Annotated in this window: 50 protein-coding genes and 1 pseudogene; 34 read left to right on the top strand and 17 right to left on the bottom strand. The window is 71.2% G+C overall.

Annotation, left to right across the window (positions count from 1 at the left end):
* The first annotated feature begins 132 nt into the window (after positions 1–132).
* A complete protein-coding gene (locus ACZ5XS_RS22945; protein WP_468654064.1) occupies positions 133–465 on the top strand; it encodes a hypothetical protein in 333 nt (110 codons plus the stop codon).
* Between the two features lie 98 nt (positions 466–563).
* Positions 564–1,670, top strand: a complete 1,107-nt coding sequence (locus ACZ5XS_RS22940) for an amidohydrolase family protein (RefSeq protein ID WP_468654062.1) — start codon at positions 564–566, stop codon at positions 1,668–1,670.
* Positions 1,671–1,691: 21 nt separating this feature from the next.
* Here ACZ5XS_RS22940 and ACZ5XS_RS22935 read toward each other — a convergent pair whose 3' ends face one another.
* From ACZ5XS_RS22935 to ACZ5XS_RS22920, 4 genes are all read right to left on the bottom strand, one after another.
* Positions 1,692–2,699 (bottom strand): COX15/CtaA family protein, encoded by a 1,008-nt coding sequence (locus ACZ5XS_RS22935; protein ID WP_468654060.1) that lies wholly within the window; start codon positions 2,697–2,699, stop codon positions 1,692–1,694.
* A 54-nt stretch (positions 2,700–2,753) separates the two neighbouring features.
* Positions 2,754–3,521, bottom strand: a complete 768-nt coding sequence (locus ACZ5XS_RS22930; RefSeq protein ID WP_468654058.1) for an ABC transporter permease — start codon at positions 3,519–3,521, stop codon at positions 2,754–2,756.
* Positions 3,518–4,441: an ABC transporter ATP-binding protein gene (locus ACZ5XS_RS22925; RefSeq protein WP_468654056.1), complete on the bottom strand. Its 924-nt coding sequence runs from the start codon at positions 4,439–4,441 to the stop codon at positions 3,518–3,520. Before ACZ5XS_RS22925 ends, ACZ5XS_RS22930 begins: the two co-directional genes overlap by 4 nt.
* 81 nt (positions 4,442–4,522) lie before the next feature.
* The gene (locus ACZ5XS_RS22920) at positions 4,523–5,320 is read right to left on the bottom strand and encodes an AAC(3) family N-acetyltransferase (protein ID WP_468654054.1); all 798 of its coding nucleotides are present in this window, start codon (positions 5,318–5,320) and stop codon (positions 4,523–4,525) included.
* 160 nt (positions 5,321–5,480) lie between these two features.
* Here ACZ5XS_RS22920 and ACZ5XS_RS22915 point away from each other — a divergent pair, with 160 nt between their 5' ends.
* From ACZ5XS_RS22915 to ACZ5XS_RS22880, 8 genes are read left to right on the top strand one after another with little or no spacing between them, the layout of a single operon-like run.
* Entirely contained in the window at positions 5,481–6,224 is a 744-nt protein-coding gene (locus tag ACZ5XS_RS22915; protein ID WP_468654052.1) for a helix-turn-helix transcriptional regulator, read from the top strand.
* Complete coding sequence (sufB, locus tag ACZ5XS_RS22910; protein WP_217235701.1) at positions 6,221–7,642, top strand: Fe-S cluster assembly protein SufB; 1,422 nt, start codon at positions 6,221–6,223, stop codon at positions 7,640–7,642. The genes ACZ5XS_RS22915 and sufB overlap by 4 nt, the downstream gene beginning before the upstream one ends.
* A 59-nt stretch (positions 7,643–7,701) precedes the next feature.
* Entirely contained in the window at positions 7,702–8,883 is a 1,182-nt protein-coding gene (gene sufD, locus ACZ5XS_RS22905) for a Fe-S cluster assembly protein SufD (RefSeq protein ID WP_468654049.1), read from the top strand.
* Complete coding sequence (locus ACZ5XS_RS22900) at positions 8,883–9,212, top strand: non-heme iron oxygenase ferredoxin subunit (RefSeq protein ID WP_217235703.1); 330 nt, start codon at positions 8,883–8,885, stop codon at positions 9,210–9,212. Before sufD ends, ACZ5XS_RS22900 begins: the two co-directional genes overlap by 1 nt.
* 7 nt (positions 9,213–9,219) lie before the next feature.
* The gene (gene sufC, locus ACZ5XS_RS22895; RefSeq protein WP_468654048.1) at positions 9,220–10,005 is read left to right on the top strand and encodes a Fe-S cluster assembly ATPase SufC; all 786 of its coding nucleotides are present in this window, start codon (positions 9,220–9,222) and stop codon (positions 10,003–10,005) included.
* Positions 10,002–11,258, top strand: a complete 1,257-nt coding sequence (locus tag ACZ5XS_RS22890) for a cysteine desulfurase (RefSeq protein ID WP_468654046.1) — start codon at positions 10,002–10,004, stop codon at positions 11,256–11,258. The genes sufC and ACZ5XS_RS22890 overlap by 4 nt, the downstream gene beginning before the upstream one ends.
* A 15-nt stretch (positions 11,259–11,273) precedes the next feature.
* The gene (gene sufU, locus ACZ5XS_RS22885) at positions 11,274–11,738 is read left to right on the top strand and encodes a Fe-S cluster assembly sulfur transfer protein SufU (RefSeq protein WP_217235706.1); all 465 of its coding nucleotides are present in this window, start codon (positions 11,274–11,276) and stop codon (positions 11,736–11,738) included.
* The gene (locus ACZ5XS_RS22880) at positions 11,735–12,067 is read left to right on the top strand and encodes a metal-sulfur cluster assembly factor (RefSeq protein WP_020130530.1); all 333 of its coding nucleotides are present in this window, start codon (positions 11,735–11,737) and stop codon (positions 12,065–12,067) included. Before sufU ends, ACZ5XS_RS22880 begins: the two co-directional genes overlap by 4 nt.
* 64 nt (positions 12,068–12,131) lie before the next feature.
* Here the strand turns inward: ACZ5XS_RS22880 and ACZ5XS_RS22875 are convergent, their stop codons facing one another.
* Positions 12,132–12,959, bottom strand: a complete 828-nt coding sequence (locus tag ACZ5XS_RS22875) for an AbfB domain-containing protein (RefSeq protein WP_468654044.1) — start codon at positions 12,957–12,959, stop codon at positions 12,132–12,134.
* A 410-nt stretch (positions 12,960–13,369) separates the two neighbouring features.
* On the opposite strand from ACZ5XS_RS22875, the gene ACZ5XS_RS22870 reads away from it, so the two are divergent.
* The 6 genes from ACZ5XS_RS22870 to ACZ5XS_RS22845 all read left to right on the top strand — a co-directional run bounded on the left by ACZ5XS_RS22870 (position 13,370) and on the right by ACZ5XS_RS22845 (position 17,672).
* Positions 13,370–13,690 carry a DMT family transporter gene (locus ACZ5XS_RS22870; RefSeq protein WP_468654042.1) on the top strand — a complete coding sequence of 107 codons (321 nt, stop codon included), beginning with the start codon at positions 13,370–13,372 and terminating at the stop codon, positions 13,688–13,690.
* Positions 13,690–14,235: a TetR/AcrR family transcriptional regulator gene (locus ACZ5XS_RS22865; RefSeq protein WP_468654040.1), complete on the top strand. Its 546-nt coding sequence runs from the start codon at positions 13,690–13,692 to the stop codon at positions 14,233–14,235. Before ACZ5XS_RS22870 ends, ACZ5XS_RS22865 begins: the two co-directional genes overlap by 1 nt.
* Before the next feature lie 158 nt (positions 14,236–14,393).
* Entirely contained in the window at positions 14,394–15,383 is a 990-nt protein-coding gene (dapD, locus tag ACZ5XS_RS22860; RefSeq protein ID WP_468654038.1) for a 2,3,4,5-tetrahydropyridine-2,6-dicarboxylate N-succinyltransferase, read from the top strand.
* Between the two features lie 133 nt (positions 15,384–15,516).
* Positions 15,517–15,741 carry a hypothetical protein gene (locus ACZ5XS_RS22855; RefSeq protein ID WP_468654036.1) on the top strand — a complete coding sequence of 75 codons (225 nt, stop codon included), beginning with the start codon at positions 15,517–15,519 and terminating at the stop codon, positions 15,739–15,741.
* Between the two features lie 165 nt (positions 15,742–15,906).
* A complete protein-coding gene (locus ACZ5XS_RS22850; protein WP_468654035.1) occupies positions 15,907–16,467 on the top strand; it encodes a SigE family RNA polymerase sigma factor in 561 nt (186 codons plus the stop codon).
* Complete coding sequence (locus ACZ5XS_RS22845) at positions 16,464–17,672, top strand: WD40 repeat domain-containing protein (RefSeq protein WP_468654033.1); 1,209 nt, start codon at positions 16,464–16,466, stop codon at positions 17,670–17,672. Before ACZ5XS_RS22850 ends, ACZ5XS_RS22845 begins: the two co-directional genes overlap by 4 nt.
* On the opposite strand, the gene dapA is transcribed toward ACZ5XS_RS22845, so the two are convergent.
* Positions 17,673–18,569 carry a 4-hydroxy-tetrahydrodipicolinate synthase gene (gene dapA, locus ACZ5XS_RS22840; RefSeq protein WP_468654031.1) on the bottom strand — a complete coding sequence of 299 codons (897 nt, stop codon included), beginning with the start codon at positions 18,567–18,569 and terminating at the stop codon, positions 17,673–17,675.
* Positions 18,570–18,744: 175 nt separating this feature from the next.
* Here dapA and ACZ5XS_RS22835 point away from each other — a divergent pair, with 175 nt between their 5' ends.
* The 4 genes from ACZ5XS_RS22835 to ACZ5XS_RS22820 are packed head-to-tail and all read left to right on the top strand — an operon-like array spanning position 18,745 to position 20,506.
* Positions 18,745–18,873: a hypothetical protein gene (locus tag ACZ5XS_RS22835; protein WP_468654029.1), complete on the top strand. Its 129-nt coding sequence runs from the start codon at positions 18,745–18,747 to the stop codon at positions 18,871–18,873.
* On the top strand, positions 18,870–19,568 hold the full coding sequence (locus ACZ5XS_RS22830; RefSeq protein WP_468654027.1) for a hypothetical protein: 699 nt from the start codon (positions 18,870–18,872) through the stop codon (positions 19,566–19,568). The genes ACZ5XS_RS22835 and ACZ5XS_RS22830 overlap by 4 nt, the downstream gene beginning before the upstream one ends.
* A 51-nt stretch (positions 19,569–19,619) precedes the next feature.
* A complete protein-coding gene (locus ACZ5XS_RS22825) occupies positions 19,620–20,039 on the top strand; it encodes a phage holin family protein (protein ID WP_468654025.1) in 420 nt (139 codons plus the stop codon).
* Positions 20,036–20,506 (top strand): DUF3618 domain-containing protein, encoded by a 471-nt coding sequence (locus tag ACZ5XS_RS22820; protein WP_468654023.1) that lies wholly within the window; start codon positions 20,036–20,038, stop codon positions 20,504–20,506. The genes ACZ5XS_RS22825 and ACZ5XS_RS22820 overlap by 4 nt, the downstream gene beginning before the upstream one ends.
* Before the next feature lie 457 nt (positions 20,507–20,963).
* On the opposite strand, the gene ACZ5XS_RS22815 is transcribed toward ACZ5XS_RS22820, so the two are convergent.
* On the bottom strand, positions 20,964–21,995 hold the full coding sequence (locus ACZ5XS_RS22815; RefSeq protein ID WP_468654079.1) for a YihY/virulence factor BrkB family protein: 1,032 nt from the start codon (positions 21,993–21,995) through the stop codon (positions 20,964–20,966).
* 139 nt (positions 21,996–22,134) lie between these two features.
* Here ACZ5XS_RS22815 and ACZ5XS_RS22810 point away from each other — a divergent pair, with 139 nt between their 5' ends.
* The 3 genes from ACZ5XS_RS22810 (at position 22,135) to ACZ5XS_RS22800 (ending at position 24,264) form a co-directional block, all read left to right on the top strand.
* Positions 22,135–22,818 (top strand): antibiotic biosynthesis monooxygenase, encoded by a 684-nt coding sequence (locus ACZ5XS_RS22810; protein ID WP_468654021.1) that lies wholly within the window; start codon positions 22,135–22,137, stop codon positions 22,816–22,818.
* Between the two features lie 68 nt (positions 22,819–22,886).
* The gene (locus ACZ5XS_RS22805; protein WP_217235720.1) at positions 22,887–23,507 is read left to right on the top strand and encodes an ArsR/SmtB family transcription factor; all 621 of its coding nucleotides are present in this window, start codon (positions 22,887–22,889) and stop codon (positions 23,505–23,507) included.
* Between the two features lie 16 nt (positions 23,508–23,523).
* Complete coding sequence (locus tag ACZ5XS_RS22800) at positions 23,524–24,264, top strand: SRPBCC family protein (protein ID WP_468654019.1); 741 nt, start codon at positions 23,524–23,526, stop codon at positions 24,262–24,264.
* Between the two features lie 20 nt (positions 24,265–24,284).
* Here ACZ5XS_RS22800 and ACZ5XS_RS22795 read toward each other — a convergent pair whose 3' ends face one another.
* A complete protein-coding gene (locus ACZ5XS_RS22795; protein ID WP_468654017.1) occupies positions 24,285–26,111 on the bottom strand; it encodes an endonuclease/exonuclease/phosphatase family protein in 1,827 nt (608 codons plus the stop codon).
* 279 nt (positions 26,112–26,390) lie between these two features.
* Between ACZ5XS_RS22795 and ACZ5XS_RS22790 the strand changes: the two genes are divergently transcribed.
* The 5 genes from ACZ5XS_RS22790 to ACZ5XS_RS22770 all read left to right on the top strand — a co-directional run bounded on the left by ACZ5XS_RS22790 (position 26,391) and on the right by ACZ5XS_RS22770 (position 33,154).
* Positions 26,391–27,827 carry a hypothetical protein gene (locus tag ACZ5XS_RS22790; RefSeq protein ID WP_468654016.1) on the top strand — a complete coding sequence of 479 codons (1,437 nt, stop codon included), beginning with the start codon at positions 26,391–26,393 and terminating at the stop codon, positions 27,825–27,827.
* 185 nt (positions 27,828–28,012) lie between these two features.
* Positions 28,013–29,458 (top strand): alkaline phosphatase PhoX, encoded by a 1,446-nt coding sequence (locus tag ACZ5XS_RS22785; RefSeq protein WP_468654014.1) that lies wholly within the window; start codon positions 28,013–28,015, stop codon positions 29,456–29,458.
* A 337-nt stretch (positions 29,459–29,795) separates the two neighbouring features.
* Positions 29,796–31,376, top strand: coding sequence for a TROVE domain-containing protein (locus tag ACZ5XS_RS22780; protein WP_468654012.1), 1,581 nt, complete (start codon positions 29,796–29,798; stop codon positions 31,374–31,376).
* A gap of 93 nt (positions 31,377–31,469) precedes the next feature.
* Complete coding sequence (locus ACZ5XS_RS22775; RefSeq protein WP_468654010.1) at positions 31,470–32,117, top strand: GntR family transcriptional regulator; 648 nt, start codon at positions 31,470–31,472, stop codon at positions 32,115–32,117.
* A gap of 20 nt (positions 32,118–32,137) precedes the next feature.
* Positions 32,138–33,154: a 1-aminocyclopropane-1-carboxylate deaminase gene (locus ACZ5XS_RS22770; protein ID WP_468654008.1), complete on the top strand. Its 1,017-nt coding sequence runs from the start codon at positions 32,138–32,140 to the stop codon at positions 33,152–33,154.
* A 95-nt stretch (positions 33,155–33,249) separates the two neighbouring features.
* Here the strand turns inward: ACZ5XS_RS22770 and ACZ5XS_RS22765 are convergent, their stop codons facing one another.
* Entirely contained in the window at positions 33,250–33,423 is a 174-nt protein-coding gene (locus tag ACZ5XS_RS22765) for a hypothetical protein (protein ID WP_468654006.1), read from the bottom strand.
* A 130-nt stretch (positions 33,424–33,553) separates the two neighbouring features.
* Between ACZ5XS_RS22765 and ACZ5XS_RS22760 the strand changes: the two genes are divergently transcribed.
* Together ACZ5XS_RS22760 and ACZ5XS_RS22755 are read left to right on the top strand one after the other, a co-directional pair.
* Positions 33,554–33,856 carry a hypothetical protein gene (locus ACZ5XS_RS22760; RefSeq protein WP_468654004.1) on the top strand — a complete coding sequence of 101 codons (303 nt, stop codon included), beginning with the start codon at positions 33,554–33,556 and terminating at the stop codon, positions 33,854–33,856.
* A 105-nt stretch (positions 33,857–33,961) separates the two neighbouring features.
* Complete coding sequence (locus ACZ5XS_RS22755) at positions 33,962–34,534, top strand: TetR/AcrR family transcriptional regulator (RefSeq protein WP_468654002.1); 573 nt, start codon at positions 33,962–33,964, stop codon at positions 34,532–34,534.
* 48 nt (positions 34,535–34,582) lie between these two features.
* On the opposite strand, the gene ACZ5XS_RS22750 is transcribed toward ACZ5XS_RS22755, so the two are convergent.
* The 8 genes from ACZ5XS_RS22750 to ACZ5XS_RS22715 all read right to left on the bottom strand — a co-directional run bounded on the left by ACZ5XS_RS22750 (position 34,583) and on the right by ACZ5XS_RS22715 (position 44,445).
* A complete protein-coding gene (locus tag ACZ5XS_RS22750) occupies positions 34,583–35,827 on the bottom strand; it encodes a TerD family protein (RefSeq protein ID WP_468654077.1) in 1,245 nt (414 codons plus the stop codon).
* A 131-nt stretch (positions 35,828–35,958) separates the two neighbouring features.
* Positions 35,959–38,223 (bottom strand): N-acetylmuramoyl-L-alanine amidase, encoded by a 2,265-nt coding sequence (locus ACZ5XS_RS22745; protein ID WP_468654000.1) that lies wholly within the window; start codon positions 38,221–38,223, stop codon positions 35,959–35,961.
* 141 nt (positions 38,224–38,364) lie between these two features.
* Positions 38,365–39,354 carry a zinc-dependent alcohol dehydrogenase family protein gene (locus ACZ5XS_RS22740; RefSeq protein WP_468653998.1) on the bottom strand — a complete coding sequence of 330 codons (990 nt, stop codon included), beginning with the start codon at positions 39,352–39,354 and terminating at the stop codon, positions 38,365–38,367.
* The gene (locus ACZ5XS_RS22735; RefSeq protein ID WP_468653996.1) at positions 39,351–40,199 is read right to left on the bottom strand and encodes a carbohydrate ABC transporter permease; all 849 of its coding nucleotides are present in this window, start codon (positions 40,197–40,199) and stop codon (positions 39,351–39,353) included. Before ACZ5XS_RS22735 ends, ACZ5XS_RS22740 begins: the two co-directional genes overlap by 4 nt.
* Positions 40,196–41,134: a carbohydrate ABC transporter permease gene (locus ACZ5XS_RS22730; protein WP_468653994.1), complete on the bottom strand. Its 939-nt coding sequence runs from the start codon at positions 41,132–41,134 to the stop codon at positions 40,196–40,198. Before ACZ5XS_RS22730 ends, ACZ5XS_RS22735 begins: the two co-directional genes overlap by 4 nt.
* Positions 41,131–42,504 carry an ABC transporter substrate-binding protein gene (locus ACZ5XS_RS22725; protein ID WP_468653992.1) on the bottom strand — a complete coding sequence of 458 codons (1,374 nt, stop codon included), beginning with the start codon at positions 42,502–42,504 and terminating at the stop codon, positions 41,131–41,133. The genes ACZ5XS_RS22730 and ACZ5XS_RS22725 overlap by 4 nt, the downstream gene beginning before the upstream one ends.
* 79 nt (positions 42,505–42,583) lie before the next feature.
* A complete protein-coding gene (locus tag ACZ5XS_RS22720; RefSeq protein ID WP_217235738.1) occupies positions 42,584–43,354 on the bottom strand; it encodes a DeoR/GlpR family DNA-binding transcription regulator in 771 nt (256 codons plus the stop codon).
* Positions 43,355–43,620: 266 nt separating this feature from the next.
* Entirely contained in the window at positions 43,621–44,445 is an 825-nt protein-coding gene (locus tag ACZ5XS_RS22715) for an NAD-dependent epimerase/dehydratase family protein (protein ID WP_468653991.1), read from the bottom strand.
* A 241-nt stretch (positions 44,446–44,686) separates the two neighbouring features.
* Between ACZ5XS_RS22715 and ACZ5XS_RS22710 the strand changes: the two genes are divergently transcribed.
* From ACZ5XS_RS22710 to ACZ5XS_RS22695, 4 genes and pseudogenes are all read left to right on the top strand, one after another.
* A complete protein-coding gene (locus tag ACZ5XS_RS22710) occupies positions 44,687–45,628 on the top strand; it encodes a 5-dehydro-4-deoxyglucarate dehydratase (protein WP_468653989.1) in 942 nt (313 codons plus the stop codon).
* A complete protein-coding gene (locus ACZ5XS_RS22705; RefSeq protein WP_468653987.1) occupies positions 45,625–46,788 on the top strand; it encodes a hypothetical protein in 1,164 nt (387 codons plus the stop codon). The genes ACZ5XS_RS22710 and ACZ5XS_RS22705 overlap by 4 nt, the downstream gene beginning before the upstream one ends.
* Before the next feature lie 659 nt (positions 46,789–47,447).
* Positions 47,448–48,035 carry a TIGR03086 family metal-binding protein gene (locus tag ACZ5XS_RS22700; RefSeq protein ID WP_468653986.1) on the top strand — a complete coding sequence of 196 codons (588 nt, stop codon included), beginning with the start codon at positions 47,448–47,450 and terminating at the stop codon, positions 48,033–48,035.
* Positions 48,036–48,083: 48 nt separating this feature from the next.
* A pseudogene (locus ACZ5XS_RS22695) lies at positions 48,084–48,880 on the top strand (MBL fold metallo-hydrolase).
* The last annotated feature ends 98 nt before the right edge of the window (positions 48,881–48,978 follow it).

Genomic DNA, 48,978 nt, shown 5'->3' with positions numbered 1-48,978 from the left:
TCTCTTTTTTCTTTTCGTTTTTTGTTTTTCCCCTTCTCGTCTTTGTTGGGGGGGGGGGGGGGGGGCTCCCCCCCCCCCCCCCCCCCCCCCCGCCCGTCGCCGTTTGATCTACCCGTCGGTAGCATCCTGGCCATGGCAGACACGCAGCAGGTGGACCCGAAGGCCGAGCGCAAAGTGACCCGGCTCGCCAAGCAGATCAGCGGCTTCTCCAAGGAGCACGGCGGCGCCGAGGGCCAGATCGCGTACCTCGGGGAGCGCGGCGCCCGGATCGTGCTCGTCGGCGAGGACGGCGCCTGGGGCGACGTGGTCGCCCCCTCGTACGCGCTCGCCGAGCAGGCGGCCAAGAAGGCCGGGATCACCGTCCACGAGGACTTCGACGGTGAGTTCGCGGCCAAGGTGAAGACGGGCCCGTACGAATGGAGCCGCATGGCGGGAATCCAGGTGGGCGGCCCGTCCAACGACTGACCTTCCGGCGATTCGCACGGGGTGTGTACGCCCAACACCTGATGCCCGGTTCACCCGTTAGGACCTGAGAAAGCCAGAGTCCGAGATGGGGAGTCGGGATGATCGAAACGCCGTCCCTCGTGGACCAGTACTGTCACGGCGTCCTGAGAACGGAGCTGGGCCTCGGCACCTTCGAGGCCCAGCTGGCCCGGACCGAGGGTCCGCCCGCGCCGGGCACGACCCTCTTCGACACGCAGACCGGGTTCGCCTTACGCCGTTGGTGCCCCCCGCTGCTCGGTCTGGAGCCGCACTGCCCGCCCGCCCGCTATCTCGCCCGGCGCCGTGAACTCGGCGTACTGGAATCGGGCCGCAGGCTGCTGCGCGGCAGCGGGATCACGACGTATCTGGTCGACACCGGGCTGCCCGGTGACCTGACCGGGCCCGTGGAGATGGCCTCCACCGCGGAGGCCCAGGCCCGCGAGATCGTGCGGCTCGAACTCCTCGCCGAGCAGGTCGCCGACACCTCGGGCACCGTCGAGTCCTTCCTCGCCAACCTCGCCGAGTCGGTGCACGGCGCCGCCTCGGGCGCGGTGGCCTTCACCTCCGTGGCGGGCGTACGGCACGGACTCGCGCTCGCGCCCGAGCCGCCGGGACCGGGCGAGGTGCGCGGCGCCGCCGGCCGCTGGCTCGCCGGACGCCGGGTCGGCGGGGAGCTGAGCGACCCCGTGCTGCTGCGGCACCTGCTGTGGATCGCGGTCGCCTCCGGCCTGCCGCTGCAACTGCACGCAGGTCTCGGCGAACCGGGACTGCGCATCGACCGTACGGATCCGGTGCTGCTCACGGACTTCGTCCGGGCCACGGCCGGCCTCGGAACGGATCTCGTGCTGCTGCACGGCTACCCGTACCACCGGCACGCGGCCCACCTCGCCGGGGTCTTCCCGCACGTGTACGCCGACTCGGGCGCCGCGCTGGTGCGGACCGGGGCCCGCGCCGCGACCGTCCTCGCGGAGATCCTGGAGCTGGCCCCCTTCGGCAAGATCCTCTTCTCCAGCGGGGCCCAGGGCCTGCCCGAGCTGCACGTCGTGGGGGCGCGGCTGTTCCGGGAGGCGCTGAGCCGGGTGCTGGGCACCTGGGTCGCCGAGGGGGCGTGGTCGCTGGCGGACGCGCAGCGGGTGGCGGGGCTGATCGCGGCGGGCAACGCCAGGCGGGTGTACGGGCTGGAGTGAGCTACGGCCGCGAGCTCACGGCTACGCCCGCGTCAGCGTCGCCTCGCTGGACTGTCCCGGCACCCCGGCCACCGTCTCCGGCCGCTCCCGCAGGGCCAGCAGCACGCGCAGCACCGCGATCCACACCAGCGCGGAGCCGAGCATGTGCAGGCCGACCAGGATCTCGGGAAGGTCGGTGAAGTACTGGACGTAGCCGATGACGCCCTGCGCGAGCAGGATCAGGAAGAGGTCGCGGGTGCGGGCCAGCGGGTCCTTGGGGGCGTCGACCGCCTTGAGGACGAACCACAGGGCGAACGTCAGCGACACCACGACCCAGGCCAGCACGGCGTGCACCTTGCTGACGGTCTCCCAGTCCAGCGGCATCCGCTCGACCTCGCTGGAGTCGCCCGCGTGCGGTCCCGCGCCGGTGACGACCGTGCCGACCAGGATCAGCAGGACGGTGGCCGCGACCAGGAACCACACCAGTTGCCGCACGGCCTTGCCGACCAGCGGGCGGGGCGTCCCGTCGCCTTCCCCGGTGCGCCGCCACATCACCGTGGCGACCGCGATCAGGGCGGAGGTGGCCACGAAGTGCGCCGCGACCGTGTACGGGTTGAGGCCGACCAGGACCACGATGCCGCCGAGGATCGCGTTGCTCATCACGATCCAGAACTGCGCCCAGCCCAGCCGGGTCAGTCCGCGCCGGTACGGCTTCTCGGAGCGCGCGGCGATGATCGCCCAGCCGACCGCCGCGCACAGCACGTACGTCAGCATGCGGTTGCCGAACTCGATGGCGCCGTGGAAGCCCATCGCGCTGGTGGCGGTCAGCGAGTCGTCGGTGCACTTGGGCCAGGTCGGACAGCCGAGCCCGGACCCGGTGAGCCGCACCGCACCGCCGGTGACCACGATGAGCACCGACATGACGAGTGCGGCGAGGGCCGCCCGCCGGACCGTCCGGGGGGTCGGGGTCCAGCGTGCGGCGATGAAGGCGAGCGGATTGCGGACGGCCGCTACGGCGTCGGCGCGGGTCACTTTTGGCACGCGTCCCATCGTAGGGGGCCGCTTGTGCACGCTTTCACGAGGGTCCCCGGAGGTGCCTTCGGCCTACTCCCAGCGGAAGAACCGCCCCGCCGCCGCCAGCCCCACGACCGCCCACACGGCGAGGATCCCGAGGTTGCCCCACGGCATCCCGGCACCGTGCTGGAGCACGTCCCGCAGCCCGTCGGACAGCGCCGAGATCGGCAGCAGTCCGAGCACGTCCTGGGCGCCGGAGGGGAACTTGTCCAGCGGCACGATCACCCCGCCGCCCACCAGCAGCAGCAGGAAGACCAGGTTGGCGGCGCCCAGGGTGGCCTCCGCCTTCAGGGTGCCCGCCATCAGCAGTCCGAGCCCCGAGAAGGCGGCCGTTCCGAGGACCAGCAGAAGCAGGACGGCGAAGGGATTGCCGTGCGGCTCCCAGCCCAGTGCGAAGGCGATCACCGTCAGCAGGACGATCTGGAGGACCTCCGTGACCAGCACGGCCAGCGTCTTCGCGGTCATCAGGCCCCAGCGGGGGAGGGGCGAGGAGGCGAGGCGCTTGAGGACCCCGTACCGGCGTTCGAAGCCCGTGGCGATGGCCTGTCCGGTGAACGCCGTCGACATCACGGCGAGCGCGAGGACGCCGGGGGTCAGGAAGTCGACGGCCTCGCCCGCGCCCGTGTCCACGATGTCGACGGAGCTGAACAGCACCAGCAGCAACGTGGGGATCACGACGGTCAGCAGCAGTTGCTCGCCGTTGCGCAGGAGCATCTTCGTCTCCAGCGCGGCCTGCGCCCCGATCATGCGGGGGAGCGGAGCGGCACCCGGCCGCGGCGCGTAGGTGCCGGTGGTCATGAGCGCAGCTCCTTGCCGGTGAGCTCCAGGAACACGTCTTCGAGCGTGTGCCGTTCGACCGAGATCTTCTCCGGCATCACCCCGTGCTGCGCGCACCAGGAGGTGACCGTCGCGAGCAGCTGGGGGTCGACCTTGCCGCCGATCCGGTACGAGCCCGGCGTCAGCTCCGCGGCCGTGCAGTCCGCCGGGAGTGCCTTGAGCAGGGACCCGACGTCCAGGCCCGGCCGGCCGCTGAAGCGCAGGGTGTTCTCCGCGCCGCCGCGGCACAGCTCCTCCGGGGAGCCCTGGGCGATGACCCGGCCCGCGTCGATGATCGCGACGTCGTCGGCGAGCTGCTCGGCCTCGTCCATGTGGTGGGTCGTGAGGATCACGGAGACGCCGTCGGCGCGCAGGTCCCGCACGAGATCCCAGGTGGCGTGGCGGGCCTGTGGGTCGAGGCCGGCGGTGGGCTCGTCCAGGAACGCCAGTTCGGGGCGGCCGACGACCGCCATGGCGAGCGCGAGCCGCTGCTGCTGGCCTCCCGACAGGCGCCGGTAGGTCGTCCGGCCGCAGCTGCCGAGGCCCAGGCGCTCGATGAGCGCGTCCACGTCCAGCGGGTGGGCGTGCAGCCTGGCGACGTGCCGGAGCATCTCGTCGGCCCGCGCGCCCGAGTAGACGCCCCCGGACTGCAGCATCACGCCGATCCGGGGGTTCAGCTGTCGCGACTGTCTCACCGGGTCGAGGCCCAGGACGCGCACCGTGCCGGAGTCCGGCTTCCGGTAGCCCTCGCAGGTCTCGACCGTCGTCGTCTTGCCCGCGCCGTTGGGGCCGAGTACGGCGGTCACGCCCGCCTCGGCCACCAGGTCGAGGCCGTCCACCGCGGTCTTCCTGCCGTACCGCTTCACCAGGGCCTGGACCTGGACCACGGGCTCACTTCGCATGGGTCCAGAGTCTAGGTTCGCGAACGGGGGCCCCGACCGGCGGGTACGAGATCTCCGTCCGGGGCCCGGACGGGCCGGGCCTCAGATCTCCTCCTCGCGCGGCCGGTGCACCGCCAGCCACCGCTGTGCGTAGGCCACCGCGTCCGCCACCGGGAACAGCCGTACGTCGGCGGCGCCCACTCTTCCGCGGACGACGGGGCGGTCCCGTTCGAAGTCGTGGCCCAGCTCGTCGAACCGGTCCGAGTCGATCGACACCTCGGTCACCACCTCCCAGCCCGCCGCTCCCGGGCGGCCCACCTTCACGCGCGGCGCCGGTATGCGGTACTCGGCCAGATGGAAGCTGGTGCAGGTGTCGTATCCGGTGCCCAGCAGCAGCACCCGGGCGTCGAGCGCCTCCAGCCGGGCCAGCGGGCTGTTCTCGCCGAGACTGCAGTCGGTGGCGTGTCCGTCGGTCACCTCCGCCGCGTGCGGGCCGAGCGCCGCGAAGGAGGTCTGGGGATGTGCGCTGCGCAGGGAGCCCGGCCACGTCCTCACGGTCTCCGGGATCACCCCGAGGCCGCGGGTGGGGGTGATGAGCGGGTCGTAGGCGGGCATGGTGGCCCGGATCGTCTCCCACCAGGCCTCGGGCACCGGCGGGCGGCTCCAGTGGGCCGGGTCGGAGAGGTCGCTGGACTGGCTGGGGACCACCAGGGTGCCGTCCGGACCGAGCGCGTCGAGTAGTCCCTGGACGGCCGCGACGGCTCCTCCGCAGACCCAGCCGAGTGAGCTGAGGGAGGAGTGGACGAGGAGGGTCTCGCCGGGTTCGACACCCAGTGCGCGCAGCTGGGCCGCGAGGGTGTCCCGCGTGACAAGAGGGCCGGTGGGAGGGGGTGTGGGCATGAGCGGGAGTGTCCCGGAACGGGCCCATGAACGCCACCGATTTGATCGATCAAAGATCGTTTCCGCAGGTCAGATTAGGTAAGCCTAAGTGACGCAGGGCACCGTCGGGCGGCGGGGGCGCCGCTTGCCTGCCTCAGAGGAATTACGCAACAATGGCGTTGTGAAATACGTCGGCGAGGCTCGGGAGACCCCCAAGGGGGCCCCGCAGGAGGAGCTAGCGACCGGTGAGCGCTCGACGCGCAACCGGGTCGCGCGGTCCATCCTGGACCACGGGCCGTCGACCGCCACCGAGCTGGCCGGAAGGCTGGGACTCACCCAGGCGGCCGTACGCCGGCATCTGGACGCGCTGGTCGCCGACGACGTCGTGGAGGCCCGGGAACAGCGGGTCTACGGAGCGCGTACGCGCGGCCGGCCCGCCAAGGTCTTCGCGCTCACCGACTGCGGCCGCGACGCCTTCGACCAGTCATATGACAAGCTCGCCGCGGACGCCCTGCGCTTCATCCAGGAGCGGTTCGGCGGGGACGAGGCGGTCGTCGCCTTCGCCCGCGCCCGGATCGCCGAACAGGCCACCGCGTACCGCAAGGCCATCGAAGCCGCCGGCCCCGAAGGGCGGACGGAAGCGCTGGCCAAGGCCCTGAGCGCGGACGGGTACGCTGCTACGGCGCGAAGCGCACCGGTCGGCGAGCAGCTCTGCCAGCACCACTGCCCGGTGGCCCACGTCGCGGAAAAGTTCCCGCAGCTCTGCGAGGCGGAGACCGAGATCTTCTCCCAGCTGCTCGGCACCCACGTCCAGCGACTGGCGACCATCGCGCACGGCGACGGCGTCTGCACGACGTTCATCCCCAAGATTTCCCACAGCACCGACAACGCATCTGCAAGCACGGCCGGGAGGAACCCCGCATGACTCTCCCCACGGAGACTGCCCACCCCGAGCTCGAGGGCCTGGGCAAGTACGAATACGGCTGGGCCGACTCCGACACGGCCGGCGCCTCTGCCAAGCGCGGCATCAACGAGGACGTCGTCCGCGACATCTCCGCGAAGAAGAGCGAGCCGGAGTGGATGACCAAGCTCCGTCTCAAGGGCCTGCGCCTGTTCGGCAAGAAGCCCATGCCGAACTGGGGCTCGGACCTGTCGGGCATCGACTTCGACAACATCAAGTACTTCGTACGCTCCACGGAGAAGCAGGCGGAGTCCTGGGAGGACCTGCCCGAGGACATCAAGAACACGTACGACAAGCTCGGCATCCCCGAGGCGGAGAAGCAGCGCCTCGTCGCCGGTGTCGCGGCCCAGTACGAGTCCGAGGTCGTCTACCACCAGATCCGCGAGGACCTGGAGGAGCAGGGCGTCATCTTCCTCGACACCGACACCGCGCTGAAGCAGCACCCGGAGCTCTTCAAGGAGTACTTCGGGACCGTCATCCCGGTCGGTGACAACAAGTTCGCCTCCCTGAACACCGCGGTGTGGTCGGGCGGCTCCTTCATCTACGTGCCGCCGGGCGTGCACGTCGAGATCCCGCTCCAGGCCTACTTCCGCATCAACACGGAGAACATGGGCCAGTTCGAGCGGACTCTGATCATCGTCGACGAGGGTGCCTACGTGCACTACGTCGAGGGTTGTACGGCCCCGATCTACAAGTCGGACTCGCTGCACAGCGCGGTCGTCGAGATCATCGTCAAGAAGAACGCCCGCTGCCGTTACACGACCATCCAGAACTGGTCGAACAACGTCTACAACCTGGTCACCAAGCGCGCCGTGGCGTACGAGGGCGCGACCATGGAGTGGATCGACGGCAACATCGGCTCCAAGGTGACGATGAAGTACCCGGCCGTCTACCTGATGGGCGAGCACGCCAAGGGCGAGACCCTGTCCATCGCCTTCGCGGGCGAGGGCCAGCACCAGGACGCCGGCTCCAAGATGGTCCACATGGCGCCGAACACCTCCTCCAACATCGTCTCCAAGTCGGTGGCGCGCGGTGGCGGTCGTACCTCCTACCGCGGTCTCGTCGAGATCGGCGAGGGCGCCCACGGCTCCAAGTCGAACGTGCTGTGCGACGCGCTGCTCGTCGACACCATCTCCCGCTCCGACACGTACCCCTACGTGGACGTCCGCGAGGACGACGTGTCCATGGGCCACGAGGCGACCGTCTCCAAGGTCTCCGAGGACCAGCTCTTCTACCTGATGAGCCGCGGTCTGACCGAGTTCGAGGCGATGGCCATGATCGTGCGCGGCTTCGTCGAGCCCATCGCGAAGGAACTCCCCATGGAGTACGCCCTCGAACTCAACCGGCTGATCGAGCTGCAGATGGAAGGCGCGGTCGGCTAAGGCCCGCCTCCACACCAGCCAGCGAATTTCTGACGTAGGAAGAGAGCAGACCGACAGCCATGGCTGAGGCTCAGAACATCCCCGTGGGGTCTACCACCGCGGGCCAGATCGCGGTGGCCGCCGAGTCGACCGTCGCCACGCGCATGAGCGCGCCCCCGTCCTTCGACGTGCGGGACTTCCCGGTCCCGCACGGCCGCGAGGAGGAGTGGCGGTTCACGCCGCTGGAGCGGCTGCGCGGGCTGCACGACGGCACCGCGGTCGCCACCGGCAACGGCATGAAGGTCGCCGTCGACGCCCCCGAGGGCGTCGTCGTCGAGCTCGTCGGCCGTGACGACGCCCGTCTCGGCAAGGCGGGCATCCCGGTGGACCGCGTCGCCGCCCAGGCGTACTCGGCGTTCGAGAAGGCCGGCGTGATCACCGTCCCCAAGGAGACGGTCCTCACCGAGCCGATCCGTATCGCCGTGCACGGCGAGGGCGGGACCGCGTACGCCCACCAGGTCGTCGAGCTGGGAGCCTTCGCCGAGGCGGTCGTCGTCATCGACCACACCGGTGACGCCGTACTCGCCGCCAACGTCGACTACGTCCTCGGGGACGGCGCCAAGCTGACCGTCGTCTCCGTCCAGGACTGGGACGACAAGGCCGTGCACGTGGCCCAGCACAACGCGCTGATCGGCCGCGACGCCACCTTCAAGTCGTTCGTGGTCACCTTCGGCGGCGACCTCGTCCGTCTGCACCCGCGCGTGGCCTACGCCGGCACCGGCGGTGAGGCCGAGCTGTTCGGCCTGTACTTCACCGACGCCGGCCAGCACCAGGAGCACCGCCTCCTGGTCGACCACAACACCCCGCACTGCAAGTCGAACGTCGCCTACAAGGGCGCGCTCCAGGGCGAGGGCGCCCACGCGGTGTGGATCGGCGACGTGCTCATCGAGGCCGCGGCCGAGGGCACCGACACGTACGAAATGAACCGGAACCTCGTCCTCACGGACGGCGCCCGGGTCGACTCCGTGCCGAACCTGGAGATCGAGACCGGCGAGATCGTCGGCGCCGGCCACGCCTCGGCGACCGGCCGCTTCGACGACGAGCAGCTGTTCTACCTGATGGCCCGCGGCATCCCCGCCGAGGAGGCCCGCCGCCTGGTGGTCCGCGGCTTCTTCGCCGAGCTCGTCCAGCAGATCGGTGTCGACGACATCCAGGAGCGCCTTCTCGCGAAGATCGACGAGGAGCTGGAGGCGTCGGTCTGATGACTGCCCCGTCGACGTTCGTCCGCGCCTGTGGGCTGAGCGAGCTGGACGAGGACACTCCGAAGCGGGTGGAACTCGACGGCACGCCGGTCTCGGTCGTGCGTACCGAGGGGGAGGTGTTCGCGATCCACGACATCTGCTCGCACGCGAACGTCTCGCTCTCCGAGGGCGAGGTGGAGGACTGCCAGATCGAGTGCTGGCTGCACGGCTCCAGCTTCGACCTCCGCACCGGCAAACCGTCCGGCCTGCCCGCGACGCGCCCCGTCCCCGTATACCCCGTAAAGATCGAAGGGGACGATGTGCTCGTCTCCCTTTCCCAGGAGTCCTGAGGCATCCATGGCAACGCTTGAAATCCGAGACCTGCACGTCACCGTCGAGGTCGAGAACGGCACGAAGGAAATCCTCAAGGGTGTCGACCTCACCGTGAAGCAGGGCGAGACGCACGCCATCATGGGCCCGAACGGCTCCGGCAAGTCGACGCTCGCCTACTCGCTCGCGGGTCACCCGAAGTACACGATCACCAGCGGCACCGTCACCCTCGACGGCGAGGACGTCCTGGAGATGTCCGTCGACGAGCGTGCCCGCGCGGGCCTGTTCCTGGCGATGCAGTACCCGGTCGAGGTCCCCGGCGTCTCCGTCTCCAACTTCCTCCGTACGTCCGCCACCGCCATCCGCGGCGAGGCCCCCAAGCTGCGGACGTGGGTGAAGGAGGTCAAGGAGACCATGCAGCGTCTCAACATGGACCCGGCCTTCGCCGAGCGCAACGTGAACGAGGGCTTCTCCGGCGGTGAGAAGAAGCGCCACGAGATCCTTCAGCTGGAGCTGCTCAAGCCGAAGGTCGCGATCCTCGACGAGACGGACTCCGGTCTGGACGTCGACGCGCTCCGTGTCGTCTCCGAGGGCGTCAACCGCGTCCGTGAGAGCGGCGAGGTGGGCACCATGCTCATCACGCACTACACGCGCATCCTGCGCTACATCAAGCCCGACTACGTCCACGTCTTCTCCGCGGGCCGCATCGTCGAGTCCGGCGGCGCCGAGCTCGCCGACAAGCTGGAGAACGAGGGCTACGAGGCCTACGCGAAGCACGACGCCGTCGACACGAAGGGTGGCGCATCCGCGTGACACAGCTGCCGGGCCTCCTCGACACCGAGGCGATCCGCAAGGACTTCCCCATCCTGGACCGTCAGGTCCACGAAGGCCGGAAGCTCGTGTACCTGGACAACGCGGCCACCTCGCAGAAGCCGCGCCAGGTGCTCGACGCCCTGAACGAGTACTACGAGCGCTACAACGCCAACGTCCACCGCGGTGTGCATGTGCTCGCCGAGGAGGCCACGGCGCTGTACGAGGGCGCGCGCGACAAGGTCGCCGCGTTCGTCAACGCGCCGAGCCGCGACGAGGTGATCTTCACCAAGAACGCCTCCGAGTCGCTCAACCTCGTGGCGAACATGCTGGGCTGGGCCGACGAGCCCTACCGCGTGGACCACGAGACCGAGATCGTCATCACGGAGATGGAGCACCACTCCAACATCGTGCCGTGGCAGCTGCTCGCGCAGCGCACGGGCGCGAAGCTGAAGTGGTTCGGCCTGACCGACGACGGCCGGCTCGACCTCTCCAACATCGACGAGATCATCACCGAGAAGACGAAGATCGTCTCCTTCGTGCTGGTGTCGAACATCCTGGGCACCGTCAACCCGGTCGAGGCGATAGTGCGCCGGGCGCAGGAGGTCGGCGCGCTGGTCTGCATCGACGCCTCGCAGGCCGCGCCGCACATGCCGATGGACGTACAGGCCCTGCAGGCCGACTTCGTGGCCTTCACCGGCCACAAGATGTGCGGTCCGACCGGCATCGGCGTGCTCTGGGGCCGCCAGGAGCTGCTGGAGGACCTGCCCCCGTTCCTGGGCGGCGGCGAGATGATCGAGACCGTGTCGATGCACTCGTCGACGTACGCTCCCGCCCCGCACAAGTTCGAGGCGGGCACCCCGCCCATCGCGCAGGCGGTCGGTCTGGGCGCGGCGATCGACTACCTGTCGGCGATCGGCATGGACAAGATCCTCGCCCACGAGCACGCGCTCACCGAGTACGCGGTGAAGAGGCTCGGCGAGGTGCCGGGGCTCAGGATCATCGGCCCCACCACGGCCGAGGACCGGGGCGCGGCGATCTCGTTCACGCTCGGTGACATCCACCCGCACGACGTGGGCCAGGTCCTCGACGAGCAGGGCATCGCGGTACGCGTGGGTCATCACTGCGCACGCCCGGTCTGCCTGCGGTACGGAATTCCTGCGACCACGCGAGCGTCGTTCTACCTGTACTCCACGCCGGCCGAGATCGACGCTCTGGTCGACGGCCTGGAGCACGTACGGAACTTCTTCGGCTGAGGGGCTGGCTGGATCGTGAAGCTGGATTCGATGTACCAGGAAGTCATCCTGGACCACTACAAGCACCCGCACGGGCGTGGTCTGCGCGATGGCGACGCCGAGGTGCACCACGTCAACCCGACCTGCGGTGACGAGATCACGCTGCGGGTGAAGTACGACGGCACCACGATCGAGGACGTCTCGTACGAGGGCCAGGGCTGCTCGATCAGCCAGGCCTCGGCCTCCGTGCTGAACGACCTGCTGGTCGGCAAGGACCTGGCGGACGCGCAGAAGATCCAGGAGACCTTCCTGGAGCTGATGCAGTCCAAGGGCCGGATCGAGCCCGACGACGCGATGGAGGAGGTGCTGGAGGACGCGGTCGCGTTCGCCGGTGTCTCCAAATACCCGGCGCGGGTGAAGTGCGCTCTCCTGAGCTGGATGGCGTGGAAGGACGCGACGGCCCAGGCGCTGGGAGCCGACGCCGAAAGGAAGACGGCATGAGCGAGACCCTTGAGATGAAGCCGGCCTCGGAAGAGGAAGTCCGTGAGGCCCTGTACGACGTCGTCGACCCCGAACTGGGCATCGACGTCGTCAACCTCGGACTGATCTACGGCATCCACATCGACGACGCGAACATCGCGACGATCGACATGACCCTGACGTCGGCGGCCTGTCCGCTGACGGACGTCATCGAGGACCAGGCCAAGTCCGCCACGGACGGCCTCGTCAACGAGCTGCGCATCAACTGGGTCTGGATGCCGCCGTGGGGCCCGGACAAGATCACGGACGACGGCCGTGAGCAGCTGCGGGCGCTCGGCTTCAACGTCTGAGAACCACGAGCATCCACGAGCTGATGCGAACGGCGACGCCTTCGGGCGTCGCCGTTTCGCGTGCTCAGGCCAGGCCGCCCACCAGCCGGAACGCCGAGTCCGCCTGGTAGAGGCCGCTGTGCTGGTACGACTCCAGGCGGAGCGTGAAGTTCTTGTGGCGCAGGAAGCGGCCCGGGAAGTTGACCGACTCCAGCATGATCGCGCCGGACACCGGTGAGGTGCGGGGACAGAACGTGGCGTCCCGCTTGAAGAGGGACGAGCCGTCGTCGCGGTCCGCGCGCAGGAAGAAGTCGCGGTGGCGGAGGTACTTGCCGTCGGCCGTGGCGAAGGAGTGGCAGGAGCTGTCGGCCAGGCCCTTGACCAGCTTGAAGGTCGAGTCCTCGCGGGATTCCGAGCCGCCGACCTGGTCGAGCCGCACCAGGCCGCCGCTGATGTGCCAGTAGCGGTCGGGGTAGTTGGCCGAGCGGACCGAGCGCCAGGTCGTCGAGGGCTTCGGGGCGGCCGGACTCGGGTGCGAGGTCGAGGGCTCGGCGGGAGCGGAGGGCGGGCGCGCGGAGGCCGAGCCCTGGGGTTCGGGGGCGCTCGTGGTCGTCGGCGCGGACGGTGACGCGCTCTCGTCGCCGGATGCCGAAGCGGCCTTCGTGGACGGGGTGGCGTAGGAGATCAGACCGGGGCCGCTCGGGTCCGCGGCGGCCGCCTGGTCAGGTGCGGGTGACGGATCGTCGGTCTGATGCTCCGTCATGGTCACCGCCGTCACGCACGCGGCGACCGTGGCTATCGCCAGCGCACCGGCCAGCCACAGACGTCGTGTTCCCGGCACCCGGGTGGTGTCCGGGGACCAGCCGCTCTCCCATGGCTGGTTCTGAGAGGGCCGGGACTTGCTTCGTGGCATGTGCGATTCCTCCGGCGGGCGCCTGGGGCGACGGCTGCGGCCGAGACGGGGAAGTGGATGAACGGTGAAACACTAGTGGAGCCGGTGAGCTCCTGGGAGCCGTTTGCACGAGTGGTTTTACGGCCTCCCCGGTTTCCCGCGCGGTCAGATGTTCACAGCTCTCACCCACGGCACCCCGCACACCTCGCGGGCGGGCGCCCGCAGTTGCGGCTGACCTCACATCAGATACGACCCCTGGAAGCCGTGTTGGGCAGACGGCTGAACGCCACGGTTACGTGCTGCGCGGAGCGGTCCAGGCCGCACCTTACCGAACCGCGGCCGGTTGGTGACCCGGTGCGGGCGCAGGGCGCAGGGCGCGAGGCGTGCGTGTCCGGCGCGAGCGGCAGGCGGCGTTATGTACGCTCGTACACATGGGATATCTGTTGCTCGCCGCGGCGATCGCCGCCGAGGTCGCCGGGACCACGGCCATGAAATACAGCGACGGCTTCAGCAGGCTGGTGCCCTCGCTGCTCACCGTCCTCGGCTACGTGGTCTCCTTCGTGCTGCTCGCCCAGACGCTGAAGACCATCTCGGTCGGCACCGCGTACGCGATCTGGGCCGGCGTCGGAACCGCCGCCATCGCCGCCATCGGGATGGCGTTCCTGGGGGAGGGGATGACCGCGGCCAAGGCGGCCGGCATCGCGCTGATCATCGTCGGAGTGGTGGTGCTCAACCTGGGCGGTGCGCACTGATGCCCCGCCGCTACGACCCCGAGCGGCGGCAGCGGATCATCGACGCGGCGATCCGGGTCGTCGGGGCCAAGGGCCTGGCCGGGCTGAGCCACCGATCGGTCGCCGCCGAGGCCGACGTGCCGCTCGGCTCCACGACGTACCACTTCAAGACCCTCGACGAGCTGATGGTCGCGGCGCTCCGCCAGGCCAACGAGGGCTTCGCCAAGGTGGTCGCCGCCCGCGGCGGCCTCGCCGACCCGCGCACCGATCTGGCCACCGAACTCGCCGGCCTGCTGGGCGAGTGGCTGGCCGGCGAACGCACCGGGGTCGAGCTGGAGTACGAGCTCTATCTGGCCGCCCTGCGCCGCCCCGCCCTGCGCCCGGTCGCCGCCGAGTGGGCCGACGACCTCGCCGACCGGCTCGCCGCCCGCGCCGACCCGGCCACCGCGCGGGCACTGGTCGCGCTGACGGACGGGATCTGTCTGCAGGTGCTCCTGACGGGCACGCCGTACGACGAGGAGTACGCGCGGGAGATGCTGGCGAGGGTCATCGACGCCGGCGCGTGAACCGGGACGGCCGCGGTCCTCTTCGCCGACGTGGGGGTGGGTCCGCCGATGTGCGGGACGGGACCGGTCCGGGCCGGATCGCGGACGGTGCGACCGGCACATGAGACGGCGTGCGCACCGGTTCGCCCGGGCGCCCCCTGCCACGTTAGGTTGCCGTTATGACCGACACGACTGCTCCTCGCACCACCGGCGCCGTTGCCGCCGGCCTCGCCACACTCGCCGCCGACGGCACCGTCCTCGACACCTGGTTCCCCGCGCCCGAGCTCACCGCCGAGCCCGGCCCGTCCGGCACCGAACGGCTGTCCGCCGAGCGTGCGGCGGAACTGCTCGGCGGCGGCGCGACCGCGGCGCTCGGTCCGGACGCCCGCCGGGGTGTCGAGGTGGTCGCGGTCCGTACGGTCATCGGCTCCCTCGACGACAAGCCGATCGACGCGCACGACGTCTACCTGCGCCTGCACCTGCTCTCGCACCGCCTGGTCAAGCCGCACGGCCAGAGCCTGGACGGCATCTTCGGCCACCTCGCCAACGTCGCCTGGACCTCGCTCGGCCCGGTCGCCGTCGACGACGTCGAGAAGGTCCGGCTGAACGCCCGGGCCGAGGGCCTGCACCTCCAGGTCACCTCGATCGACAAGTTCCCCCGCATGACCGACTACGTGGCCCCGAAGGGCGTCCGCATCGCCGACGCCGACCGGGTCCGGCTCGGCGCGCACCTCGCCGACGGCACCACCGTCATGCACGAGGGCTTCGTCAACTTCAACGCCGGCACGCTCGGCACGTCGATGGTCGAGGGCCGTATCTCCGCGGGCGTCGTGGTCGGCGACGGCTCGGACATCGGCGGCGGGGCCTCCACGATGGGCACCCTCTCCGGCGGTGGCAACGTCCGTATCAGCATCGGCGAGCGCTGCCTGGTCGGCGCCGAGGCGGGCGTCGGCATCGCGCTCGGCGACGAGTGCGTCGTGGAGGCGGGGCTGTACGTCACCGCGGGGACCCGCGTCACCATGCCCGACGGGCAGATCGTCAAGGCGCGCGAGCTGTCCGGCGCCTCCCACATCCTCTTCCGCCGCAACTCGGTCACGGGCACGGTCGAGGCCCGCCCGAACAACGCGGTCTGGGGCGGCCTGAACGAGATCCTGCACAGCCACAACTGACCCGCACGGCCACCACCGGCCTCCTCGAGGTCCCGTATGGGTTACTCAGCGTGACCTTCTCGTGCTTTCGGCAGATGAACGGGTGGACGCAGTGTCCGATCAGACGCCGAAACGACGAACGAGGGGTCGTGCAATGACGAACGAGCGGGCGAGGACCGTGGCGCGTTTGCTGTCCGGGGCGTTGACCCTGACGGTGGTGTGCGGGCTTCCGGCGGGGGCCGCGCACGCCGACGAGACGAACACCGCCTCGCACAACGGCCCGCGGATCGGACTGGTCAACACCGGCCAGGTGGACGATCCGCTGGAGGACGTGCTGGAGCACCTGCTGCTGATCGGCGACGGGTTCACCTGGAGCTGAGCGCGCCCGCTGTGGACCGGGGCCCGTATCGCACACCTGTGCGGTACGGGCCCCGGTCCGTTCCGCCGAAAGATTCTTCCCACCGGTGGCATAGCGGCGGGCGGTCGCGAGCGTCACAAGGAGCAGGGGCGGGGCACAGGTGCCGCCGGGGAAGAGAAGGTGACGATGAATGCCGAAGGACTGGAGAGTTTCCGGGAGTTCGTGGACAACCGGTCGTCGGCGCTGCTGAGGACGGCCGTGCTGCTCTGCGGGGGAGACCAGCACGCCGGTGAGGACCTGCTGCAGAGCGCCCTGGTCAAGGCGGCGGGCAAGTGGCAGCGGATCGACGAGCCCGAGGCCTACGTACGGCGGATCCTGTACCGCCAGCAGGTCAGCCGCTGGCGGCTGAAGTGGCGCAGACGGGAGGTCAGCGTCCCCGAGCCGCCCGAGGCGGGCGCGGCGGGCGCCGACGCGGCGGCCGCGGCCGAACTGCGTGTCGTGATGCGCGAGGCGCTGGCCCGGCTCACCTCACGTCAGCGGACCGTGCTCGTGCTTCGCTACTTCGAGGACCTGCCCGAGGCCGACGTCGCCCGGCTCCTCGGCTGCACCGTCGGCACCGTGCGGTCCACCACCCACCGCTCGCTCGCCCGGCTGCGCTCGCTGGCGCCCGAACTGGCCGCCCTGGGCCCGGCCGGCGCCGAGTGGCAGCCGTCCCGTGACTACTCGTCTGTGGAGGTGCGTCCGTGAACGTCGAGGAACTCGTGCGGGACGCACTGCGGGAGCAGGCCGCGGAACAGCCCCTGACCCGGCCGGGATTCGCCGACCGGGTGCTGGCGGTCCGCCGGCGCCGCCGCAGTCGCAGGATCGCGGGCATGGCCGCCGCCATGGTCGCCGTGGTCGCCGTCGCGGTGGCCGTGCCCCTGCTGGACTCGGGCCGGGGCACCGACGTGCGCCCCGCGGACGTCGTACCGAAGACCGAGGTCAACGCCCATCCGGACCAGTCGCCGCCGCGCGAGCTGATCTCGGCCGGGAACACCGGCATGGCCGCGTACTTCATCCCGAAGACCGTCCGCAAGACGGCCGACACCGCCGTTTACGAGCGCACCTACTGGCTGCTCGACCAGAACAGCGGCAGGTACGAGAAGAGCACGAAGTGGTCCTGGGTGGCCGTTGCCCCCGGCATGAAGACCGCCGCCGTCCTGGAACGCCCCCTGCCCGCCTCGCGGATCGGCCTGCTCGACCTGACCACCGGCATGGTCGCGCGGTGGATCCGGGTCGACCACCCGGTCGGCGGACTCGCGTTCTCGCGCGACGGCCGCAAGCTGGTCGCGACGACCTACGGCGACAACCCCGACCTGCGGGTCAAGATGGAAGGATCCGAGGGCTGGGACCAGAAGGAGCCGTCGAGCCGCACCGGCTTCCACGTCATCGACGTGGCGTCCGGCAAGGGCTCCTGGAGCGAGGTCGGGCTCGACGGCGACCCCACCGGCTTCATCAACTCCCGCCAGGACTTCGCCCTCACCAGCGACGGCCGGCACGTCTGGGCCGGGCACCCCATGGGGGACATCGGCAAACAGTTCTTCGACCTCTCGGGCACCGAGGTCCCCACACCGGCGAACGAGAAGCACCTGCAGTGGTACGTCGAAGCGGGGAAGTCGCCCGACGGCAGGCTGGTCGCCGGTGACTTCGCGGGCGAGAAGTGGAAGACCTCCTCCTGGGTCCTCGACGCCACGACCGGTGAGCGGACCGAGGTGCACGGGCAGCAGCTGCTCGCCTGGGCCGGCAACACGTCCCTCATCGCCTGGGACATCGCCAAGGACGGCAGGAACGAGTTCCATCAGCGGCTCGTTCTGGTCACCATCGGCAGCGACAAGGCCGTACCGCTCAGCGACTTCCGCAAGGGCAACGACGGGGACGCCGGGCGCTGGGAGCCCGTCTTCGCCGAGCGCTGATCAGGCGGCGGCCATGAACTGTTCGTACGTCGCCAGCAGCCCGTCGGCCGTGTCCCGGTCGGCGGGTCGCAGCGGTGCGCGGACCGGTCCCGCCGGCAGGCCGAGCGAGGTGAGGAGGGCCTTGACGGTGACCGCGCCGGGCAGGCCCGCCGACATCATCGACTCGATCAGCGGCGTGACCCGCTGTTGGAGGCGGGCGGACACGGGGGTGTCGCCCGCCTCGAACGCGTCGAGGACCGCACGGAGCCGGGCCGGAACGACATTGGCGACCGTGCTGATGTACCCGGCCGCACCCACCGCGTACAGGGCGAGGTTGTGCTCGTCGCAGCCCGCGTAGTACGCCAGCTCCGTGCGGTCCATGACCTTCTGGGCACCGAGGAAGTCGTAGGAACAGTCCTTGACCGCGACGATCCGGGGATGCCCGGCGAGGCGGATCATGGTGTCCGGCTCGATCCGGGTGCCGGTGCGCCCCGGGATGTCGTACAGCACGAGCGGCAGCCCGGACGCGTCCGCGACCTCCCGGAAGTGCGCCTCCAGCGCGTCCTGCGGCGGCCTGCTGTAGTAGGGGCTGACCACCAACAGGCCGTCCGCGCCCGCCTTTTCGGCCGCCAGAGCCAGCTCGACGGTGTGCCGGGTGTCGAAGGTGCCCACGCCGGCCACGATCGACGCCCGCTCGCCCACCGCCTCCCGTACGGCCGTGACCAGCGCGGCCTTCTCCGCGTCCGTCGTGGTCGGCGACTCACCCGTCGTCCCGGACAGGACGAGCCCGTCACAGCCCTGAGCCACCAGCCGGTCGGCCAGTCGCTGCGCGCCGTCGAGATCCAGCGCGCCCCCGTCGGTGAAGGGCGTGATCATGGCGCACAAGGCGCGGCCGAAGGGGCGGGATGTCGTCGTCATGGGGGTAGTCTCGGCCCATCGACAGTGAAGCTCCACTTAAATTTCCTACGAGGTATCGCTAAGGAACGCTGAGGGGTTGTCGGTCGCCGCGCGGTCGGCAGGCCCTATGTCCAAGTGGGCCCGCATGGGTCACCATGGCCAGGACGGTCATCGGCACCTGGTCATGGGAGGCGTCATGAAGCTCGGCAAAGCACTCGCCACCGGAGTCGCGGAAGAGCGGCCGCAGATCCACGAGGAGGAACTCGACCTCCCCGAGGAGATCAAGGAACTGAAGGCCCCCGAAGAGGTCCCGGCCGCCCGATGAGGCTGCGGCTCCCCGAGGAACGCCCGACGGAGCCACCGACCGGATACAAGATCGCCCACCCGGTGCTGTCCCACGACGGCACCCGGGCCGGGTTCACCGGGGTGTCGCTGGGCGGCGCAGTGCCGTACGCAGTCCTGGACGACGCGACCTGCGTCTACGGCCTGCGGCACCGGGCACCACACCGCCGCTGCGACTGCGGGTTCCACTGCGTGCACGACCGTACGACGGCCGAGGCACTGCTGTGCACGGCCGAGCACCGTACGGCGGTCCTGCTCGAGATCTCCGTACTCGGCCGGTACATCCGCTTCGAGCGCGGCTTCCGGTACGCCCGTCAGCGCGTCCGCACGGCGACCGTCGGCCCGTGCGCCTGCGGCGCGGTCGCCGCCGCGCTGGCCGACGCCGGCTGGGGCAGACCGGGGTGGCGGGTGCTGGCTCCCTGCTGCACGGGATGTCTGCGCGGTCGTACGTCCGTCTCCTTGGCCGGCTTCGCCCGGCTGGCCGCGGGCGGGCTGCGGGTGGTGGCCGGGACGGGTGTGCGGGTGGCGGGGGAGGCCCCGGCGCCGGATGCCGGCGGCGGGCCCGGGGTGCCCGAACTCGTCGCGGAGGCCGCCCTGTTGCAGGCCCGGCTCGACTGGTTCCAGAGCCGGCTGGCCCGCCTCGGCGAGCGTGGGCCCGGAGGCGGGCCGCAGGGGTAGCGGGGGCCGGTCAGGGTACTCGGGGGTTCCCATACCGAGAGGAGGCGGACCGTGACCGGGACCACGGCACCCAGGCCGGTACATGACGAACACCATTCGGTGGGCGACCTCGTCGGACAGGCCACCGAACAGCTCTCCCGGCTCGTACGACAGGAAGTGGCCCTCGCCAAGGAGGAGCTCGCGGCAAAGGGCCGTCGCGCCGGACGGGGCGGCGGACTGCTCGGTGCCGCGGGTGCCGTCGGCTACGCCGGCTTCCTCGCCCTGGCCGCCACGGCCGTCGTCGCGCTCTCGCTGGTCCTGCCCCTCTGGGCGGCGGCGCTCATCGTGACGGCCGTCCTGTTCGCACTCGCGGCCCTGCTCGCGGCGACCGGCCGCGCCCAGCTGCGCCGCGCCGCACCGCCCACGCCCGAGGAAGCGCTCGGCAGCGTCAGGGCCGACGTCGAGGAGATCAGGGAGAGGGCCCACCGATGACGGACAAGGCAGCACACGGACACGGGTCGGGCGGCGCCAAGGGGCCCGACGAACTCCGCCGGCAGATCGAACGCACCCGCAGCGAGCTCGGCGACACGGTCGAGGAGCTGGCCGGCAAGGTCGACGTCAAGGGCCGTGCCCGCGCCCGCGCCGCCGACCTGAGGGACAAGGCGGGCGCGATGACGGTACAGCTCCGCAGCAGTGCGGCGATGGCCGGCCACACGGTCCAGGACCGGGCCAGCCATGCGGGGCACACGGTCCAGGACAAGGCGGCCCAGGCGGGCCACACGGTCCAGTCCAGGGCGACCCGCGCAGGTCACGCCGTCGAACACACCCTGCCCACGCAGGTCCGCACCGCCGTGCAGGCCGGGGCGCGGCACCCTCGGCCCGTGCTGGTCGTCGGGGTGGCGGCGGTGGGTGCGCTGATCGCGGTGGAGGTGCTGCGGCGCCGGCACGCCGGGCGCTGAGAGAGGGCCGGCCGTCTTCGGCCCGGGTTGGCCGCATCGGCCGGCCCGGGCCGAAGCGGTGCGTGGGGTGACGCCGGGGGCGGGTCGCGCAGCCCGGCGCTTACGGGGTGCCGCCCGCGCCCACCCGTGCCGCCCCAGCGGCACGACTGCCCGCGGGTGACGGTGGCGGGCCGGGGTGGGCGGCGTGGTCTGGCTCTGCTGGGGGGGTGCGGCCCGTGCCTGCCCGTGTCGTCCCGGCGGTATGGCTGCCCGCGGGGGGGTGTGGGGTGGATGGCGCAGCCCGGCGTTTACGGGGTGCCGCGTTCCCCGCGCCCACCCGTGCCGCCCAGCGGCACGACTGCCCGCGGGGAACGCGGCACGACTGGCCGAGGGGGCGGTGTGGGGCGGTGTGGATGGCGCGGCCCGGCGCTTGCGGGTGCTGTTCGCGGGGTGATCGTCCGTGGGTCGGGAACCCGCCTCACCTGCCGCGCGCGGCCCTCAGCCTTGGCGGCCATTTTCGGGTGTCCCTCGGTTCCACGTACGGCTCCTCCGTCGGCGGGCGGCCTGCCGTGATCGCCCGCTCGCGTGCCAGTTCCGCGTCGAACTCCAGGCCCAGGAGGATCGCCATGTTGGTCAGCCAGAGCCACACGAGGAAGACGATGGCGCCCGCGAGGGTGCCGTACGTCTTGTTGTAGGAACCGAAGTTGGCCGCGTACAGGGCGAATCCGGCGGACGCGGCCAACCAGATCAGGGTGGCGAGGACGCTGCCGGGGGAGATCCAGCGGAAGCCCCGGCCGCGGACGTTGGGGGCGGCCCAGTACAGCAGGGCGATCATCAGGATCACCAGCAGCAGCAGTACCGGCCACTTGGCGACGCCCCACACCGCGATCGCCTCGTCACCGAGACCGATCGTCGTGCCGGCCCGCTCGGCCAGCGGACCCGTGAACACCACGATCAGCGCGCTCACGGCCAGCATCAGCATCAGCACCACGGTCAGCCCCAGCCTGAGCGGCGTCAGCTTCCACACCGGGCGGCCCTCCGGCAGGTCGTACACCGCGTTGGACGTCCGGATGAACGCGGCGACGTACCCGGACGCCGACCACAGGGCGAAGAGCAGGCCGAGCACGGCCAGCACACTGCCGGTGCCGCCGCTGTCGCCGAGTTGGACGACCGCGTCCCGCAGGATGTCCCGGGCGGGCCCGGGGGCGAGGTCGCCGATGTTGTCGAGGATCTTGTCCGTCGCGCGCTGTCCCACCACGCCGAGCAGGGACACCATCACCAGCAGCGCCGGGAAGAGCGACAGGACGCCGTAGTACGTCAACGCGGCCGCCCGGTCGGCCAGTTCGTCGTCCAGCAACTCCTTCAGCGTGCGCCACACCACCGCCCGCCACGACCGCGCGGGCAACTTGGACGGGCTGTCCGTCTTCGCCGTCTCCGTCTTCGCCGTCTCCGTCGTCCCGGCCGTCCCCGTCGTCCCCGTCGTCTCGGCCGTGTCGGCCTTCTCCGTCATCTCGGCCCTCCGGGCCTTCTCGTCCATGACCAGGCGGGTCTCCCGAATTCCCCCCGCGAATCGGCTACTTGACCTGAATCTTGGTTGAGGTTGAAGAGTGGCCGGTGCACGCATCCCGTACCCATCGACGGAGGCCGTCATGACCCGCCGTACCGGCACTCACCCCGACCTGACCCACCCCCGCGTCGGTGCCGCCCTCTTCAGCACCTGGCGAGTCGGCACACCCGAGCGGCAGCGGCAGGCCGTCGAGGCGATCGCGCACACCTGGGAGCGCAGGCCCTGGCCGGCCGCCGGCCTGCTCGCCTACCACGTCTACACCGGGCACGACGGCGGGACGCTGATGCACCACTCGCAGTGGGCGGGCGAGCAGGCCTACGAGGCCTTCGTCAAGACCCACCGCCAGGAACGCAACGACGAGATCGACACCGCCGTACCGGGCATCGAGCGCGTCGGACTCGACCGGTACCGGTACTACCGCAGCGAGGAACGGGCCACCTGCGATCACCGTGTGCCGGGGCTGATCGTGACCGTGCGGGTCGACTTCGAGCCCGGCGCGGCCGGCCGGCGCGGCGACTGGATCGACCTCCTGCTGCGGACGCCCCCCGGCCCGGGCGCCCACCACGGCCTGATCGCCGCGCACTTCCACCTGGCCACCGACGGCACCCACGTCCTCGCCTACGCGGAATGGGAGACCGCGGAGGCGTACGACAGGGCCATCGCCGTGCCGGTCGGCGAGGAGTGGGAGCGGGTGCGGTCGTACCCCGGTGTGCAGGGTTTCACGGGCACGCGCTACGACCACGCCCTCGGCCTCGTGCCCGAGTGACGTCCGACAGGCCAGCCGAAAATCCAAATCGTCTGGACAAAAAAAGTTTTCGGTGAGACGGTGGATCCATGTTGGACGTGACCGTGATCGAGGACCCCGAGGCCGCTGCCGCCTCCCTGGACCCCATAAGGTCCCGGCTGCTCGCCGAACTGGCGGCCGGCCCCGCGTCGGCCGCCATGCTGGCCGGCCAGGTCGGGCTGCCCCGGCAGAAGGTGAACTACCACCTCAAGGCGCTGGAGCGGCACGGTCTGGTCGAGCTGGCGGGCGAGCGCCGCAAGGGCAACGTCACCGAGCGGCTGATGCGGGCGACCGCCGCGTCGTACGTCATCTCGCCGCTCGCGCTCGCCGCCGTGCAGCCGGACCCGGACCGCTTCCGCGACCAGCTCTCCGCCCGCTGGCTGCTCGCGCTCGGGGCCCGGCTCGTCAGCGACGTCGGCTCGCTGATCACCGGCGCGGCCAAAGCCCGCAAGCGGCTGGCGACGTACGCGCTGGACGGCGAGGTGCGCTTCGCCTCGGCCGCCGACCGGGCCGCGTTCATCCAGGAGCTGACGGCGGGGGTGACCGCGCTGATCCGCAAGTACGACGCCCCCGACACCGAGGACGGACGTGATCACCGGATCGTCGTCGCCGTCCACCCCACGCTCAAGCCCACGGGCGACGCCCAGCCCGCCCCAGAACTGGACCAGTAGTCCTCAGGAGCCCACCATGTCCAAGGAATTCGAGATCGCCCGCGAGTTTGAGGTCGACGCCTCACCCGAGCAGGTGTGGGAGGCGGTCACCGCCGGGACCGACGGCTGGCTGTGGCCGATGGAGGCCCCCGAACCGCGCGAGGGCGGCAAGGGACCCTTCGGGTCCAAGGTCACCGCCTGGGACCCGCCGCACCGCTACACCAACCGTGTCGAGGACGTCGAGGGCATCTCCGAACAGACCCTCAACCAGCTCGACTACACGATCGAACCGCGGGACGAGGGCCGCCGCGCCTGGGTGCGGTACGTGCACAGCGGGATCTTCGTCGACGACTGGGACAACCAGTACGACGGTGCCGCGAAGCACACCGACTTCTACATGGCGACCCTGCGCCAGTACCTGCTCCACTTCGCGCCCCGCACGGCCGCCTTCACCACCTTCGACGGCCCCGACACGTCCAAGACGCCGGACGCGCTCGCCGCCGTCGGCCGGGCGCTCGGCCTCTCGGACGACACGGCCGAGGGCGCGCGCGTCCAGGCTCGTGGCCCCGAGGGCCAACCGCTGGACGCCGTAGTGGACTTCCGCAACCCGTACTTCATCGGGCTGCGCACCGAGGACGCCCTGATCCGCTTCTTCGGGCGCAACCACTGGAGCTACCCGGTCGGGATCAGCGTCCACGACTTCGCGGCCCATGCCGACGCGGAGGCCGACGAGGCCGCGTGGAAGGGCTGGCTGAACGGTGTGTTCAGCCAGCCCTGAGCACTACGACCGGTCGGCGGCTACGGCTTGAACCGCAGCACCTGCGGGTCGTGGTCGCTGATCTGGTCGTTGAACTCCGCGTTGACGTGCACGCTGTCGTACTCGAAGTCGCAGGAACGCCGGATCGAGGGGCTGACCAGGATCTGGTCGAGGACCTGGGCGTTGCCCTGGTAGACGTACGAGTAACGCTCGCTCTTCGGCAGCGACTTGATCGCCGACCAGAGGGCGCCGTCGCTCTCCAGGATCTCGGTGGTGCCGGAGAACTCGAAGTCGTTGATGTCACCGAGGGTGATGACGTCCGCGTTCTTCTGGGTGGCCAGGATGTCCTTGACGAACGCGTTCACCGCGGTCGCCTGCAGGGCACGCTGGGTCTCCGAACTGCGCGCCGGCGGCTGGAACTGCGAGGTCAGAGCCTGGTCGCCGCCCTTGGAGTTGAAGTGGTTGGCGATCACGAACACCGTCCGGCCGCGGAAGGCGAACTCGCCCGCCAGCGGCTTGCGGCTGCTGTTCCAGGCGGTGTTGGCCGGGTCGATGCGGCCCGGGGAGACCGTCAGCGCGGCCTTGCCCTTCTCCTTGGTGACCCCGACGGCGGTCGTGGCGTCGCCGCCCGCACGGTCGGTGAAGGAGACCCGCTCCGGGTTGAACAGGAACACCTGGCGGATGTTGCCGCCCGGCTCGCCGCCGTCGGTGTTGTTCGCCGGGTCGATCGAGCGCCAGTCGTACGCCGGGCCGCCGGCCGCGACGATCGCGTCGATCAGCTTGGTCACCGTCTGGTCGGCGGCGACCGTGCCGTCGTTCTTCGCGCCGTTGTTGTCCTGGATCTCCTCCAGGGACACGATGTCGGGCGACTTCAGGTTGTGCACGATCGCGGAGGCGTGCTCCTCGAAGGAGGCGTCGGTCGGGTCGAGGTTCTCGACGTTGTACGTCGCGACCGCCAGCTCGCCGTTCTTCTGCTTCTCGGTGGTCTCGCGGGCGAGACCGGCGCTCTTCAGCGTGCCGATCCGGCCCGCGACGAGGGTGTAGCCGCCGAACTGGTTGTAGTCCAGCGGGCCCGCGGTGCTGCCGGTGAGAACGTCGCCGACGTTCGCCTTCGGGAAGTCGGCACTCGCTCCCAGGGACTGGATCTGCAGCCGGCCGGTGTTCTGCGACTCGTAGGAGCCGTAGACCGTGCCGCCGCGGCGGTTGTTGTTCTCGCGCGGCTTCACCGTGACCCACAGCTCGGTGAACGGGTCGGTGGCGCCGACCACGCGGACGTCGGCGACCTGGACGTTCATGCCCTCCAGGGACTCGTAGTAGTCCAGGGCGTACTTCTTCGGCTGCAGCGTCAGGCCGTTGACCGAGCCGCCCGCGGCGGTGTCACCGGCCGGGCTGTAGGCGCTCGGCACCGACCTGGCGTCGACGACGGTGGCGGCCGGGACCGCGTTGCCGCTGGAGACGACGGTCACCGTCGGGCGGACGATCTCGGTCAGCGCCTGGTTGCCGGAGGACGTGCCGCCCGGGACGAACTCCGAGATCGTGCCGGAGACGGTCACCGCGTCGCCGACCGCGACCTTCGGGACGGAGCTGGTGAAGACGAAGACGCCCTCGCTGGTGGCCGGGTCGGCGTCCGGGTTCGGGTCCTGGATCCAGAAGCCTCTGGAGGAGCCGTAGGTGCGCACGCCGGTGACGATTCCGGCCACGTCCGTGACCGTCTTGCCGGCGTACGGGGATATCCGGGTCGTGCCCTGGATGTCATGGATGCTCACGGAGTCCGCGTGCGCGGGCGAGGTGAGGACGACGGTGGAGGCCGCGGAACAGACGGCGGCGACGGTGAGCGCGGCGAGACGCGCGGAAGACTTGCTCGGCAACGGGGATCCCTCCGGGGACGTACATGGGCGCCGGGACGAGGGTGGTGCGTGGAACGGTGGGAGCCGCGACCTGTGGGGCGGTGGCGACGCGCGTAGAAGTTAGCGTGAACAGATGTCCGCCGGGTTTCTACGCGCGTCAATCTCGTGCCTGGTCACGCCACTTGTCAAGGTTTCGGCCATGTACGGTCCCTGACCGGGAGAGGAACCGGGTGGCATGGGTGGAAAGCGGTCTAGGCTGAGCGGCTGAGTGGTACGACACGCCTCTAGGAGAACCAGCCGATGTCAGACAGCTCCCCCCTGCCACCGGTGCGCCTGCACCCCGAAGCGGAGCTGGCGCGAGACGCCCTGTCCACGCCGCTGCTGTCACGGGCCGCGCGGCTCGCCCGCTGGGCCGGGCCCGGGACGCGGATCGACGCCGGGGGCGGGCTCGTCGAGGAGCAGTTGCCCGCGGCGGCCGAGGCCCTCGGCCTGAGCGGGGACGACGCGGCGGCGTACGCGAGCGAGGCCTGGCGGGTCGCCGTCGACACCGGGCTCGTCGAGGTCGTCGACGAGGAGGCCGGCACCGTCGCCGCGGGCGAGGAACTCGCCCTGCTCACCGGCGGGGCCCCGCACGACGTGCTCGGCGTGTGGCTGGCCGCGCTGGAGACCGTGCTCGCCGACGCTAGCGTGCCGGACCTGGACGACCTGATCGGTGCGATGGACCCCGAAGAGGGCGCCGGCGAGATCGACCTCTCGTCCCTGGACTGGGACCCCGAGGCCGAGGCCGAGTTCCTGGACGGCGTGCTCGGGAACCTCTACCTCCTCACCGCGGGCGAGGACGTGCCCGGCGAGGCGCCGGTTCCGCTGCCCGCGCTGGCCGCCTCGATGATCGTCCCCGGCGACATGGGTGAACCCACCAACGACATGCTGGAGCAGGTCTCCGACGCGATGATGCGGCTCGACGACCAGTTCCGGCTGCTGGAGCCGGTGGGACTCGTGGCGTACCGGCCCGTCGACGAGGCGCTGATGGCCGACACCGACGAGGAGCCCGCGTCACCGGTCGACGACACCGACGTCTCCCGCTACGGCATGGTCCGGCTGACCCCGCTCGGCCTGTACGGCCTCAGGGCGCGGCTCCTGGAGGCCGGGTTCGAGGCGCCCGCGGTCGGCGACCTCGCGGACAAGGGGGCCGACGCGCTGCTCGACGGTACGGCCGGTTTCCCGCCGACGGCCGCCCAGGCCGAGACCGAGCAGTGGCTGGCCCGCCGCGAATCCCTCGCCGCGGCACGGGAGTTGCTGGCGGCGGCGCGGGGCTCGGACGCCGGTGCGCCGCTGCGGCGACTGCTCTGCCAGCAGGCGCTGTCCCTGGTGGGCGACGAGGCCGAGCCCGCCCTGCGCGACGTGCTCGACGACCCCGAACTCGGCGGACTGGCCCGGGTCTGGCTGGCCGAGCGGGGTGCCTCCGACGTGCCGGCCCCGTCCGAGGAGCTCGTGTTCTGGCTGACCGTCGACACGCTCGCCGCACAGCTCGCGGCCGAGGGCAACTCCGACGAGCTCAGGAGCCTCGTGGAGGGGCTGGCCCAGCAGCACAGCGGATTCTTCGCGGCGGCCTGGCGGGTCGACCACCCGGCGACGGCGGACGTCCTGGAGGCGATGGGCCGGCTGCATCCGGACAAGAGGATCGCGAAGGAGGCACGGAAGGCGGCGTTCAAGGCGCGGTCGCAGCAAGGGGGCTGAGCCGGACAGACCTGAGGTGACCCGTGAGGTCCCTTCGGGGTCTCCTGGGGTGGTGCGCACGGGTTCACGCAACAGGGCCCGGTGAAGTCGTCCGGTGTTCAACCGGCGTTCAGGCGCGGGCGGGACGGTTGCGCGGACCGAGGTCCGCCACCCTCCACGGCAAACCCCCCGTCACAGGAGACAGCATGTCGCTCACCCGCAGGGACTTCGCCAGAACATCCGCGATCACCGGTGCCGGTGTCGCGCTGGCGGGCAGCGTCGGCGCTCTCGCCACCGCTCCGAACGCCCTCGCGTCCACCGAGACCGAGGGCGCGCGGGACTCGGCGGACATCCACGGCGGTGTCGGTTACGGACCGCTGATCCCCGACCCGGAGGGCATCCTCGCGCTGCCCGCCGGGTTCACCTACCGCATCCTCACCCACAGCGGGAAGACCAGGCTGGAGTCGGGCGAGTTCACGCCGTCCAACCACGACGGCACGGCCACCTTCGCCGGACCGCGCGGCACCACCCTCCTCGTCAACAACCACGAGCTGAAGGGCCCGCGAGCCAACTGGGACCACCCCGTCCCGCTCACCGAGGGCCTGGTCTACGACCCGGCGGCCTCCGGGGGCTGCACGGTCGTCGAGGTCCGCCCCGACGGACGGGTCGCCGAGTGGGTCGGCATCGCCGGCACCTCCACCAACTGCGCGGGCGGCAGCACCCCGTGGGGCACCTGGCTCACCTGCGAGGAGAACTCCGACCGGGCCGGCACCAACGGCATGACCAAGGACCACGGCTACGTCTTCGAGGTCGACCCGGCCGACCGGCGCGCCAACAAGAACCCCAAGCCCCTGAAGTTCTTCGGCCGCTACGACCACGAGGCCGTCGTCATCGACCCCAGGCGCGGTCACGCCTACCTCACCGAGGACGCCGCGAGCCCCAACGGCCTGCTCTTCCGCTGGACCCCGCCCAAGGGCTTCGAGCACGGCCGCGGAAAGTTCCGCACCCTCGCCGACGACGCCGGTGTCCTCCAGGCGCCCAGGTGCTTCGATTCCGGCGGCACGTTCGTCGACGACCTCTCCCGCGCCACCAGGATCGGCACGGTGTACGGCGTCGACTGGGTCGACGTACCCGACCGCGACGCCAAGGCCGTCGCCGTGCGCAAGCAGTTCGGCACCGGCGAGATCACCCGCGCCCGCAAGCTGGAGGGCATGTGGTGGGGCGACGGCGGCGCCTACCTCGTCTCCTCGTACGCCCGCGCGGAGAGCCCCGTCCAGCACGACGGCCAGGTCTGGTTCTACGACCCCAAGCGCCGCACCCTCACCCTGAAGGTCCTCCTCGGCGTCAACCCCGACCCCTCCGTGGACGGCGCCTTCGACGGCCCCGACAACATCACCGTCTCCCCGTACGGCGGCCTCGTCCTCGCCGAGGACGGTGAAGGCGTCTCGCACCTCTTCGGCGCGACGGACCGCGGCCGCACCTACCCCATCGCCCGCAACGACCTGAACGTCGGCACCGAAGAGGAGCCGGAATTCAGCGAGTTCGCCGGCGTCACCTTCTCGCCCGACGGCAGGACGCTGTTCGCCAACATCCAGAAGCCGGGAATCCTGCTCGCCATCACCGGGCCCTGGAAGCGCCAGAAGCGTGGCTGATTAATTCGGTCGCCCCTTCCGAGTTGCGCCTCCTACAGTGAGATCAGAACGTCACGCACCTCCCGGTGCGATGGCAGCGGCTACTTCTCTTCCAAAGAATCCGAAGCCGCAGCCGACTTGATCTCGGGAGGCGCAGCTCATGGTGGGTGCCCGGTGCGCAGGCAACGGCTACTTCGGGACGCGGTATGTTGCGGGTTCGAATCCCGTCACCGACTCAGGGTCGGTGTGGCGGAAATGGAAGACGCGCCGTGTGTGTACCGTCGCCGAATTCGATCTCGGGCATCCACCTTTTGCTGAGCCTTCCTCCGAAACACCAGCGAATTCGGGGGAATTCACCATGGCACGCTTCAACACCAGGGCCGCCAAGGCACAGCCCACCTCGCGCGTGACCTCGACGGGCCGGGTGCTCCGCACCTTCGAGGGCGGCCGGGGCCGCGAGCGTGACGCGCGCTCCGAACTCTTCCTGCTCGCCGTGTCCAACTTCGTGTCGCAGCAGACCTTCTACGAGACCGGCGCCGCCCGCGACGACCGCTACGCGCGTCTCGTCGCCGAGCTCGCCGTCACCGACCCGGCGTGGACCGCCGGCCTGCTCGGCTGGCTGCGCGGCGAGGGCAACCTCCGCACGGCAGCGGTCGTGGGCGCCGCCGAGTACGTGAAGGCACGTCTCGACGCGGGTGCGACCGACGGGCCGTCCAACCGGCAGGTCGTCGACTCCGTGCTCCAGCGGCCCGACGAGCCCGGTGAGCTGCTCGCGTACTGGACCGCCCTGTACGGCCGCAACGTCCCCAAGCCCGTCAAGCGCGGTGTCGCCGACGCCGTACGACGTCTCTACGGTGGCACGTCGCTCCTGAAGTACGACACCGCGTCCAAGGGCTACCGCTTCGGCGACATCCTCAACCTCGTGCACGCGGCCCCGGACCCGGACAAGCCGTGGCAGGGCGAGCTGTTCCGGTACGCCCTGGACCGCCGGCACCACCCGGACACCGCCGTGCCGCCCGCGTCCAGCCGTGCCCTGACCGCCCACCGCGAGCTGATGGCTCTGCCGGTGGAGGAGCGGCGCGCGGTCGTCACCTCCGAAGGTGGTGCCGAGCGGCTGGCGGCGGCCGGGATGACGTGGGAGGCGCTGGCGGGATGGCTGCAGGGGCCGATGGACAAGGCGGCCTGGGAGGCCGTGATTCCGTCGATGGGCGTGATGGCGCTCGTACGGAACCTGCGGAACTTCGACCAGGCCGGCGTGGGTGACGAGGCGGCGGCCCGGGTGGCCGCACGCATCGCCGACCCGGCGGAGGTGGCGCGCTCGCGGCAGTTCCCCTTCCGGTACCTCGCCGCGTACCAGCACGCACCGTCGCTGCGCTGGTCGTACCCGCTGGAGCAGGCGCTCGGCCACTCGCTGGCCCACGTGCCCGCGCTGCCCGGCCGGACGCTGATCCTCGTCGACCGCTCGGGCTCGATGTTCTCGCGGCTGTCCGACCGGTCGCAGCTCAACCGGGCCGACGCGGCGGCGATCTTCGGCGCGGCGCTCGCGCTGCGGGCTGCGGACGCGGATCTCGTCCAGTTCGGCACCAACAGCCACCCGCTGAACTTCAGCCGGAGCGAGTCGGTGCTGAAGATCCTCGGCGGCTTCCGCAGCCTGGGCGGCACCGACACCACTCAGGCGGTGCGCCGGCACTACCGGAAGCACGACCGGGTGCTGATCGTCACCGACGAGCAGTACGCGTCCAGCCCCTACGGCGACCCGACCGAGCAGGTCCCGGCCGACGTGCCGGTCTACACCTGGAACCTCGCCGGGTACCGGGCGGGCCACGGCCCGTCGGGCAAGGCGAACCGGCACACCTTCGGCGGCCTTTCGGACGCGGCGTTCCGCATGGTGCCGCTGCTCGAGGCGGCTCGGGACGCCAACTGGCCGTGGGCTGCCTGACGCTCCCTCGTGGACGGGCCCGCACTTCGGTGCGGGCCCGTCTTCGTTGTGCCCCTTGCCTCTACCCCTGACTGACATCTAACATTTCAATTCATGGAGGCCATCCGACCCGTGCCGCGCACCCTGCTCAGGGACCGCGCGTACGAAGCCATCAGGGACGCCATCGTCGCCGGGGAGATCGAGCCCGGCGCGGTCGTGCGGGACGCAGAGCTCGCCGAGCGGCTCGGGCTGTCCCGGGCACCGGTGCGGGAGGCGTTCTCGCGGCTGGTCGACGAGGGGCTGCTGGAGAGCAAGCCGCAGAGCTACACGCGGGTGACGCCGGTGGTGGCCTCCGACGTACGGGACGCCGCCGCCGTCGTCGGCGCCATGCACGAGCTGGTCACGCGGATCGCCGTGCCCCGGCTGTTCGCCGCGGACGTCGAGGCGATGCGCGCGGCCAACGAGCGGTTCGCGGCCGCCGTCCAGGCCGGCGACGTCGACAGCGCCCTGCGCGCGGACGACGCACTGCACGACGTCCTCGTCCGCGTCAGCGGCAATCGCGCGGCCGCCGCCACCGCGGCCCGCTACACCCCCCTCATCCGCCGCCTGGAGCGACGACGCTTCGGCGAGGGCGGCAACTGCCGGTCGGCCGGTCTGCACGACCGGCTGATCGAGTCCTGTGCGGCCTCGGACGTGGACGAAGCGGTCCGTGTCACCGCGGAGATCTGGCGAGGCCTGGCCGAACTCGCCGACAGCGACTGATCCCGACCCCGGGAGGACCCATGTCCCTTTCTTCCTACGACCGCTACCCCCTCCTCTTCGGCCCGTCCCCCGTGCACCCCCTGGAGCGGCTCACGGCGCACCTCGGCGGCGCCGCCCTGTGGGCCAAGCGCGAGGACTGCAACTCCGGTGTCGCCTACGGCGGCAACAAGACGCGCAAGCTGGAGTACCTGGTCGCCGACGCGCTCGCGAAGGGGTGCGACACGCTCGTCTCCATCGGCGGGGTGCAGTCGAACCACACCCGTCAGGTCGCGGCCTGTGCGGCCCGTGCCGGGCTCAAGTGCGTTCTCGTGCAGGAGAGTTGGGTCGAGTGGCCCGACTCCGTGTACGACAAGGTCGGCAACATCCTGATCAGCCGGCTCGCCGGCGCCGACGTACGACTGGTGAAGGCCGGCTTCGGGATCGGGTTCAAGGAGAGCTGGGAGCAGGCGCTCAGGGAGGTCGAGGAGGCGGGCGGCAAGCCCTACGCCATTCCGGCCGGCGCCTCCGACCACCCGTACGGCGGGCTGGGCTTCGCCGGGTGGGCGTACGAAGTCGCCGAGCAGGAGCGGGAGTCGGACGTCTTCTTCGACACCGTCGTGGTGTGCTCGGTGACCGGGTCCACCCAGGCCGGAATGGTCGCCGGGTTCCGGGCCCTGGAGGAGGCGGGCGGGCGGCAGCGGCGCGTGATCGGCATCGACGCGTCGGCGGCGCCCGTCCGCACCCGGGAGCAGATCGCGCGGATCGCCCACAACACCGGTCGACTCATCGGCGTCAAAGCGGAGTTGACCGAAGCGGACGTGGAGCTCGACGACCGGTATCACGCGGGCACGTACGGAATCCCCGACGAGGCCACGCTGGACGCGATGCGGCTCGCGGCCCGCACCGAGGGGATGGTCACCGACCCCGTGTACGAGGGGAAGTCGATGGCCGGGATGGTGGACCTGGTGGCGCGCGGGGAGATCGGCCGGGACTCGACCGTGCTCTACGCCCACCTGGGCGGGCAGCCCGCGCTGAACGCGTACAGCGCTCTGTTCTAGCGCCGGGCGCGGCTCTCCCCGGTGCCGCGGTTCGTCACCAGGGCCCGGAGCGAGCCCCTTTCCGCACCGCGGGAAGGGGCTCTCGCGTGCCCGCGCTACGCGGCCCGGCGCTCACCGGTCCGCAGGCGCCGGCCGAGCACGTAGCCGGCCTGGAGACGGGTCCTGGCGCCCAGGGCGTCCATGAGGTCCGCGATGCGCCGCTGGCAGGTACGCAGGGAGATGTCGAGGCGCCGGGCGATGACCTTGTCCTCGAGGCCGTTCAGCAGCATGCGCAGAACGGATTCGTCGATCAGGGCGGAGGCGGAGCGCGCTGTCGTGGTCGTAGCGGCCGTCGAAGGGCCGCGCCTGGCCCCACGCCCCGGTGAGCGTGTGCCACAACGTCGCGACCACGGACGGTTCGTGTACGACGCTGAGGCCCGGCCCTCCGTCGACGGCGACCTCGGCGACCTCGGCGTCGATCACCAGCAGCCAGGCCGGAGGTGTGGCGGAGGTACGCACCTCCCCGGCGTGGGCGTGGAGCGACTCCGCATCGTCCCGGCCATCACCGTGGTGCCGGCCTGGCCCACACCGGGCGAGTTCCCCTCGGCGCCGGCCCTCGCCGGGGGCGCCCTCTGCCTTGCCGGCGTGGGGATCTCACGGCGCACTCCGCTCAGTGCGGCCCCGGCGGCCGACGTTCCGCAGCCGACGCCGGCCCGGGACTGACGGTCGGCACATCATCGGGGGCCTGTCCGGCATGACCGCCGGACGGGCCCTTGTGCTTGCTCGTAAGGTACGGGGGAGGCCCCCGGTCGTACGAGGAGGTGCTGGATGACGCAGGTCAGGCCCATGCGCGCGGACGCCCGTCGCAACTACGAGCGGTTGCTCGAGGTGGCCGCCGAGGCCTTCGCCGAGCACGGGGAGGGCGCGTCCCTCGACGACATCGCCAAGCGGGCCGGGGTCGGATCCGGCACCCTGTACCGGCACTTCCCGACCCGGCAGGTGCTGCTGGAGGCGGCGTACGTCGACCGGATCGAGGCGATCGCCGCGCGCGCGGACGAGATCGCCGGGCAGCTGCCGCCGGGCGAGGCGCTGGTGGAGTGGCTGAACGAGCTCGGTACCGGAATGCTCCAGGTCCGCGGACTGAAGGCGCTGCTCGGCTCGGCCGTCACCGACGGGAGCGCGACCGCGGCCACCCTGTGCGCCGACACGATGAGGTCGGCGGTGACGCGGCTGGTGGAGGCGGCGCAGCGGGAGGGCACCCTGCGGCCGGACGTCGAGCCGATCGAGGTGCTGCGGCTCGCGCACGGGGTGGCCACGGCGTCGGAGCTGGCGGACGGCGAGGGCAGGGCGATCCGGCGGTACCTGGCGCTGCTGACCGAGGGACTGCGGCCGGGGACGTGAGGCGGCGGGCGCCCCGACGAGGGGGCGCCCCCGAAGCCGGACCGGAAACTACAGCGACTGTGCGCCCGGCTTCACCATGTTCCGGACCGTGCGGGCCTTCACGAAGTCACCCATCGCCGTCATCTCCCACTCGCCGGAGAACTGCTTGATCAGCTTGGCCATCAGCACGCCGGTCTGCGCTTCGGCACCGGTGAGGTCGAAGCGGACGAGCTCCTCGCCGCTCGCGGCGTCCAGCAGGCGGCAGTACGCCTTGGCGACCTCGGTGAACTTCTGGCCGGAGAAGGAGTTGACCGTGAAGACCAGGCCCGTGACCTCCTGCGGGAGGCGGCCGAGGTCGACGACGATCACCTCGTCGTCACCGCCGCCCTCGCCGGTGAGGTTGTCGCCGGAGTGCTTGATCGCGCCGCCCACGATGGACAGCTTGCCGAAGTAGCAGCTGTCGATGTGGTTGCGCTGCGGGCCGTAGGCGATGACCGAGGCGTCCAGGTCGATGTCCTTGCCGCGGAACGCCGGCTCCCAGCCGAGGCCCATCTTGACCTGGGACAGCAGTGGCCGGCCGCCCTTGACCAGGGACACGGTCTGGTTCTTCTGGAGGCTGACCCGGCCCTTGTCGAGGTTGATCTTCCCGGCGCCGGGGGCGGCGGCGGGCGGGGCCGGGGGAGCGGCCGGCGGCGGGGGCGTGGTGACGCGCGGGTCCACGGGCGGGGCCGAGGCCGCCACCGACCTCTGCATGTTCGGCGGCGCGGCGGCCGGCCGCTGCAGGTTCGGCGGCGGGGCGACCGGCTGGGCCGGAGCGGCGGGCTCCTCGACCGAGACGCCGAAGTCGGTGGCGATGCCGGCCAGGCCGTTGGCGTAGCCCTGGCCGACCGCGCGGGCCTTCCAGACGCCGTTGCGCAGGTAGACCTCGACGATGACCAGGGCGGTCTCGGTGCCGAGCTGCGGGGGCGTGAACGTGGCCAGGACGCTGTTGTCGTCACCGTTGCGGATCGTGGCCGTGGGTTCGATGCCCTGGAAGGTCTGGCCGGCCGCGTCCGGGCTGGCGGTGACCACGATCTTCTCGATGCCCGGGGGGACGGCGCTGGTGTCGACGACGATCGCGTCGGGGGCCGTACCGCCGCCGGAGCGGTAGGTCACGCCGGGGCCCGTGGGCTGGTTGTAGAAGATGAAGTCGTCGTCGGAGCGCACCTTGCCGTCGGCGGTGAGCAGCAGGCCCGATACGTCGAGCCGCACCGGAGCGGCGACGTCCACCGTCACGCGGGCGGCGGACAGAGGGATGTTCGAGCCGGGGGTCATAGCTGTCATGCCCCGTTGAACGAGCGAGGGTGTTTTGCCGTTCCCTTACCCGAGGCCAATCGGGTCGGGTGCCCGTCACCCGGGGGCCCGGCCTGGCGAAGAGGCCTGCCCCCGGGTGACGGTCCGGGCACCTACTTGAGGTACACGATGCCGTCCGTGGTGACCGCCGGGCGTCCCGAGGTGCCGACGACCACGATCTTGACGGTGTGCTTGGCGCTGCCGGCCCAGCTCTTGGTCCAGATCGCGTCGCGGTACTTCGTCGTCGCCGACTTCAGGTCGACGGTCGCCGTCTTGACGCCGTCGACGTAGACGTTCGCCTGGCCGGAGGTGGTGGCCCGCGACACCGTCCAGGCGACCGAGCGGCCGGTGAAGGTCCAGGTCAGCGAGGCGTTCTTCGAGGAGCTGGAGAGCGACTTGCCGCCCAGGTAGCTGGTGGAGGACTTGCTCGTCCACGTGCCCGACTTGACGGCCGAGGTCTCCTGGAGGATGACCGGCGTGCCGGAGACGGACGCCGTGGCCGTGTTGCCCGCCTGGTCGGAGGCGGTCATGGACCACGCGGTCGCCGCGCCGGACTTGGCCGTGTGGTTGGCGGTGGTCACCGTCGGACCGTAGGTCGCGGCGGTCGGCGCGGTCAGCCCGACCTGCTTCAGCGCGGCGCTGTCGGTGGCCTTCCAGCTCAGCTTCAGCGGAACGGCCGTGGTGTTCACCGTGCCGGCGCGCAGAGCGAGGTTCGGCTTGGTGGTGAACGAGGGGGCGGTCGTCTCCGCGACGACCGTGGCGGCCGTGGACGTGACGGTCTTGCCCGACTGGTGGGTGGCGCGCACCTGCACCTTGTGGGAGCCCACCGCCAGGGTGGCCTTCGCGGAGGTGGCACTGCCCGCGGCCGTGGCCGCGGTCTTGCCGTCGACGAGCAGTTCGTACTTCGAGATCAGCGCCGACGGCGTGGTGGCCGCCCAGCCCACGGTGACGCCGGCCTTGGTGTAGTACGTCGTGCCCGAGACACCGCCGCTGACGGACTTGACCGTCAGGCCGCTGACCGGTCCGGCGGCCCAGCCGCGGAGGGTGGGCAGCTTGGCGTAGAGCGAGTCGCCGGGGCACTGGGTGTTGTAGCCGTCACGGTGACCGTGGATGGTCGGGAAGCTCAGCTGTGCGCCCTGAGCCCAGGACTTGCGGGCGTAGTTGGTGCCGGCCGCGCCCGCGGTGAGGGTCGTGGTCGCGGTCGGGCTCACGCCGTACTGGCCGAGTTTCCAGGCGGCGATCTTGGCGACCGAGACCATGGCGGCCTGGCTCGGCGCCACGTCCGTGTAGGTGCCGAGGACCGAGATGCCGGTGGTCTCGGAGTTGAAGCCGAAGGCGTGGGCTCCCATGACGGGCCGGTCGACGCCGCCCTTGCGGCCCTCGTAGACGGTGCCGCACTTGTCGACGAGGAAGTTGTAGCCGACGTCTTTCCACTTCAGGCTGTTGACGTGGTACGCGTAGATGCCGCGGACGACGGCCGGGGCCTCGGCGCAGGTGTAGTCGTTGCTCTCGGCGGTGTGGTGGACCACCACCGCCTTGATCTTCCCGCCCGGCAGGTAGCCGGGTTCCTCGGGGCTGATCGACTCGTCCGCGCCCCAGCCGGCCCGCGAGGTGATCGCGGGGCGGGGTGCGGTGGACGGCGGGGCCGTGGGCACCGTGGCGGTCGGGCTCGCGGACGTGGATGTCGTCGCGGTCGGCGTCGGAGTGGTGCTCGTCGGGGCCGACGTCGTGGGAGCCGCCGTCGTCGGGGTCGGCGAAGCGGTGGGCTCGGTGGTCGCGGTCGCGCTCGCCGTGGTGTCCGAAGGCACGGGCTCGCTCGGGCCGGCCGTCGCCGTCGCGGTCTCGGTCGGGTCGGCCGCGAAGGCCGCCGGTTCCATCCCGCCCTTGGCGGTCCCGCCCGAGTCGATCATGTCCAGCCGCAGGCCGGCCGGGAGCCGGTCGGAGGTACGTCCGTCCGCGGTGACCCGTACTTCCACGCCGTCGGAGGGCCCCACCCACGCCGGTTCGGTCCCGCCGCGCCGGGCCGCGCTCTCGCCCTGCCCGCTGTCGCCGTCCAGCCGCAGCCACCTGGACCACTGTCCGCCGTCCGTGGCCCGGGTGCGCGCCTCGATGGTGCCCGTGACCCGGACCGAGGGGTCGGACCAGGTGATGCCGAGCATGCTGAACGGCTTGGTGTCCTGCTGCTTCAGCGCCGCCCGGGTGCCGCGCTCGGCCGTGGGCAGCGCGACCGTACGGGACTTGGTGGTGACCGGGCCCGCCTTGCCGTCGCCTGCCGCGCTGTCGGCGGACCCGCCGGGGTCTGACTGGAGGACGAGGGCGGCGGAGAGTCCGGCGACGGCCGTGGCGGCCGCACCCCAGAGGTATCGAGGTCTACCCATAGCGGTCTTGTGCCGTCCTTCGTGGAGTTGTGAGGTGAACGAGGTCGGTGGGGCAGGCCGCACCCAAAGAGAAAGGGGCGCCGGGAAACAGACTCCCGACGCCCCCGAAGGGTTGTGCGGACTCGGCCGCACAGCTGTTCCCTACGGCACCACCACGATCTTCCGGCCCACTCCCGCCGCGAACTGCTCCAGCGCCTGCGGGTACTGCTCCAGCGGGATGCGGTCGCTGATGAACACCTCCGGGTCGAGCACACCGTTCGCGAACAGTTCGGCCGCCCGCTCGAAGCTGTGCAGTACGGCCATCGACCCGGTGATGGTGATCTCCTGGTTGTAGATGCGGTACGGGTCGATCGTCACCCTGGTCGCGTAGTCGGCGACGCCGAACTGCAGGAACGTGCCGGCCTTGGCGACCCGCTCCAGTCCGTCCTGGATCGCCGCCGCGTTGCCCGTCGCGTCGACCACGACGTCCCAGCCCTGCGGCCGCTCCAACTCGTCCGCGTTCGCCGCCGACCCGGACACGCCGAGCCGTCGCGCCGTCTCCAGCCGCGCCGGGTTCACGTCCACCACGTCCACGCTCGCGGCCCCGGTGCGCTTGGCCAGCTCCAGCATCATCAGGCCCATGGTTCCGGAGCCGTAGATCAGGACGTGGGCGCCGAGGCGGGACCGGAGGACGTCGTAGCCGCGCACCGCGCACGACAGCGGCTCCACCAGCGCCGCGTCCTGCGTGCGGACGTGCTCGGGCAGCTTCACGCAGTTCGCGACCGGTGCCACGGCGTACTGGGCCGCGCCGCCCGCCGTGGTGACGCCGATCGCCGCCCACCGTTCGCAGAGGTTGTTGTGGCCCGTACGGCAGTACCGGCATTCGTAGCAGTACAGCGAGGGGTCCACCGCGACCCGGTCGCCCACCGACACCTCCGTGACCTGGGTGCCGACCCCGACCACCTCGCCCGCGAACTCGTGCCCGGGCACGATCGGCAGCTTCGGCGCGAACTCGCCCTGCAGGATGTGCAGATCGGTCCCGCACAGTCCGCACGCGGCGACCTCGACGACGACCTCGCGCGGTCCGGGCGTCGGGTCCGGGACCTCGGTGACGACGGCACGGCCCACGGACTCGATGACGGCGGCCTTCATTTGACGGCTCCCAAGGACAGGCCCTGGACCAGCTTGTCCTGGGCGGCGAACCCCGCGGCGAGCACCGGCAGGGAGATCACGAGCGACGCGGCGCACACCTTCGCCAGGAACAGGCCCTGGCTGGTGATGAAGCCGGTCAGGAAGACGGGGGCGGTCTCGGCGACCACGCCGGTCAGCACGCGGGCGAACAGCAGCTCGTTCCAGCTGAAGATGAAGCAGATCAGGGCCGTCGCCGCGATGCCGGGGAGTGCGATCGGGGCCACCACGCGCGCGAGGATCGTCGGCAGGCGGGCCCCGTCCACCCGTGCCGCCTCGATGATCGCCACCGGGACCTCGGCCAGGAAGGACTGCATCATCCAGACCGCGATCGGCAGGTTCATGGAGGTGTAGAGGATGACGAGCAGCCAGATGTTGTCGAGCATCCCGGTGTTCTTGGCGAAGAGGTAGATCGGCAGCAGACCCGCCACCACCGGCAGCATCTTCGTCGACAGGAAGAAGAACAGGACGTCCGTCCACTTCTTCACCGGGCGGATCGACAGCGCGTACGCCGCCGGGAGGGCCAGCAGCAGCACGAACAGGGTCGACGCGACCGACGCCACCGCCGAGTTGACCAGCGCCGGCCACGGGCTCGCGCCGCCGCCCGTGCCGAAGAACTCGCGGTAGCCGTCCAGGGTCAGGGCGGCGGTGAAGGACGGCGGGTTGGTGGCCGCGTCCTGCTCGGAGTGGAAGGAGGTCAGCGCCATCCACGCGACGGGCAGGAAGAAGACGATGCCGGCCAGCCAGGCCACCAGACCCAGGCCGGCACCCTTGCGGCGGACTCGTACGGTCGTGGTCGTGGCACTCATGCGCGCCCCACCTCCTCGCGGAACAGCGACGACACCACGCGCAGCGCGAAGGTCGCGATGATGATCGAGCCGATGACCACCAGGACGCCGGCGGCCGAGGCGAGGCCGTTCTCGTGGGCCTGGTAGAAGCTCTGGTAGACGGTGTAGGGGAGGTTGGCGGTGCCCAGGCCGCCGGACGTGATCGTGAAGACCGCGTCGAAGTTCTGGACGATGTAGATCGAGCCGAGCAGCGCGCCCAGTTCGAGGTAGCGGCGCAGGTGCGGGAGCGTCAGGTGGCGGAAGATCTGCCAGTCGCTGGCGCCGTCCACCCGCGCGGCTTCCATCTGCTGCTGGTCGCGGCTCTGCAGGCCCGCCAGCAGGATCAGCATCATGAACGGGGTCCACTGCCAGACCAGGGAGGCCTCGACCGCGAGCAGCGGGGTGCCCGAGATCCAGTCGGGCTGTGGGCCGCCCACATAGTGCAGCAACCCGTTGAACAGGCCGTACTCGGGGTTGTAGAGCACATGTTTCCAGAGCAGGGCCGCCGCCACCGGCACCACCAGGAAGGGGGCGATCAGCAGGGTGCGGACCACGCCCCGGCCCCGGAACCTCCGGTCCAGGAGCAGGGCCAGGAGCAGGCCCAGGACCAGGCTGGCCAGCACCACCGCGACCGTCAGCAGGACCGTGGTCCACACCGACCGGCGCAGGTCGGCGTCGCTCAGCACCTGCTGGTAGTTGTCGAAGCCGGTGAACTCCCGGGCGTCGGGATAGAGGGAGTTCCAGTCGAAGAAGGAGATCACCACCGTGGCCACGAACGGGAGTTGGGTCACGGCGATCATGAAGATCAGGGCCGGGAGCAGGGGGGCCCGGGTGGCCCAGGCGCGCAGGCGGCCGGAGGGCTGCCGCACGGTGGGCAGGGCAGTGGTGGCTGTCGGAGCCGTGGTCGTCGCGGTCATCGTCCCTCGTACTCCTCGGAGATCCGCTCGGCGAGCTGCTGGGACTTCTTCAGGGCCGACTCGACGGACTGGCGTCCGGCGATGGCCGCGCTGATCTCCTGGGAGACCTTGATGCCGAGGTCGGTGAACTCGGGGATGCCGACGAACTGGATGCCGGGCGCGGGGCGTGGCTGCACCCCGGGGTCGCCCGGCCGGGCGCCCTCGATGGCCTCCTTGGTCATCTCCTGGAAGGCGGCGGCCTCCTTGACGTAGGCCGGGTTCGTGTACGTCGAGGCGCGCTTGCCGGCGGGCACGTTGGACCAGCCGATCTCGTCGCCGACCAGCTGCTCGTACTCCTTGCCGGACGCCCAGGAGACGAACTTCCAGGCCTTGTCGGGGTTGCGGGACGCGTCCTGGATGCCCCAGGCCCAGGTGTAGAGCCAGCCGGCGGACTCGGTCTCCTCGACGGGTGCGGGGGCGTAGCCGAGCTTGCCCTTGACCGGGGAGTTCGACGCCTCCAGGGAACCGGCCGCGGAGGTGGCGTCGTACCACATGGCGACCTTGCCCTGGGTCATGTTGTTCAGGCACTCGGCGAAGCCGGACTGGGCGGCGCCGGACTCGCCGTGCTCGCGGACCAGGCCGACATAGAATTTCACCGCCTTCTCGAACTCGGGGGAGTCCAGCCGCGCCTTCCAGTCCTTGTCGAACCAGGTGCCGCCGAAGGTGTTCACGACGGTCGTCAGGGGTGCCATCACCTCACCCCAGCCGGGCAGTCCGCGCAGGCAGATGCCGTTCATGCCGGGCTCGGCCCCGTCCACCTTCGCCGCGAGGTCGGCGACCTGGGTCCAGGTGGGGTGCGCGGGCATCGTCAGGCCCTCCTTCTCGAGGATGTCCTTGCGGTACATCAGGAAGGACGACTCGCCGTAGAAGGGCTGGCCGTAGAGCTTGCCGTCGTCGCCGGTCAGGGACTGGCGCATCGGCTTGAGCACGTCCTGCTCGTCGTACGCCGGGTCCTTGGCGACGTAGGAGTTCATCTCGCGCAGCCAGCCGTTGCGGGCGTAGATCGGGATCTCGTAGTTGGACAGGGTGGCGACGTCGTACTGGCCGGCCTGGTTCGCGAAGTCCTGGCTGATCTTGTCGCGGACGTCGTTCTCGGGGAGGACGGTGAAGTTGACCTTGATGCCGGTTTCCTTGGTGAAGTGCGCGGCGGTGAGTTTCTGCAGCTCCACCATCTGCGGGTTGTTGACCATCAGGACATTGATGGAGTTGCCTCCGGAACCGGACCCGCCTGCCCCGACCCAACAGCCGGAGAGCAGCGGGGCGAGCAGCGTCCCTGCGGCGGCCGTGGCGAGCGTGGCTCGCGTGGGCCGTCGTCGGCTCTGGGTTCGCATGGATCGCTCCTGGACGTATCGGGAGATAAAGGGCGCGCCTGGGTGTGGAAGCGCCCGGGAAATGAGGTGAGTCGGCTTTTCAGACGCGGATGACCTGTGGTCCCAGCAGCGAGTAGCGATGGGCCTCGGCCGTCGGCAGCAGCGTGCTCGTCACGATCGTCTCCAGTACGCCGATCTCGGCGAACCGGCAGAAGCTGACCGCCCCGAACTTGCTGTGTACGCCCGCGAACACCGTGCGGCGCGCCGCACGGATCGCCTGCGCCTTGACCTCGCTGACCGCGGGGTCGGGTGTGGTCAGGCCGTGCTCGCGGGAGATGCCGTTGGCGCCGATGTAGGCGAGGTCGACGACGAATCCGGCCAGCATCTTCGTCGTCCAGTGGTCCACGGTGGCGAGGGTGCCGGAACGGACCCGGCCGCCCAGCAGCAGGACCGAGATCCCGTCGGATTCGGCCAGTGCGCCCGCGACCGGCAGGGACGCGGTGACCACGGTCAGCGGGCGGTCCCTGGGCAGTGCCTCGGCGATGAGCTGCGGGGTGAAGCCCTCGTCGACGAAGACCGTCTCGGCGTCCCCGAGCAACTCGGCCGCGGCGGCCGCGATCCGGCGCTTCTCGGGAACGTGGCTGGTGGCGCGGAACGCGAGCGTCGTCTCGAAACCGGCGCTCTCCACGGGATAGGCGCCGCCGTGGGTGCGGCGGACCAGACCGTGGTCCTCCAGGGCGCGCAGATCCCGTCGTACGGTCTCCTTGGCCACGCCCAGCTCGGCGGCGAGCGCGGTGACGTCGACCGAGCCGGTGGCGCGCGCGGCCCGCACGATCTCCCGCTGACGCTCTTCTGCCGTCCTGATGTTCATGGCCGACACCTGCCTCCGTGCTGCCGCCTTGCCCGTTCGGGCCCCTGTTCGGCCCATGGGGGAAGTTCTACAGCCGGTGCGCGGCACTGACCAGGTCTGTTGCGGGCCCGATACTGCCCGGGTGTGCCCGTTCGCCGCGGGGCGCGCCCGCCTCGGACCTGCGCGGCCGGGCGTCGGCGCGTGAGATCGGGCAGCACGGGTGCCCGAACGCGGCGGCGGGCGGGCCCGTTCGGTGCCCGCCCGCCGCCGTGTGCTGCCTGCAAGTACTAGTACGGCCAGATCGGCGGATCGCTCACGAAGTGGCCGCCCAGGTAGGCGTGCGCCACGTTCTCCGGGTCCAGCTCGCCCTGCTCGGCGATCAGCTTCTCGGCGTACGGCTCGGAGTCGTCCTGCGGTTCGTAGCCGAGGCTCCGGGCCGTGGTCAGGTCCCACCACAGCCGCGTGTTGGCGGAGGAGCCGTAGACGACGGTGTGCCCGACGCCCTCGGCGGTCAGGGCCGCGTGGAAGAGGCGGGCACCGTCGGCGGGGCTCATCCACACCGAGAGCATGCGCACGCTGGTCGGCTCGGGGAAGCAGGAGCCGATGCGCACGGAGACGGTCTCGATGCCGTGCTTGTCCCAGTAGAACTGCGCGAGGTCCTCGCCGAAGGCCTTGGACAGGCCGTAGAAGGTGTCCGGGCGGTGCGGGGTGTCGATGGGGATGAGGGCGTCCGGATCGACAGGAGTGGCGCCCTGGGGGCGGGGGGTGAAGCCGACCGCGTGGTTGGAGGAGGCGAAGACGATCCGCCGGATGCCCTCCTCGCGGGCGGCCTCGTACAGGTTGTACGTGCCCACGATGTTCGCGTCGAGGATCTTCTCGAAGGGGGCTTCCAGGGAGATCCCCGCGAGGTGGATGATCGCGTCGACGCCCCGCACGGCCTCGCGCACCGCGTCCTTGTCGGCGAGGTCCGCGGCGATCGCGTCCGGCTCGCCGTCGATGGGGCGCAGGTCGAGCAGGCGCAGCTCATAGCCGAAGGCCGGGAGCAGGTTCTGCATCAGAGAGCCGAGTCCACCGGCTGCGCCGGTGAGCAGAACGGTGCGGGGAGCGGGCATCCTCGGTTCTCCTTGGGTCCGCCGCCTGTGACAGGTAGGCGCATGTGTGGACAGCATTCACATTCGTGGACACGCTAGGGATCCGTGACGCGTCTCGTCAAGTATGGCGGGGAGCTGGGAAATCCGCTTCTGTGACGCGGGTTTGCGCGCTTGACCGGCAACGAAGGGGCTCTTTAGGGTGGGAGCGTTCATAAATATAGATGTGAATCATAAACGTGAGCGCCTGTTCTAGGGAGAGCCCGTGACGTCCGTCCCCCTCGCCGCCCGGCTCGGCATTCCCAGCGGGCCCCTGTTCTTCCCGGTCACCGCCTACGGCCCCGACGGCTCCCTCGACCTCGACGTCTACCGCGCGCATGTGCGGCAAGGGGTGGAGGCCGGGGCCGCCGCCGTCTTCGCGTGCTGCGGCACCGGGGAGTTCCACGCGCTGCTGCCCGAGGAGTTCGAGGCGTGCGTGCGGGCGGCGGTGCAGGAGACGGCGGGCCGGGTGCCGGTCGTCGCGGGCGCCGGATACGGCACCGCGCTCGCCGCACGGTACGCACGGCTCGCCGAGGCGGCCGGGGCCGACGGCCTGCTCGCCATGCCGCCGTACCTGGTGGTCGCCGGGCAGGAGGGACTGCTGCGGCACTACCGGGAGGTGGCCGCCGCGACCGCGCTGCCGGTGATCGTCTACCAGCGCGACAACGCCGTGTTCACCCCCGAGACCGTCGTCGAGCTGGCCCGCACGGACGGGATCATCGGCTTCAAGGACGGGCTCGGCGACCTGGACCTGATGCAGCGGATCGTCAGCGCCGTACGCACCGAGGTCCCCGGCGACTTCCTCTACTTCAACGGACTGCCCACAGCCGAGCAGACCCAGCTCGCCTACCGCGGCCTCGGCATCACCCTCTACTCCTCCGCCGTCTTCTGCTTCGCGCCCGAGATCGCCCTCGCCTTCCACGAGGCCCACCGCACCGGCGACGACACCACCGCCCACCGCCTCCTCGACGGCTTCTACAAGCCCTTCGTCGAACTGCGCGCCCAGGGCCGCGGCTACGCCGTCGCCCTCGTCAAGGCCGGCGTACGGCTGCGCGGGCTCGACGTGGGGGAGGTGCGGCCCCCGCTGCACGAACCGAGCGAGGATCATGTCAAGCAGCTCGCTCAGGTGATCGAGCGCGGGTACGCGATCCTGGAGGAGAACAAGTGAAGGTGTCGACGTTCGTCTACCCCTGGGATGTCAACGGCGATCCGGAGGCCCCGGGACGCATCGCCGCGCTCGGCGTCCATCAGGTGACCCTCGCGGCCGCCTACCACTCCACCCGCGCGCTGACCCCCCGCCACCCGCGCCACCGCATCGTCACCGCCGAGCACGCGGCCGTCCTCTATCCCACGGACGACCGTTGGCGGGGGCGGGAGCTGCGCCCGTACGCCGCCGGGGACTGGGCTCCCGGTGACGCGTTCGGCGAGGCCGCCGGTGCGCTCGCGGCGGCCGGTCTGGAGGTGCACACCTGGGTGGTCCTCGCGCACAACTCCCGCCTGGGCGCCGAACACCCCGACACCTCGGTGGTCAACGCCTACGGCGACCGCTACCCGTGGGCCCCCTGCATCGCACAGCCCGCCACGCGCGCGTACCTCGTCGACCTCGCCGCCGAGGCAGCCGTACGCCCCGGCGCGGCCGGCACCGAGCTGGAGTCCCTCGGCTGGTACGGCCTCCAGCACCTGCACGCCCACGACAAGACCGCCGGGGTCGGCCTCGGGGACGCCGGCCTGTACCTGATGGCGCTGTGCTTCTGCCCGGCCTGCCGGGAGGGGTACGGCCGGCAGGGCCAGGACGCCGACGAGCTGGCCGCCGCCGTACGGGCCGCGCTGGAGCCGGTGTGGCAGGGCGCGCCCGACGACGGCGACTGGGCCGGAGTCGAGAAGCTCCTCGGGGAGGAGAAGGCGGCCGCCACGCGCGCGTGGCGCGACGAGAGTGCCCGCACGCTCCAGGAGGCCGCCGTCGCCGCGGTCCGCGCGGCCGCTCCCGAGGGCTTCCAGGTGCTGCTGCACGCCGACCCCGTGACCCACCACGTCGGAGCCAACCCGGGCGTCGACCCCGCGCACATCCTGTCCGTCGCGGACGGCGTGGTCGTCCCGTGCGCGGGCGGCCCCGGCCTGCTCAAGCCCTTCGCGGAACAGGGGCGTGAGGACGCCGTCATCGCCGCCAACCTCGGCGTGGTCTCGGGCATGGGCGGCAGCCCGGGCACGGTGAAGGAGGACGCCGTGCGGGCCAAGGAGCTGGGAGCGACCGAACTGCGGCTGTACCACGCCGGGTTGGCGTCGGACGACGACCTGGCGGCGGTCCGCGAGGGGCTCAGCGAGCTCTGAGCCAGGGCCACCAGCTGCACCGAGGCCCAGGACGACCAGCGGCAGCCGGTGATCGACCGGTTCGACGAGCACCGCTCCCGCGGTCGGCCCGGTCACCCGGCCCGAGCACTTCGGCCCGAACACCACGGTTCCGGCCGTGGCACCACCAGGCCCGGCAGTGGCGCGTCTCGCGCTGTACAGCGGTGAGCGCGGCGATCGGCTCCACGACACCCCCACGCCGATCGCCCCACCGCACCCGACGACCACCGCCTCGTACGGGTGTGCGCCGGGGCGCCGCAGGGCCGGGCCGGAGGCGGGTGTGATGGCGACCGACCCGGCACCCCGGACGGCGCCGAGGACGCCGGCGCCCCGCGGGGGAGTGGCCGACGACCTCGATCACGGCGGGGGGCCCTCAGAGGGCGGGCCCTTCGGGGGTCTGCCCCCGTCAGCCGGATCAGGCGGCCGAACCGGGCTCGCTCTCGCGGCCCGCACGCACGCGTACAGCAGGGCCCCGCCCGCGAAGGTCACCGCGCCCAGGAGAGCGACGGCCGGACCGCCGTACGCCAGGTGCCCGGCCGAGCCTGTCCGTACGGTGGATGTCGAGGCCGGCGTGCGATGAGTTTTCGGGGTGAGGACGGTCCCCCCTTCGAGAAGAGTCCGCATCCCGGAGGAGCACGCACATGACCGACCCGACGACCTTCGATCTCGGGCCGCAGACCCGGATCATCGCGCGCCTCGCGGAGGGCGTGAGCGACGAGCAGCTCACGGCCCCGACACCCTGCCCGGAGTTGGCGCTGCGCAACCTGCTGGGGCACCTGACCGGCCTGTCCGTCGCCTTCCGCGACGCCGGCCGCAAGGACCTGGGCGTCACGACCGACACCAGCCCGGACACGGCCGTACCCGACGTCGCCTCCGGCTGGCGCGAGGAACTGCCGAAGATCCTCGACGAGCTCGCCGACGCCTGGCGCGACCCGGCCGCATGGACCGGCATGACCCGCGCGGGCGGCGTGGACCTGCCGGGCGCGGTCGCCGCCGCCGTCGCGGTCGACGAACTGGTCATCCACGGCTGGGACCTGGCCCGTGCCACCGGGCAGCCGTACGCCCCGGACCCCACCGCGCTGCGGGCGTCGTACGACTTCCTCCTCGCCTCCGCCGACGACCCCGGCCGCGGCGAGATCTTCGGCCCGATCGTCCCGGTCGCCGCGGAGGCCCCCCTGCTCGACCGGGCGGTGGGGCTGAGCGGACGCGACCCGGGGTGGACGCCGTAGCCGTAGTGGGCGGGCGTGCGGCCCGGGGCGGCGAACCACGCTCCCCACATACCCCTCGCGCTCACCCTCACCGTCCTCGGCACCGCCTCCCCGCACCCCCGGCCGGACCGGCCCTGCTCCGGCTGTCTGGTGCGCGGCGGCGGTGCCGAGGTGTGGGTGGACGCCGGGCCCGGGACCTTCGCGGAGTTGCAGCGGCACACCGATCCCGCACGGCTCAGCGCCATCTGGATCTCCCATCTGCACGCCGATCTCCCCAGTCTCGGCTTCGCTCGACCGGGCGGTGCCCCCATCGCCGATCTGCTCTCCGCCGTCTACGGGTTCGCCTACGGCGGGCTCACCCCGGCCGCCCCCATCCCCGTCCACGCCCCGGCCGGCTGCGCCCAGCGCCTGGCCGGGTTCTTCGGGCGGCCGGACGCCGGGTTCCCGAGCGGCATCCTCGACTTCCGGACCCCGTACGACGGCCACACCGCCCGGCACGGCGAACTGGTCCTCACCGCGCACGCCGTCACGCACGACATCGAGGTCTATGGCCTGCGCGTGTCGCAACCGGCGGACGCACCCTCGCGTACTCCGGTGACAGCGGGCCCTGCGCCGCGCTCACCGAACTCGCCCTGAGCGCCGACCCGTTCCTCTGCGAGGCCGGCATCGACGCGCATCGCGACAGCGAACAGGTGCATCTGACCCCCGAGGACGTCGGCGACACCGCCCGCGCGGCCGGCGTGGGGCAGCTGCTCGTGACGCATGCCGGGCCCACGCTCACCCCCGAGGCGGTGACCGCCCGCGCCGCCTCGGTCTTCGGCGGGCCGACCGCCGCCGCCCGGGTCGGGGAGACCCGCTCGGTCTGAGGCCGTCTTTGCCGCAACCTGACCTTCCTTTGTCAGAAGCATTGACGAAACAAGCGCTCTCTCCCTACCTTCAACGCGTCGTACTTCGTACGTCATAT

Source organism: Streptomyces sp. NPDC033131 (assembly GCF_055578365.1).
Note: the sequence above shows the minus strand (reverse complement) of the source record. Positions and strands in the feature narration are given on the sequence as shown.

What these genes read in the sequence shown, in the direction of transcription:
- ACZ5XS_RS22945 (WP_468654064.1), top strand. Translation starts at nt 133, where the DNA reads ATGGCAGACACGCAGCAGGTGGACCCGAAGGCCGAGCGCAAAGTGACC.
- ACZ5XS_RS22940 (WP_468654062.1), top strand. Translation starts at nt 564, where the DNA reads ATGATCGAAACGCCGTCCCTCGTGGACCAGTACTGTCACGGCGTCCTG.
- ACZ5XS_RS22935 (WP_468654060.1), bottom strand. Translation starts at nt 2,699, where the DNA reads ATGGGACGCGTGCCAAAAGTGACCCGCGCCGACGCCGTAGCGGCCGTC.
- ACZ5XS_RS22930 (WP_468654058.1), bottom strand. Translation starts at nt 3,521, where the DNA reads ATGACCACCGGCACCTACGCGCCGCGGCCGGGTGCCGCTCCGCTCCCC.
- ACZ5XS_RS22925 (WP_468654056.1), bottom strand. Translation starts at nt 4,441, where the DNA reads ATGCGAAGTGAGCCCGTGGTCCAGGTCCAGGCCCTGGTGAAGCGGTAC.
- ACZ5XS_RS22920 (WP_468654054.1), bottom strand. Translation starts at nt 5,320, where the DNA reads ATGCCCACACCCCCTCCCACCGGCCCTCTTGTCACGCGGGACACCCTC.
- sufB (WP_217235701.1), top strand. Translation starts at nt 6,221, where the DNA reads ATGACTCTCCCCACGGAGACTGCCCACCCCGAGCTCGAGGGCCTGGGC.
- sufD (WP_468654049.1), top strand. Translation starts at nt 7,702, where the DNA reads ATGGCTGAGGCTCAGAACATCCCCGTGGGGTCTACCACCGCGGGCCAG.
- ACZ5XS_RS22900 (WP_217235703.1), top strand. Translation starts at nt 8,883, where the DNA reads ATGACTGCCCCGTCGACGTTCGTCCGCGCCTGTGGGCTGAGCGAGCTG.
- sufC (WP_468654048.1), top strand. Translation starts at nt 9,220, where the DNA reads ATGGCAACGCTTGAAATCCGAGACCTGCACGTCACCGTCGAGGTCGAG.
- ACZ5XS_RS22880 (WP_020130530.1), top strand. Translation starts at nt 11,735, where the DNA reads ATGAGCGAGACCCTTGAGATGAAGCCGGCCTCGGAAGAGGAAGTCCGT.
- ACZ5XS_RS22875 (WP_468654044.1), bottom strand. Translation starts at nt 12,959, where the DNA reads ATGCCACGAAGCAAGTCCCGGCCCTCTCAGAACCAGCCATGGGAGAGC.
- ACZ5XS_RS22870 (WP_468654042.1), top strand. Translation starts at nt 13,370, where the DNA reads ATGGGATATCTGTTGCTCGCCGCGGCGATCGCCGCCGAGGTCGCCGGG.
- ACZ5XS_RS22865 (WP_468654040.1), top strand. Translation starts at nt 13,690, where the DNA reads ATGCCCCGCCGCTACGACCCCGAGCGGCGGCAGCGGATCATCGACGCG.
- dapD (WP_468654038.1), top strand. Translation starts at nt 14,394, where the DNA reads ATGACCGACACGACTGCTCCTCGCACCACCGGCGCCGTTGCCGCCGGC.
- ACZ5XS_RS22855 (WP_468654036.1), top strand. Translation starts at nt 15,517, where the DNA reads ATGACGAACGAGCGGGCGAGGACCGTGGCGCGTTTGCTGTCCGGGGCG.
- ACZ5XS_RS22850 (WP_468654035.1), top strand. Translation starts at nt 15,907, where the DNA reads ATGAATGCCGAAGGACTGGAGAGTTTCCGGGAGTTCGTGGACAACCGG.
- dapA (WP_468654031.1), bottom strand. Translation starts at nt 18,569, where the DNA reads ATGACGACGACATCCCGCCCCTTCGGCCGCGCCTTGTGCGCCATGATC.
- ACZ5XS_RS22835 (WP_468654029.1), top strand. Translation starts at nt 18,745, where the DNA reads ATGAAGCTCGGCAAAGCACTCGCCACCGGAGTCGCGGAAGAGCGGCCG.
- ACZ5XS_RS22830 (WP_468654027.1), top strand. Translation starts at nt 18,870, where the DNA reads ATGAGGCTGCGGCTCCCCGAGGAACGCCCGACGGAGCCACCGACCGGA.
- ACZ5XS_RS22820 (WP_468654023.1), top strand. Translation starts at nt 20,036, where the DNA reads ATGACGGACAAGGCAGCACACGGACACGGGTCGGGCGGCGCCAAGGGG.
- ACZ5XS_RS22815 (WP_468654079.1), bottom strand. Translation starts at nt 21,995, where the DNA reads ATGACGGAGAAGGCCGACACGGCCGAGACGACGGGGACGACGGGGACG.
- ACZ5XS_RS22810 (WP_468654021.1), top strand. Translation starts at nt 22,135, where the DNA reads ATGACCCGCCGTACCGGCACTCACCCCGACCTGACCCACCCCCGCGTC.
- ACZ5XS_RS22805 (WP_217235720.1), top strand. Translation starts at nt 22,887, where the DNA reads ATGTTGGACGTGACCGTGATCGAGGACCCCGAGGCCGCTGCCGCCTCC.
- ACZ5XS_RS22800 (WP_468654019.1), top strand. Translation starts at nt 23,524, where the DNA reads ATGTCCAAGGAATTCGAGATCGCCCGCGAGTTTGAGGTCGACGCCTCA.
- ACZ5XS_RS22790 (WP_468654016.1), top strand. Translation starts at nt 26,391, where the DNA reads ATGTCAGACAGCTCCCCCCTGCCACCGGTGCGCCTGCACCCCGAAGCG.
- ACZ5XS_RS22785 (WP_468654014.1), top strand. Translation starts at nt 28,013, where the DNA reads ATGTCGCTCACCCGCAGGGACTTCGCCAGAACATCCGCGATCACCGGT.
- ACZ5XS_RS22780 (WP_468654012.1), top strand. Translation starts at nt 29,796, where the DNA reads ATGGCACGCTTCAACACCAGGGCCGCCAAGGCACAGCCCACCTCGCGC.
- ACZ5XS_RS22775 (WP_468654010.1), top strand. Translation starts at nt 31,470, where the DNA reads ATGGAGGCCATCCGACCCGTGCCGCGCACCCTGCTCAGGGACCGCGCG.
- ACZ5XS_RS22770 (WP_468654008.1), top strand. Translation starts at nt 32,138, where the DNA reads ATGTCCCTTTCTTCCTACGACCGCTACCCCCTCCTCTTCGGCCCGTCC.
- ACZ5XS_RS22765 (WP_468654006.1), bottom strand. Translation starts at nt 33,423, where the DNA reads ATGCTGCTGAACGGCCTCGAGGACAAGGTCATCGCCCGGCGCCTCGAC.
- ACZ5XS_RS22755 (WP_468654002.1), top strand. Translation starts at nt 33,962, where the DNA reads ATGACGCAGGTCAGGCCCATGCGCGCGGACGCCCGTCGCAACTACGAG.
- ACZ5XS_RS22750 (WP_468654077.1), bottom strand. Translation starts at nt 35,827, where the DNA reads ATGACCCCCGGCTCGAACATCCCTCTGTCCGCCGCCCGCGTGACGGTG.
- ACZ5XS_RS22745 (WP_468654000.1), bottom strand. Translation starts at nt 38,223, where the DNA reads ATGGGTAGACCTCGATACCTCTGGGGTGCGGCCGCCACGGCCGTCGCC.
- ACZ5XS_RS22740 (WP_468653998.1), bottom strand. Translation starts at nt 39,354, where the DNA reads ATGAAGGCCGCCGTCATCGAGTCCGTGGGCCGTGCCGTCGTCACCGAG.
- ACZ5XS_RS22735 (WP_468653996.1), bottom strand. Translation starts at nt 40,199, where the DNA reads ATGAGTGCCACGACCACGACCGTACGAGTCCGCCGCAAGGGTGCCGGC.
- ACZ5XS_RS22730 (WP_468653994.1), bottom strand. Translation starts at nt 41,134, where the DNA reads ATGACCGCGACGACCACGGCTCCGACAGCCACCACTGCCCTGCCCACC.
- ACZ5XS_RS22725 (WP_468653992.1), bottom strand. Translation starts at nt 42,504, where the DNA reads ATGCGAACCCAGAGCCGACGACGGCCCACGCGAGCCACGCTCGCCACG.
- ACZ5XS_RS22720 (WP_217235738.1), bottom strand. Translation starts at nt 43,354, where the DNA reads ATGAACATCAGGACGGCAGAAGAGCGTCAGCGGGAGATCGTGCGGGCC.
- ACZ5XS_RS22715 (WP_468653991.1), bottom strand. Translation starts at nt 44,445, where the DNA reads ATGCCCGCTCCCCGCACCGTTCTGCTCACCGGCGCAGCCGGTGGACTC.
- ACZ5XS_RS22700 (WP_468653986.1), top strand. Translation starts at nt 47,448, where the DNA reads ATGACCGACCCGACGACCTTCGATCTCGGGCCGCAGACCCGGATCATC.